55 protein-coding genes and 1 riboswitch (1 of these 56 running past the window's edge) are annotated in these 57,671 nt (G+C 41.9%); of the genes, 43 read left to right on the top strand and 12 right to left on the bottom strand.

Going from position 1 to position 57,671, the window contains the following annotated elements; genetic code table 11:
* The 4 genes from xylB to BLS16_RS19110 form a co-directional block, all read left to right on the top strand.
* Nucleotides 1–1,284: the 3' portion of a xylulokinase gene (xylB, locus tag BLS16_RS19125; protein ID WP_092335255.1), read on the top strand. 246 nt of this gene lie to the left of the window's left edge; only the last 1,284 of its 1,530 coding nucleotides appear in the window; its start codon lies off the left edge, out of view; it ends in the stop codon at nucleotides 1,282–1,284.
* Between the two features lie 592 nt (nucleotides 1,285–1,876).
* Nucleotides 1,877–4,048, top strand: a complete 2,172-nt coding sequence (locus BLS16_RS19120) for an MASE3 domain-containing protein (protein ID WP_242876373.1) — start codon at nucleotides 1,877–1,879, stop codon at nucleotides 4,046–4,048.
* Nucleotides 4,049–4,132: 84 nt separating this feature from the next.
* Nucleotides 4,133–4,327, top strand: coding sequence for a hypothetical protein (locus BLS16_RS19115; protein ID WP_014903108.1), 195 nt, complete (start codon nucleotides 4,133–4,135; stop codon nucleotides 4,325–4,327).
* A gap of 300 nt (nucleotides 4,328–4,627) precedes the next feature.
* A complete protein-coding gene (locus BLS16_RS19110) occupies nucleotides 4,628–5,782 on the top strand; it encodes a DUF4317 domain-containing protein (protein WP_092335253.1) in 1,155 nt (384 codons plus the stop codon).
* A gap of 132 nt (nucleotides 5,783–5,914) precedes the next feature.
* Here the strand turns inward: BLS16_RS19110 and BLS16_RS19105 are convergent, their stop codons facing one another.
* A complete protein-coding gene (locus BLS16_RS19105) occupies nucleotides 5,915–6,910 on the bottom strand; it encodes a tyrosine-type recombinase/integrase (protein WP_092335252.1) in 996 nt (331 codons plus the stop codon).
* Between the two features lie 116 nt (nucleotides 6,911–7,026).
* On the opposite strand from BLS16_RS19105, the gene BLS16_RS19100 reads away from it, so the two are divergent.
* The 10 genes from BLS16_RS19100 (at nucleotide 7,027) to BLS16_RS19055 (ending at nucleotide 18,611) form a co-directional block, all read left to right on the top strand.
* Nucleotides 7,027–7,281 carry an adenylate cyclase gene (locus BLS16_RS19100; protein ID WP_092335251.1) on the top strand — a complete coding sequence of 85 codons (255 nt, stop codon included), beginning with the start codon at nucleotides 7,027–7,029 and terminating at the stop codon, nucleotides 7,279–7,281.
* A 183-nt stretch (nucleotides 7,282–7,464) separates the two neighbouring features.
* Entirely contained in the window at nucleotides 7,465–7,848 is a 384-nt protein-coding gene (locus BLS16_RS19095; RefSeq protein ID WP_092335250.1) for a BlaI/MecI/CopY family transcriptional regulator, read from the top strand.
* Nucleotides 7,841–9,838 (top strand): M56 family metallopeptidase, encoded by a 1,998-nt coding sequence (locus tag BLS16_RS19090; RefSeq protein WP_092335249.1) that lies wholly within the window; start codon nucleotides 7,841–7,843, stop codon nucleotides 9,836–9,838. The genes BLS16_RS19095 and BLS16_RS19090 overlap by 8 nt, the downstream gene beginning before the upstream one ends.
* A gap of 291 nt (nucleotides 9,839–10,129) precedes the next feature.
* Nucleotides 10,130–11,260 (top strand): aldo/keto reductase, encoded by a 1,131-nt coding sequence (locus BLS16_RS19085; protein ID WP_092335248.1) that lies wholly within the window; start codon nucleotides 10,130–10,132, stop codon nucleotides 11,258–11,260.
* Nucleotides 11,261–11,480: 220 nt separating this feature from the next.
* A complete protein-coding gene (locus tag BLS16_RS19080) occupies nucleotides 11,481–12,986 on the top strand; it encodes an amidohydrolase family protein (protein WP_345788544.1) in 1,506 nt (501 codons plus the stop codon).
* Nucleotides 12,987–13,034: 48 nt separating this feature from the next.
* Nucleotides 13,035–14,039: a BMP family protein gene (locus BLS16_RS19075; RefSeq protein WP_092335247.1), complete on the top strand. Its 1,005-nt coding sequence runs from the start codon at nucleotides 13,035–13,037 to the stop codon at nucleotides 14,037–14,039.
* Nucleotides 14,040–14,123: 84 nt separating this feature from the next.
* Nucleotides 14,124–15,653: an ABC transporter ATP-binding protein gene (locus tag BLS16_RS19070; RefSeq protein ID WP_092335246.1), complete on the top strand. Its 1,530-nt coding sequence runs from the start codon at nucleotides 14,124–14,126 to the stop codon at nucleotides 15,651–15,653.
* Nucleotides 15,650–16,672, top strand: a complete 1,023-nt coding sequence (locus BLS16_RS19065) for an ABC transporter permease (RefSeq protein ID WP_092335245.1) — start codon at nucleotides 15,650–15,652, stop codon at nucleotides 16,670–16,672. Before BLS16_RS19070 ends, BLS16_RS19065 begins: the two co-directional genes overlap by 4 nt.
* A gap of 12 nt (nucleotides 16,673–16,684) precedes the next feature.
* Entirely contained in the window at nucleotides 16,685–17,623 is a 939-nt protein-coding gene (locus tag BLS16_RS19060) for an ABC transporter permease (protein WP_092335244.1), read from the top strand.
* A 184-nt stretch (nucleotides 17,624–17,807) separates the two neighbouring features.
* Entirely contained in the window at nucleotides 17,808–18,611 is an 804-nt protein-coding gene (locus tag BLS16_RS19055; protein ID WP_092335243.1) for a MerR family transcriptional regulator, read from the top strand.
* A 42-nt stretch (nucleotides 18,612–18,653) separates the two neighbouring features.
* Here BLS16_RS19055 and sfsA read toward each other — a convergent pair whose 3' ends face one another.
* Nucleotides 18,654–19,364: a DNA/RNA nuclease SfsA gene (gene sfsA / locus BLS16_RS19050; RefSeq protein WP_427846387.1), complete on the bottom strand. Its 711-nt coding sequence runs from the start codon at nucleotides 19,362–19,364 to the stop codon at nucleotides 18,654–18,656.
* A gap of 79 nt (nucleotides 19,365–19,443) precedes the next feature.
* Complete coding sequence (locus tag BLS16_RS19045; protein ID WP_092335241.1) at nucleotides 19,444–20,241, bottom strand: SDR family NAD(P)-dependent oxidoreductase; 798 nt, start codon at nucleotides 20,239–20,241, stop codon at nucleotides 19,444–19,446.
* 150 nt (nucleotides 20,242–20,391) lie between these two features.
* On the opposite strand from BLS16_RS19045, the gene BLS16_RS19040 reads away from it, so the two are divergent.
* Complete coding sequence (locus tag BLS16_RS19040) at nucleotides 20,392–20,814, top strand: hypothetical protein (protein ID WP_092335240.1); 423 nt, start codon at nucleotides 20,392–20,394, stop codon at nucleotides 20,812–20,814.
* 222 nt (nucleotides 20,815–21,036) lie between these two features.
* Here BLS16_RS19040 and BLS16_RS19035 read toward each other — a convergent pair whose 3' ends face one another.
* The gene (locus BLS16_RS19035) at nucleotides 21,037–22,041 is read right to left on the bottom strand and encodes a sulfurtransferase (RefSeq protein WP_092335239.1); all 1,005 of its coding nucleotides are present in this window, start codon (nucleotides 22,039–22,041) and stop codon (nucleotides 21,037–21,039) included.
* 344 nt (nucleotides 22,042–22,385) lie between these two features.
* Nucleotides 22,386–22,562, top strand: a riboswitch (Lysine riboswitch).
* Nucleotides 22,563–22,804: 242 nt separating this feature from the next.
* Here BLS16_RS19035 and dapA point away from each other — a divergent pair.
* The 3 genes from dapA to leuD all read left to right on the top strand — a co-directional run bounded on the left by dapA (nucleotide 22,805) and on the right by leuD (nucleotide 25,684).
* On the top strand, nucleotides 22,805–23,680 hold the full coding sequence (dapA, locus tag BLS16_RS19030) for a 4-hydroxy-tetrahydrodipicolinate synthase (RefSeq protein WP_092335238.1): 876 nt from the start codon (nucleotides 22,805–22,807) through the stop codon (nucleotides 23,678–23,680).
* Nucleotides 23,681–23,856: 176 nt separating this feature from the next.
* Nucleotides 23,857–25,143 (top strand): 3-isopropylmalate dehydratase large subunit, encoded by a 1,287-nt coding sequence (locus tag BLS16_RS19025; RefSeq protein ID WP_092335237.1) that lies wholly within the window; start codon nucleotides 23,857–23,859, stop codon nucleotides 25,141–25,143.
* A 16-nt stretch (nucleotides 25,144–25,159) separates the two neighbouring features.
* Nucleotides 25,160–25,684, top strand: a complete 525-nt coding sequence (leuD, locus tag BLS16_RS19020) for a 3-isopropylmalate dehydratase small subunit (protein WP_092335236.1) — start codon at nucleotides 25,160–25,162, stop codon at nucleotides 25,682–25,684.
* A gap of 127 nt (nucleotides 25,685–25,811) precedes the next feature.
* On the opposite strand, the gene corA is transcribed toward leuD, so the two are convergent.
* Complete coding sequence (gene corA, locus BLS16_RS19015) at nucleotides 25,812–26,765, bottom strand: magnesium/cobalt transporter CorA (RefSeq protein WP_092335235.1); 954 nt, start codon at nucleotides 26,763–26,765, stop codon at nucleotides 25,812–25,814.
* A 216-nt stretch (nucleotides 26,766–26,981) separates the two neighbouring features.
* Between corA and BLS16_RS19010 the strand changes: the two genes are divergently transcribed.
* The 8 genes from BLS16_RS19010 to BLS16_RS18975 all read left to right on the top strand — a co-directional run bounded on the left by BLS16_RS19010 (nucleotide 26,982) and on the right by BLS16_RS18975 (nucleotide 33,042).
* On the top strand, nucleotides 26,982–27,542 hold the full coding sequence (locus tag BLS16_RS19010; protein WP_092335234.1) for a DNA-3-methyladenine glycosylase I: 561 nt from the start codon (nucleotides 26,982–26,984) through the stop codon (nucleotides 27,540–27,542).
* 138 nt (nucleotides 27,543–27,680) lie between these two features.
* Complete coding sequence (gene sigZ / locus BLS16_RS19005; protein WP_092335233.1) at nucleotides 27,681–28,238, top strand: RNA polymerase sigma factor SigZ; 558 nt, start codon at nucleotides 27,681–27,683, stop codon at nucleotides 28,236–28,238.
* A gap of 87 nt (nucleotides 28,239–28,325) precedes the next feature.
* Nucleotides 28,326–29,117 (top strand): arsenite methyltransferase, encoded by a 792-nt coding sequence (locus BLS16_RS19000; protein ID WP_092335232.1) that lies wholly within the window; start codon nucleotides 28,326–28,328, stop codon nucleotides 29,115–29,117.
* A 319-nt stretch (nucleotides 29,118–29,436) separates the two neighbouring features.
* The gene (locus tag BLS16_RS18995; protein WP_092335231.1) at nucleotides 29,437–29,775 is read left to right on the top strand and encodes an ArsR/SmtB family transcription factor; all 339 of its coding nucleotides are present in this window, start codon (nucleotides 29,437–29,439) and stop codon (nucleotides 29,773–29,775) included.
* Between the two features lie 10 nt (nucleotides 29,776–29,785).
* The gene (gene arsB, locus BLS16_RS18990) at nucleotides 29,786–30,871 is read left to right on the top strand and encodes an ACR3 family arsenite efflux transporter (RefSeq protein WP_092335230.1); all 1,086 of its coding nucleotides are present in this window, start codon (nucleotides 29,786–29,788) and stop codon (nucleotides 30,869–30,871) included.
* A gap of 220 nt (nucleotides 30,872–31,091) precedes the next feature.
* Nucleotides 31,092–32,096: a permease gene (locus BLS16_RS18985; protein ID WP_092335229.1), complete on the top strand. Its 1,005-nt coding sequence runs from the start codon at nucleotides 31,092–31,094 to the stop codon at nucleotides 32,094–32,096.
* A gap of 160 nt (nucleotides 32,097–32,256) precedes the next feature.
* Nucleotides 32,257–32,496: a thioredoxin family protein gene (locus BLS16_RS18980; protein ID WP_092335228.1), complete on the top strand. Its 240-nt coding sequence runs from the start codon at nucleotides 32,257–32,259 to the stop codon at nucleotides 32,494–32,496.
* A gap of 213 nt (nucleotides 32,497–32,709) precedes the next feature.
* On the top strand, nucleotides 32,710–33,042 hold the full coding sequence (locus tag BLS16_RS18975) for an ArsR/SmtB family transcription factor (RefSeq protein ID WP_092335227.1): 333 nt from the start codon (nucleotides 32,710–32,712) through the stop codon (nucleotides 33,040–33,042).
* Nucleotides 33,043–33,348: 306 nt separating this feature from the next.
* Here BLS16_RS18975 and BLS16_RS18970 read toward each other — a convergent pair whose 3' ends face one another.
* The 6 genes from BLS16_RS18970 to BLS16_RS18945 form a co-directional block, all read right to left on the bottom strand.
* Nucleotides 33,349–34,170 carry an extracellular solute-binding protein gene (locus BLS16_RS18970; RefSeq protein WP_092335226.1) on the bottom strand — a complete coding sequence of 274 codons (822 nt, stop codon included), beginning with the start codon at nucleotides 34,168–34,170 and terminating at the stop codon, nucleotides 33,349–33,351.
* Nucleotides 34,167–34,571, bottom strand: coding sequence for a PadR family transcriptional regulator (locus BLS16_RS18965; RefSeq protein ID WP_242876372.1), 405 nt, complete (start codon nucleotides 34,569–34,571; stop codon nucleotides 34,167–34,169). Before BLS16_RS18965 ends, BLS16_RS18970 begins: the two co-directional genes overlap by 4 nt.
* On the bottom strand, nucleotides 34,572–34,793 hold the full coding sequence (locus BLS16_RS18960) for a hypothetical protein (RefSeq protein ID WP_092335225.1): 222 nt from the start codon (nucleotides 34,791–34,793) through the stop codon (nucleotides 34,572–34,574).
* Nucleotides 34,794–34,888: 95 nt separating this feature from the next.
* A complete protein-coding gene (locus BLS16_RS18955; protein WP_092335224.1) occupies nucleotides 34,889–35,857 on the bottom strand; it encodes a sulfite exporter TauE/SafE family protein in 969 nt (322 codons plus the stop codon).
* Between the two features lie 372 nt (nucleotides 35,858–36,229).
* On the bottom strand, nucleotides 36,230–36,469 hold the full coding sequence (locus tag BLS16_RS18950) for a DUF2922 domain-containing protein (protein ID WP_092335223.1): 240 nt from the start codon (nucleotides 36,467–36,469) through the stop codon (nucleotides 36,230–36,232).
* 36 nt (nucleotides 36,470–36,505) lie between these two features.
* The gene (locus BLS16_RS18945) at nucleotides 36,506–36,730 is read right to left on the bottom strand and encodes a DUF1659 domain-containing protein (RefSeq protein WP_092335222.1); all 225 of its coding nucleotides are present in this window, start codon (nucleotides 36,728–36,730) and stop codon (nucleotides 36,506–36,508) included.
* Between the two features lie 229 nt (nucleotides 36,731–36,959).
* Between BLS16_RS18945 and BLS16_RS18940 the strand changes: the two genes are divergently transcribed.
* The 10 genes from BLS16_RS18940 (at nucleotide 36,960) to BLS16_RS18895 (ending at nucleotide 48,287) form a co-directional block, all read left to right on the top strand.
* Nucleotides 36,960–37,835 carry a DUF3102 domain-containing protein gene (locus tag BLS16_RS18940; protein ID WP_092335221.1) on the top strand — a complete coding sequence of 292 codons (876 nt, stop codon included), beginning with the start codon at nucleotides 36,960–36,962 and terminating at the stop codon, nucleotides 37,833–37,835.
* A 347-nt stretch (nucleotides 37,836–38,182) separates the two neighbouring features.
* Nucleotides 38,183–40,174 carry a methyl-accepting chemotaxis protein gene (locus tag BLS16_RS18935; protein ID WP_092335220.1) on the top strand — a complete coding sequence of 664 codons (1,992 nt, stop codon included), beginning with the start codon at nucleotides 38,183–38,185 and terminating at the stop codon, nucleotides 40,172–40,174.
* A 437-nt stretch (nucleotides 40,175–40,611) separates the two neighbouring features.
* A complete protein-coding gene (locus BLS16_RS18930) occupies nucleotides 40,612–40,941 on the top strand; it encodes a PadR family transcriptional regulator (protein ID WP_092335219.1) in 330 nt (109 codons plus the stop codon).
* A gap of 201 nt (nucleotides 40,942–41,142) precedes the next feature.
* A complete protein-coding gene (locus BLS16_RS18925) occupies nucleotides 41,143–42,039 on the top strand; it encodes a helix-turn-helix transcriptional regulator (RefSeq protein WP_092335218.1) in 897 nt (298 codons plus the stop codon).
* A gap of 66 nt (nucleotides 42,040–42,105) precedes the next feature.
* Nucleotides 42,106–42,546, top strand: coding sequence for a GyrI-like domain-containing protein (locus BLS16_RS18920; protein ID WP_092335217.1), 441 nt, complete (start codon nucleotides 42,106–42,108; stop codon nucleotides 42,544–42,546).
* A gap of 48 nt (nucleotides 42,547–42,594) precedes the next feature.
* Entirely contained in the window at nucleotides 42,595–43,314 is a 720-nt protein-coding gene (locus tag BLS16_RS18915; RefSeq protein ID WP_242876371.1) for a TetR/AcrR family transcriptional regulator, read from the top strand.
* Nucleotides 43,314–43,640 (top strand): DMT family transporter, encoded by a 327-nt coding sequence (locus BLS16_RS18910; protein WP_092335216.1) that lies wholly within the window; start codon nucleotides 43,314–43,316, stop codon nucleotides 43,638–43,640. The genes BLS16_RS18915 and BLS16_RS18910 overlap by 1 nt, the downstream gene beginning before the upstream one ends.
* A 252-nt stretch (nucleotides 43,641–43,892) precedes the next feature.
* A complete protein-coding gene (locus BLS16_RS18905; protein WP_092335215.1) occupies nucleotides 43,893–45,746 on the top strand; it encodes an acyltransferase family protein in 1,854 nt (617 codons plus the stop codon).
* A gap of 207 nt (nucleotides 45,747–45,953) precedes the next feature.
* Nucleotides 45,954–47,102 (top strand): aldo/keto reductase, encoded by a 1,149-nt coding sequence (locus tag BLS16_RS18900; protein WP_092335214.1) that lies wholly within the window; start codon nucleotides 45,954–45,956, stop codon nucleotides 47,100–47,102.
* Between the two features lie 126 nt (nucleotides 47,103–47,228).
* Nucleotides 47,229–48,287, top strand: coding sequence for a metallophosphoesterase family protein (locus tag BLS16_RS18895; protein ID WP_242876370.1), 1,059 nt, complete (start codon nucleotides 47,229–47,231; stop codon nucleotides 48,285–48,287).
* A gap of 118 nt (nucleotides 48,288–48,405) precedes the next feature.
* On the opposite strand, the gene BLS16_RS18890 is transcribed toward BLS16_RS18895, so the two are convergent.
* Nucleotides 48,406–49,407, bottom strand: a complete 1,002-nt coding sequence (locus BLS16_RS18890; RefSeq protein ID WP_092335213.1) for a DUF3231 family protein — start codon at nucleotides 49,405–49,407, stop codon at nucleotides 48,406–48,408.
* Nucleotides 49,408–49,832: 425 nt separating this feature from the next.
* Here BLS16_RS18890 and BLS16_RS18885 point away from each other — a divergent pair, with 425 nt between their 5' ends.
* The 7 genes from BLS16_RS18885 to BLS16_RS24785 all read left to right on the top strand — a co-directional run.
* Nucleotides 49,833–50,933, top strand: coding sequence for a glycosyltransferase family 4 protein (locus BLS16_RS18885; RefSeq protein ID WP_092335212.1), 1,101 nt, complete (start codon nucleotides 49,833–49,835; stop codon nucleotides 50,931–50,933).
* A gap of 48 nt (nucleotides 50,934–50,981) precedes the next feature.
* Nucleotides 50,982–51,695, top strand: a complete 714-nt coding sequence (locus BLS16_RS18880; RefSeq protein WP_092335211.1) for a glycosyltransferase family 2 protein — start codon at nucleotides 50,982–50,984, stop codon at nucleotides 51,693–51,695.
* 44 nt (nucleotides 51,696–51,739) lie between these two features.
* Nucleotides 51,740–52,198, top strand: a complete 459-nt coding sequence (locus tag BLS16_RS18875; RefSeq protein WP_092335210.1) for a hypothetical protein — start codon at nucleotides 51,740–51,742, stop codon at nucleotides 52,196–52,198.
* Nucleotides 52,199–52,329: 131 nt separating this feature from the next.
* A complete protein-coding gene (locus BLS16_RS18870; protein ID WP_092335209.1) occupies nucleotides 52,330–53,442 on the top strand; it encodes a glycosyltransferase family 4 protein in 1,113 nt (370 codons plus the stop codon).
* A gap of 40 nt (nucleotides 53,443–53,482) precedes the next feature.
* A complete protein-coding gene (locus tag BLS16_RS18865; RefSeq protein ID WP_092335208.1) occupies nucleotides 53,483–53,902 on the top strand; it encodes a hypothetical protein in 420 nt (139 codons plus the stop codon).
* 268 nt (nucleotides 53,903–54,170) lie between these two features.
* Nucleotides 54,171–54,926 (top strand): peroxide stress protein YaaA, encoded by a 756-nt coding sequence (yaaA, locus tag BLS16_RS18860; protein ID WP_092335207.1) that lies wholly within the window; start codon nucleotides 54,171–54,173, stop codon nucleotides 54,924–54,926.
* A gap of 198 nt (nucleotides 54,927–55,124) precedes the next feature.
* The coding region (locus BLS16_RS24785; RefSeq protein ID WP_176786233.1) for a beta strand repeat-containing protein at nucleotides 55,125–57,671 on the top strand (2,547 nt) is incomplete at its 3' end.

Here is a 57,671-nt window from a genome sequence, read left to right as displayed (position 1 = left end):
GGGCTTGTCATGCTTGATAAAAACGGAATTGTCTTAAGAAAATCAATCATTTGGTGTGATCAAAGAACCGATAATGAATGCCAACAGATGAATAAACTAGTCGGGGAACGAAGACTCATTGAAATCACGGCCAATCCTGCTCTAACAGGTTTTACGGCTTCGAAAATTCTCTGGGTTCAGAATAATGAACCTGAAATATATGAGAAATGCGCTCATATTTTGCTTCCTAAAGATTATATCCGTTATATGTTTACGGGTGAATTTGCGACAGAAATGTCAGATGCGTCAGGTATGCAGCTTATGGATATCCCTAGACGCTGTTGGTCTGATGAAATATTATCGAAATTTAACATTGACAAGTCTCTGCTGGGTAAGATCTACGAGTCGCCGGAGGTTACCGGTAAAGTACACGGAAAGGCCGCTGAGCTGACAGGACTTCGTGAGGGAACAATCGTTGTGGGCGGTGCCGCTGACAATTCGGCAGCCGCAGTTGGTACAGGAGTTGTTAGGGCGGGGAATGCCTTTACAACTATTGGAACTTCCGGTGTGGTTTACGCAATTTCAGATGACGTTTCTATTGATATTAAGGGCAGAGTGCATACCTTTTGCAGTGCGGTTCCAGGGAAATGGACAGTCATGAGCTGCACATTGGGTGCCGGCTTATCACTGAAATGGTTAAGAGATACCTGTTGCGCTCCGGAAATGATCGAGGCAGAAAAACTGGGAGTTGACCCATACGTCATCATGAATACCCTGGCTGAACAAGTTAAGCCGGGAGCAGGTGGACTGATTTACCTGCCCTACTTAATGGGAGAGCGATCTCCTCATCCGGATCCCTATTCCAGAGGAGTGTTTTTCGGATTGTCTGCCTCCCATAGTCGTGCCAACATGATTCGTGCTGTTATGGAAGGAGTTGCCTATTCCCAGCTTGAATGTGTTGATGTCTTTAAGGAAATGCGGGTTAATGTAGCAGATATGATAGCCTGTGGCGGTGGAGGACGAAGTCCGCTTTGGAGACAAATGCTTGCAGACATGTACGGTTGTCCTGTCAGCACAATTAAAGCCGATGAAGGACCAGCCTTTGGTGTAGCCATCCTAGCGGGAGTTGGAGCAGGAATTTATGATTCTGTTGAAGATGCCTGTGACAACCTGGTTATTAAGAATAGTGTCCAGCAACCGAATGTTGCTGCAGGTCAGGTATATGGGGAGTATTATCAGCTTTACAAAAAATTGTACCTTGATTTGCAGGACTCGTTTAAGCAATTGGCCAGACTTCCAAAATAGGGCTTACTATAATTGAGCTCTTGCTTTAAAAATATAATTAAGTTATTTCTATTAAAAATCGGTCTCTTTCCACTGTTGAGGTGGAAGAGACCGATTTTGCATTGATGTTCATAGAGTGAATTGTGGAAATAACTTAGGTGTTCATCAACGTTAGAAGTAATTGCTGGATTATCTTCCAAATATCTAAATTTCGGTATAAAACCGTTTTTATTTCATTGAGCCCTTAATGTCCTATTGTGCTCGATTTTCTTAGCAAATTGCTAAATGACTCATTTTTCTTCCCATTTATCACAATTCTTTTCAAAAAAGAAAAATTTGCGATAAAAAATGTTCATACAATGCGATAAAACCTTTATTTACAGGCCTTTCCAGAACTTCAACCATTTTCTTATCTCATAATTACTCGTGATTTCGACATAGCTAGTAACGTATAATAACGATACTGGAAAATTTAGTCACAATTAAAATATAGAATATCTTGTAAGATTGAAGTGAATTGAAACTGGATTATTAATCAAAGGTATGATTGTGATAATTTCAGACCGCTGCATTAATAGGGAGAGTGTTATCATTGGGATGGACAAATCTTATTATGAACAAAAGTAACGGAGCAAAGGCTCCGGTAGTGTTATTATCTGTAGCACTGGTCTCTGTGTTATTAAGCTATCTGAGTTCACATCTACTTCAAGATATCTGGCATAATGATCCGATTTTTCTTCACTCTGTACTAGAGGGAGCTTGTATTTGCGTTGCAATATTTACGTTTCTTACCATGTGGCAGAATTATGAGCGTAGTTCGACTATCAATCGACTGGTTGGCTTTGGCTTTTTGCTGGTTGGGGGGTTCGATTTTCTTCATACATACTATTATCCTTTGCTTAATCATCACCCTTTGGGCTTCGATGACATATCTTCCCGGTATTGGGTTCTTGGCCGTCTAACGGAAGGAGTTATTCTTCTCCTCGGAACTTTTGATAGATTAAAAGGGCCCCAGAAAAGATCATTAGGTCTTGTAATAACGATTATACTTGGTGCATCGATATCCTATCTGGTTTATGCCTATCAAGGGTGGTTCCCGGTACTTCTTACAGCTAACGGTGGGGTAACAACTGCTAAGATTATCTGCGAGTATATTATAATTGCTCTATTCCTCCTGAATTTACTGCTCCTATATCCAAAGGTAAAGCAGGACGAATACATCATAGAAAAGTACTTATTCGTCGCTCTAATTATTGCAATCCCTGCTGAGCAATGCTTTGCATCCTATTTAAGTTTATCATCCTTTGATTATACATACGGGCATATCCTTAAGTTTGTATACTATTTCTTTCTATATAAGGGTCTTTTTGCGTCGACAGTTACTCACCCCTATTTGTATTATGAGACCATACTTAATGAACTTCCGATAGGCATAATCAATTACGATAAATATGAAAAAATAAGATTTGTAAATACAGAAGCTGCCAGATTAATCGGAGTCACCTCAACGGAGTTAATTGGCCTAAGTGCTTTAGTCTTTGAAAAAAGGTTCTATAAAAACGGGGATAAATCGACGATCAGAGACGTAAGAGAGGGTGCCAAACGGTTCAATAATGTATTTCGGACAATTGATAAAGGAACGGAAAAGGTAGAGCTAGAAATCAGCGGTTTTAGATTTTCACAGGGAGGCTGGCTGCTTTATTTTAATGATGCTAAGCTGGCTCACCTGTTTGAGAATTTGCAGCTACAGACAAAGACGATTTTAAATTCAATGGATAGCATGGTTTTAGTCTCTGATGCAAACGGTCGAGTCACCATGTGCAATAACAGCTTTATTCACCTAACGGGTCTTACTGAAGAAGAAGTTATCAATAAAAGACTCAGTAAAGTTGAGAGTTTATTAAGGTTAAACTTAAGCAACAGCAACATAAAAAAGTCCCATGAAGGAATAGAAGGGTGTTTTCTAAGCAAAGATGGGGTAAATCGAGATATTGTTTTAAATCTAAATTCGGTTCAAGGAATAGATAATAGTTTGATTGGTAATGTGGTCGTTGCAACCGATATTTCCTCAGCCAGAAAGGAGGCTGAAAGGCTTCGTCAGCGCGAAAAACTTGCGGTATTGGGTCAAATGGCTGCAGGAATAGGCCATGAAATAAGGAATCCGATGACAACCGTCCGAGGCTTTCTGCAATTATTGGGAGAGAAAAACCAATACGCAGCCCAAAAACCAATTTTTGAATTAATGATCTCGGAACTGGATCGAGCGAATTCAATTATTACGGAATTTCTGATGCTGGCAAGGAATAAGCACACTAAGATGAAGTTTCAAAACCTTAACGACATCCTCAATCATCTATACCCACTTATTGAAGCAGACGCCTTTAACCAAAACAAACAGATTAGGTATATTCCCGGTACAATTCCGAGTCTCAAGCTAAATAAAAATGAGATCTCTCAACTTGTCATGAATCTAGTCCGCAACGGGCTTGAGGCAATGAAGGCGGGAGGAAACCTGACCATCAGAACCAATTTAATTGAAGATAAAGTGCTATTAGTGGTTGAGGACGAGGGATGTGGTATCCCTGCGGAAAACCTTGCTAAAGTTGGAACTCCATTTTTTACGACAAAGGATGATGGTACGGGATTAGGCCTTGCGACAAGCTTTACCATTGCGGAAACACATAATGCTCAAGTAGATATCAAATCTAGTTCGAAAGGTACTAAATTTTATATATCATTCCAGCTTCCGGATGTGCTTCAGGATCAAGGCAAGATGATAGTTTAGATTATAAATATTTCCATTAAAGAAATTATATAGGAGGATAATTCTTCCTTCTGTCGAAGTATCAGGTGAAAGGGAGTGATATAGATGCATTGCGACTTACTAAATAAGGATGTTCAAATTGAATTATGGAAAGAACTCCGCAACCCAAAGGATGAAATTGAAAAAACAGTCTATAAATGTAGTGAATGTTATGTAGAAATCAAAGGATCCGGCGGTAGAAAAATGTTTGTATATTGTGATAAAATGAGCGATTCTAAGTGCTTATTGAAGCATATGTAGCCATATCCTTCAGTAATTTTAGTGTGCGAATTATTTATAGGGCACTCTGATTTAGAGTGCTTTTTTGTTTTGTATCTATCTTAATCTATATAATCAAGGTGATTCACAATCTTCGCTTATGAGATATAATCTTAAATTAAGAGGAAAATACTCAAAGAATGACGAATTATAAGTGCGATAATACCTAGAACTTATAGTACTTATACGAAACTCGAATTTTTAAGTCTGAACCGGCAGGTTTATAATTAGACTTATGAATAGAGACTTCTACCAACGAGGATAAAAAGGGAGATAGAATTTGTGAATAAAGAAGATCTGGCAAGTATTCGTAGAGAATTAAAAAGCAACAACTCTAAGTTAAATCTACAGGAAATTTGTAGTTATTATATAAAACAAGAAAGTAAGGACATTCTTTGTTCTGAAGTATTATATTTTGCTATGATGGATGAAGAAAAAAAAGAGCTTTTTCTTAAAAACTTTAAAAAAGTATTATCAGGAAAGATTGATTCTAAAACTTTCGAGTTAGAATTTAAAGATAACAAGCTGGGCCAGAACTCGACTCAAAGGAATATGCTTGATACTTTGAAAACAGAAGATTTTAGAGAAGCGACGTTTAAAATTGTAAATAAAATTCTGGAGGAAACCTGTGAGGTCTATGATAAGGATTTTATGATCAGCTTTGTACGGGGAGAGGTTTATAAAGCAATTAAAAAGGATAATGACGAGATAGATGATGAAAAAGCCTATTCTTTGGGTTTTTTTATTGGCAGCATTTGTCCAATTGTTCTTCCTAAAAAGGCACTTAATTTTGATTTTGAAGAAAGAGAATTTAAAACCAGTGTTCCTATGAGTGTTACAATTAATACGGATGCTCCATATGAGGGTTTTATGTTTCCCTCATTTAGCGAAGATGCTGCTGAGACTGATAAAGTTGTTTACTATACCCAAAAAGAAAACCAACCTAATCAATTGTTTGTAGAAAATGTTCTTGATTGCGAATTGAAATTAACAGCCGAGGCTGACAAAGCGCGGTTTTTAGAAGTTGTACGTGATGTTGTTGGAACAGAAATTGAGCCGGAAGTTGTTTCTAACATTTATTCGGAAATTGGTCGTCGGCTGGAGGTTGAAGCTGAAAGTGGAGAGGTATCTTTAATTGGCTTAAAAGATATGGAAAGAATTTTGGAGAGTAGTGGGATTCCCACCGAAGATAAGTTGCAGTCTTCATTTTTGGAGATTATGGGTGCGGAAAACTATGAATTTAAGGCATCAAGTCTAGCCCCTAATTTTAAAACAAAGTCGATTAAAATTGATAGTGGCACAGCTTCAATTACGATTGGCCCGGAAGATCTTAAAAACGTCAAGCAAGTGACCAAGGATGGTATACGATATTTAATGATTCGTATTGATGATGCGGCTACACTGGAAGGCTTTGACTTGGTAACAGAGGAATTGTAATGTCCTGCACAGCTTTGTCGAGGGTTTCTCTAAAGACCATTAAGCATGGCTTCCCAGAAACGACAGCGCTGTATGTTTCTGGGAAGCCTATATTTAATTCTATCATGATAAATTGACAGAAGGCAGAACAGTCTATTTAAATTTAATCAAGTCGGCAGCTCGCTTTAATTGCTCATCAAGGACTTTGGCATAAATTCGCGTGGTTCTGGGATCAGAATGGCCCAGAGCGTCCTGGACAATGGCCAGATTGTCCGTTTCCCGAAGGAGCAAAGTGGCAAATGTAGAGCGCATCTTATGAACACTGAAGCCCTCTGTGTTATGTCCAAGAGTTTTGAGAATGGTCATATATTTAGTGATAAGATTCTGTACGGCTCTCTTGCTTATTCGGTTTCCTTGAATTGAGAGAAAAAGAGGGTCAAGGTTTTTGCGGACATAACGGGGGCGCTCATTCTGCAAATAATCATTCAGGGCTTTGGCTACATCGTCATTAAAATAAATGACAGTCTCTTTATTCCCTTTACGGAGGATCTCAAAAAAGCCTTTATTAAGGTTTGTCTTGCTGATATCAAGGTTACAAAGTTCAGATAGCCGCAGTCCTGTACCAATCAAGGTAAGGACAATGGCATAATCTCGTTTCTCGGTATAGACGTGATATTTGAGTTGGCCTGCTGATAATCCTACACCAGTTTCTAAAGCGTCTGTTAAGTCGGCAATCTCATTAGGTTCTAAGGCTTTAGGAAGCTTTTGATTAACATTGAAAGGGTCTAGTTTGATTGTCACGTCTTTAGAAATCATATCCTCGCGTAGTAGATAGCGGTAAAGAGACTTTATGACTGCTTGCTTTCGGGCAAGAGCTCGTACTCCATTATTGCGCTTAATGCTCGCCCAACTTAAATAAGCTTCGATATCCCGATGTCCGATCTTATCCATGTGATATAATAAGTTAATGCCTTCGGGAGAGGAGGGGAAAGTCGGCAGAGAATCGCAGAGGAATTGAAAGAACAGTCTAAGTTCATTGGAATATGCATATTGAGTATTTTTTGATTTATTAATAACAGCTAAGTGATTAATATAATCTTGTGCGAAATGGGGAAGGGTAGAAAAGTCAGCTCTATAATTATCTTTCATACAACACCCTCTAGCAGATAAATTAGAATTAATCTTGAGTAAGAAGTATCATGATATCGTTATTATATATATTAATGAAAGATTTTCAAAATATGTTTGATCGGAGATTTTGATTAATGTCTTTTTTAATTAGGACTAAAGGTGATGTATTAAAATTTGCCCTGCCTCTATATGATTATCTCAGTCAGCATGGGCATGCAGCAGAAGCTAATGCCATGGCCAACTTGGTGGACTCCTGTTATCCTCAGGACACCCAAGCTTTTGACGCCTATCAAAGGGCATTTCAACAAATCCGAGAAACAGTTCACGACTTGCCACCTCAATATCTTCTAGCTCTGGATGATGCTCTAAGAATTCTACAAAACAACTAAGTTTTTGGTGAGTAACGAGAAATTTACGGATGAAAATCTTCTCGTCTTTTGTAACATACACTAGTGATCAGCGGTAAGGCCCAGTTTGCTGGGCTTTATTTTTATTATATTCCTTGACATCAACGAGTTACAAATGTAGACTGTGGTTAAAAGCTACGTTTGTAACCTGAAAGGGGGATGTCTATGAATAAATTAGTTTCCAAGATAACGGATTCGGAAGTTGAAGTCATGCGTGTTTTATGGGATGCAGGCCGCGAACTTCCTATCTCGGATATCAGAAAAACCCTTGAGCAAACAAGCAATTGGGAATCCTCAACAATTAAGACCTTGCTGCGCCGACTTTGCGATAAAGGTGTAGTTTTCGTTTCTAAAAAAGAAGTACTTTACTATACACCTTTAGTCAGTGAGGCAGAATATAACGAATATTCGACTCAAAGCTTGATTGACCGCTTATACTCCGGTAGTGCAAAGAACCTTGTTGCCTCGCTTTTGGGAAGCAAAAAGCTTGATGACTCAGACATAAAAGAATTACGCAATCTCTTTAAGGTGGGGAGTAGCGATGAATGAAACTATCAAGCTAATCTTATCACTATCCCTATCTGCAAGCATTCTGGCAGTAGTATTATATGCCTTTAAGCCGTTAATCAGGAACAAGTTATCAAAGTCCTTTCAATACTGTCTTTGGATTGTAATACTCTTTAGATTGGTTTTGCCATTTTCATTTGAAGCAAGTGTTATGAACGAATTGTTTTATGGGAATCAATCGACAATCCTGAGTACATCATCAACCATCAAGCAACCAATGAGTAGTACAAAGGATAGTTCTGAGCCATTAAACTTACCAGATATTAATGAAAGCACGACTGATGTTGTTTATAACTATAATACAGGTCTGGGCAGACATTTTCTTGAGCTATTTAACCGGTATTCGTTATATCTTTGGTTGATAGGTGCATTAATCATGCTCACCGTTAACTTAGTTGGATATGTCCGTTTTATAAAACACCTCAAGTTAATTAATAAGGCGGCTACTGATCAGGAACTCAGAATGTTGTCTGCCTTGTTGCAGGGGCGCAATAATGTAAGACTTATGCGTAATCACTTTGTGACCACCCCCATGTTGATTGGAATCCTAAGACCAATAATCATTATTCCCGATACTGACTTTAATGAAAAGCAATTGAAGAATATCCTGCTTCATGAGTTAACTCATCTAAAGCATTCTGATATAGGGGTAAAATGGTTAACACTGATCGCTATATCAATCCACTGGTTTAATCCTTTGATGTACTTTATTAGAAAAGAAGTCCATCGTGCATGTGAGTTGGCCTGTGATGAAGCGGTTATCAAGAACCTCAGCCCCGCAGAAAAGCAGGCTTATGGTGATACATTGATTTCTGTGGTAGCAGATCATAAATATCCGTCTGGAGTGCTGCAGGCGACTATGTGTGAAGAAAAGAAGAGCTTAATGGAAAGATTATTAGCAATCATGAGGCCACATAAAACCTCAAAGCCAAGCTTAATCTTATCAATATTTCTAATGGGGTTAGTAATATTCGGAGCTTTATATCTAGGAGCTGGAGTGGGCAGTGGAAAATCCACACCGCCCAACCTATCTGGCAGTAGAGAAGGAAATAAAACTGAATCAGCACTTATCACGACCTATGATCTAGCTAAGATTTCAAGACACAAGACACCTTATGTTGGTGATAATAGCAAGGTGGGAGCCATTGCGGCCAGCTTGCCAATCCCGGACAACTATTTTATCCAGAGATATATCTCAATGGAAACGAGTGAAAAGCCTTATGGCCTGACAATATATTATGAGGCTGGGGCGGATGAAAAGTATAAAGATGAGTGGCCAATTATCAAACCGGACTCTGTCATAGAATCAAACTCACGAATGAATGCTTTGGTAGTTTTCTGCATGATCGATAACCTTGATCAAGTGACTTTTGCCTTCAGGAATTCCCAATCTTCCGGACAGCTAGATACCTCAAGATATAATACTTCATTTACCTTTCAGAGAGCTTCTTTTGAAGAAAAATACGGAAAGCTCTCCGAGTTGGCAGAGAACTTAGATAAACTGCAAAACATACTGGTTCAGGATGAACATATGACAGACGGAAACACAGCTATTGAATCGCCGTTGCCTGAACTTACTGATGCCGAGGTGTCCACAGCCCGTAAAGTAGTGGAGGAATACTTTCGGGCGATTGCTGTAAAGGATGATGAGGCTATCCTTGCCACAATGTACCCGCGAGATGGCCTGACCTTAGGCAACGTGAAAAGTGGCAATGTTCAGCTCTATGGTAAGGAAACACGAACTTTATTAGCCATGAATTATGATTCTCAGGATCAGATGCGCCGGCGTTATCGGCCGAGTAACCACTATATAGCAGATAAAAATATTATTGTCTTTAAGGTGAGTTTTAATATTGACTCCCCACCAAATGAGCTCGGTCCATGGAACAAAGGTATTTACGATAACTGGAGTATGATCCTGATTCGTGAAGATGCAAATAGTCCGTGGCTTATTTACGATCAGGGTTATTGATTTGGAGTATTATTCATGGCGGCTAAGTTGCGATAAGCCTATTATGTGTTGATACAAAGAGAAAGTGTTGGCTGAGCATTGTAAGTTGGAATGTACACATAATGTATAACAAAATACAAATTCTGCTGTTAGTTTATTGACTTAGAGTGCACTCTAGTATGTACAATATAAATATCTCTAATAAACTCTGGCAAAGTGGAGGTATACTAATATATCTTTTAGTACCAGGCAGGACATTAAGCTTATGAAAATAACTAGATGTACTTATAGTTAGAAAGAAGTGTACAAATAATGGAATATGCACAATATGGAAAAACCGGGATGAAAGTGTCTAGATTCGGACTTGGTTGCATGCGATTTCCTTCAGATGAAAAAGAAGCTATTGAAATGGTGCGTTATGCAATTGATCACGGGGTGAATTATCTTGATACCGCCTTCATTTACAAAGACAGCGAGATTATTACAGGTAAGGCTTTAAAGGATGGCTATCGAAACAAAACTTATTTAGCTACCAAAAGCCCAATTTGGAATATCGACAAACACGATGACTTTGAAAAATATCTGGATGAAGAATTGATACGACTTGGAACAGACCATATTGATGTATATCTTCTTCATAATATGAATCACGGCCACTGGGAAAAGGTCAAAAAGTATGATGGACTTACCTTCTTAGACAAAATGGTGGAAAAAGGGAAAATTGCTCATAAGGCATTCTCTATTCATAATACCTTAAATGCATTTAAAGAGATCGTAGACGCCTACGATTGGGAGATGGCTCAAATTCAGCTGAATATTTTAGATGAGAAGCAACAAGTGGGTGTGGAAGGTTTAAAATATGCAGCAGATAAAGGCCTTGCGGTAGTAATTATGGAACCGCTTAGAGGGGGCTATATATTAAATACTGTACCCCAGGAAGCACAGGATTTAATCAATCAATATCCCGAAAAGCGTTCGTTGGTAGAGTGGTGCTTTAGATGGCTTTACAATATGCCGGAAGTATCTCTAATCTTAAGCGGTACAAGTACTTTACAACAGTTAAAGGATAATCTGAAGATATTTGAAAATACGGCTTCTAATGTTATGTCAGAAGAAGATCTAAACTTGATCAAAATGATTCGTGAGGCATACGAAGCGAAAAAGAGCATTGGCTGCACTGGTTGTAGCTACTGTATGCCGTGCCCACAAGGTGTCATAATCCCTGAAATATTTAAGCTTTATAACAGCCAGCAGCTGATGAAATCACATCCCATTGACAAAGTGGTCTATCAAAGTAATCTGGTGCCTAATGGTACTGGTGCAGATCAATGTGTGTCTTGTGGAATCTGTATAGGAAATTGCCCACAGTCTTTAGAAATTCCAGAGTTACTAGAAAAGGTTCACGCTGAATTTATGAGCAGCACCAACACACCACAGAGATAGGATTGAAAGTCACGGTGCCGCCTTCCTCAATCATTAGTAATCTGGAACCTATTGGCGATCACTCTGTGAATATCAAGTATACTATTTTACACAGTAAAAACTAAAACTATCTGCCTACGAAAGGGTTGGATTTCAGAGCATTTTCTGAAATCCAACCCTTCTTTAGGATTATCCTAATTAAGGCTAGCTAATTTATTGAAAAGGAGACCATGTATCCACTTTGAGGTTAAGAATTGTACTTGACCCTATAGTAACTATAGGGTATAGAATACCAAATATAACGAATGGCAAACGGGATGCCGATAATTTTATCGACAAACAGAAAGGCAATGAGGACAACATGGAAAAGAAAATCTTAATTAAAAATGCCCGGGCCATTGTGACATGTGACGCTTCGGATCAAGTGTTTCAGGATATGGATATGCTTATCGAGGGATCACAGATTGTGCAGATTGGCAAGAGCATAGCAACCCAGGACGCTGAAGTCATCGATGGGCGTGATAAATTCGTTTATCCCGGCCTGATCAACACCCATCACCATTTTTTTCAAACCTTTGTCAGAAACCTGATGACCATCGATTATCCCAATCTGCTGGTAGTCGAATGGCTGGACAAAATCTACCGCATCTTTCAAAAAGTTGATTCCGAGGTCATCTATTATTCCTCATTAACTGCTATGGGAGACTTACTTAAGCACGGCTGCACCTGTGCTTTCGATCACCAGTATTGCTATACACGGGCCTCGGGCAAGTTGCTGGTCGACCGTCAGATGGAGGCTGCTGCCCAACTGGGCATCAGGTATCACGCAGGCAGAGGCACTAACACACTCCCACGCAGTAAAGGGAGTACAATTCCCGAGAACATGTTGGAGACGACGGATGAATTTATTGCCGATTGTGAACGGCTGATTGATTTGTATCATGATTCGGATCCCTTTTCCATGAAGCAGATCGTCGTGGCTCCTTGCCAGCCTATTAACAGCTACATAGAAACCTTTAAAGAATCAGTCGCACTGGCTAGAGCAAAAGGTGTCCGCTTACATACTCACCTGGGCGAGGGAGAAAATGTGATTATGCAGGAACGCTGGAATAAGCGTACGCTGGAGTGGTGCCAGGATATCGGCTTTATCGGCCCGGATGTTTGGATTGCCCACGGCTGGGAGCTGCATCCCGAGGAATTCAAGTTCATGGGACAAACAGGCACAGGGGTTTCCCATTGTCCCTCACCGGCGGTCTTGGGCGGGTTCCCGATCCTGGATATGAAAGCTCTCCAGAAGGATAAGGTGATCATCAGCCTCGGGTGCGATGGTTCCGCAACCAATGACAGTTCAAGTCTCTTGGATTCCTTGAGGATGGCTTATCTTATGCAGGCTTACCACAGTAAGGAGCGAGGAGGGTGCCTTTCCCCTTATGAATTGCTGAAAATAGCAACAGTGAACGGGGCAAAAACCTTGGGCCGAGATAAATTAGGATCCTTGGAGGTTGGAAAAGCCGCTGACTTGTTCATGATCAACACCGGAGTCCTGGAACTTACGGGTACCTTGCATGATCCTAAAAACATTCTGGCCCGGGTAGGCGTGACCGGTCCGGTTTGGCTGACGATGGTCAACGGTAAGGTTGTCTTCAGGGACGGTCAGTTGTTAGGTGTTGACGAAGGGGCAGTGGCCGAAGAAGGGGAAAAGGTTTGTACGCGGGTGCTGCGCAATGAATGTGAGGCCTTCCGCTAAAAATAGATTTGGAAAAATTCAATAGAAAAAGAAAAGAGGAGAATTTGGATGAAAATTTTTAAAGGGCTTGCACTTCTAATGTGTATGTTAGTTCTGTTAACCGGGTGCGGCAGCGGCGCTGCTCAAGAGACGACGTCAAAAGATCAGAAAATGAAAGTGGCCCTGCTCCTCTCCGGTCCCGCCAATGATCAGGGCTGGAATGCGACAGCTTTAGAGGGACTAAAGGCTGCTGAATCGAAATTCGGATTAGAAACTACCTATTCAGAAAATGTCGGCGTGGCTGATACGGAATCTGCTTACAATGATTATGCTGCTCGGGGATATGATTTAATCATCGGCCACGGGTTTCAGTTTGGAGATCCGGCAGTCCGAGTAGCTCAAAAATTCCCTAAACTCCATTTTATGGCGACAGAGTCCAATTCACAGGCTGAGAATATGGCTTCCTATGTAATGAGCTGCGAACAAGGTGGATATTTGATGGGTATCCTATCCGCTTCTATGTCCAAAACCGGCAAAATCGGAGTAATCGGTGGTATCGAGCAACCATCAATTATCAAGGAACTTGAAGCTTTTAAACTGGGTGCCAAAAAAGTAAACCCTAACATTGTGGTTTATGAAATTTACGTTAATTCATTTACGGATGTTTCTGCCGGGAAAGATGCGGGCCTATCTATGATTGACAAAGGTGCAGATGTGCTTTACCACGTTGCCAACCAAGCGGGCACCGGTGCTATCAAGGCTGCAGAGGAAAAAGGTGTTCTGGCCTGTGGAAATTCATACGATCAGAATTCAATCGCCCCTAATACTATTATTTCTTCGACGGTGTATAATATGCCAACAGTCATCCTGACCGCTGTGGATGCTGTTAAAAATGGTACCTTTAAAGGCGGCATTACTCACTTAGGTATGAAAGAAAAAGTCGTCGATATTTCCCCGTATCATTCCTTTGAGAGCAAGATTCCCGAAGCTACCAAGAAACTCATCGAAGATACCAAGAAACAGATTATTGATGGAACACTAACCGTTCCAGTTATCGAGAAATCCACCAAGTAGGCATAAACATTTAGAAGATGTCTCGATGGATCAAGTTGCGACTGTCCAGGGACATCTTCTTCTTTTTTAGGGGAGGAGTAATCTATGGCTTTGCTTTCCATGAAGAACATTAGCAAATCCTTTTTTGGAAAAATGGCCAATAGCCAGGTCTGTTTTGATCTGGAACCGGGAGAAATCCATGCCCTCTTGGGGGAAAATGGAGCAGGGAAAACCACCTTGATGAATATTTTGTACGGTATCTATTCTAGAGATTCCGGTGATATTTTCTGGAAAGGGCAAAAGGTTTCCTTTACATCACCCAGAGATGCCATTGCTTTTCAGATTGGTATGGTTCACCAGCACTTCATGTTGGTTCCTACATTAACTGTGTCTCAGAACATAACCCTGGGGCTCAAAGAGAAAGGATATCCCTTTACTGACCGCAAAGCACTTAATGCAACGATTACGGAAGTTGCCCAAAAATATGGACTTCAGATTGATGTTAATGCTTACATCTCTAACCTATCTGTGGGCGAACAGCAAAGAGTTGAGATTATTAAACTTCTCTATAGAGATGCGGAACTGCTTATCTTAGACGAACCCACTGCAATGCTGACTCCGCAGGAGACAGAATACTTTTTTGAAGTGCTGCGTAAACTGCGGGCGGACGGCCATTCGGTGATCATCATTACTCACCGTATCCCTGAGATTATGAGCATTAGCGACCGGGTCACGGTTCTACGAGATGGGTATAATGTGGTGACAGCGAAAACCAGTGACATTAGCGAGCAAGAGTTATCCCGGTATATGATTGGGCGTCAACTTCAGATTATTCAGCGTGAGGCGGTCGTGTCCGATACCGGCAGTGAGGGAATTTCCCTTGAAGAGGTTTCACTGAAAGAAAAGGGTAGAGAGCGGCTAAATTCCCTTTCCTTGCAGATTGCGCCGGGGGAAATCGTCGGCGTGGCAGGGGTTGATGGCAACGGGCAAAAGGAGCTGGTTGAGGTAATTCTGGGCATCCGTAAACAAAGCAGTGGGAAGATCAGGATGGATGGCGTAGATATGAGCTCCATGAGCGTACTTGAACGTAAGAAGCTTGGAATTGGCTATATTTCAGATGACCGTCATCAAGACGGTTTAGTGATGGACATGAGCCTAACGGACAATATCCTCTTAAAAACCCATACCGACCGTCGCTTTATTAAGCATGGACTGATCAATACCCGCTTAGTGCGGGCTGAGACCCAAAAAGCAGTTGAAGACTATGCCATTAAAACCCCGGGGTTGAATACCCCTCTGCGCTACCTTTCCGGCGGAAACCAGCAAAAGCTGATCCTTGCCCGGGAAATGGCAGGTAACCCCAAAGCTATCATAGCGCATCAGCCCACCCGGGGGCTGGATATTGGGGCAACGGAGTTTGTCCAACAGCAGCTCCTCCAACACCGATCGAATGGGTGTAGTATTCTCCTCATCTCTGCCGACTTAGAAGAAGTCCTCTTACTAAGCGATAGGATCGCCGTGCTTTATAAAGGGTGTTTCATGGGGATTTTCCCTAATACCCCAGAACTGAATTTGTCCCAGATCGGTCTTTTGATGGCTGGCAAAACGTCTGAAGCAAGGAAGGAATCACTATGAAACAGTTTGGCAAACTTCTGTCTTATCTCGGTATTGCTTTCCTGACGTTATCAATCTCGATTTTGCTCATTCTCTTGGTTGGCAGCAGCGTTACCCAAGCATTCTCCAGCTTTTTATCCGGAATTTTCGGTTCCTTCTATTCAGTTTCCGAGGTTATGGTCAAAGCAACTCCGTTGATCCTGACAGGATTGGGGGTGGCAGTAGGTTCTCGAAGTGGGTTTATAAACATCGGTGCTGAAGGGCAGCTTTATATGGGGGCTATTGCCGTTACCTTTATTGCTTTCTGGCTGAATGATCTGCCGGCAATGGTTATGATTCCTCTGGTGATTCTGGGCGGCTTTGTTTTTGGGGGCATTTGGTCTGTAATTCCGGGATTCTTAAAGGCTCGTTTTGGGATCTCAGAGGTAATTACTACCCTCATGTTTAATTATATCGCTCTAAGTATCGTAGGAATTTTAGTGCGTACTTTGCTCAAGGATCCTGCCAGTTCCTTGCCTATGTCGGCTTTTCTGCCCGACGGCGCCACACTGCCAACCCTTATAAGCACTACACGGCTGCACGCAGGAATCTTGGTAGCCCTGATCTCTGTTGTCCTCGTCTGGCTTCTGGTTTGGAAAACTCCTACCGGCTATGAAATGCGGGCGGTGGGTCTAAATCCCAGGGCCAGTAAATGCGCCGGTATCTCCGTGTATAAAAACATCATCCTTTCCTCCCTAATAAGCGGCGGGCTTGCCGGAATTGCAGGTGTGTGCGAGGTATCCGGACTGCATCACAAGCTGCTTGAAGGTATCTCCCCAGGCTATGGGTATATCGCCATAATCGTTGCGTTGTTGGGGAAAAATCATCCCGTAGGCGTGGTCATCTCCGCCTTGGGAATCGCGGCGCTTCAAGTTGGATCGTTAGGAATGCAGCGTATGGCTGGGGTGCCGACCTCTATTTCATCCATTATCATGGGGGTTGTCGTTTTATTAATTCTGGCCCGTAAAAGTTTATTCCGCCGACTTTTAACCGACGAATAGGAGGATCAAACAATGGATTCTGGATTTATTGCGCTGATTACCATGTATTTAGTAGCCTCTGTAAGGATGGCAACCCCGCTCATCCTAGCGGGATTGGGAGAGGCTGTTTCTGAGAAAGCCGGGATCCTGAATATCGGCGTTGAGGCAATTATGCTTTCCGGAGCGTTTTTCAGCTTCATCGTTGCTTTTTTCACAGGTAATCTTTACTTAGGTTTATTAACAGGTATCCTGGGCGGCATCTTAGTCAGCATGATCCACGCTGTATTGAGTATCCATTGTAAAGCAAACCAGACCATTGCGGGTCTGGCACTTAACTTTATGGTGATGGGGCTGACAAGCTTCTTGTTCTTAATTGTCTTTGGTCAAACAACGACCATTCCAGCTTGCAATATGTTTGGTGACCTAAAAATCCCTTTGCTGTCGAGTATCCCGATCATAGGCCCGGCTCTCTTTAATCAAAACATATTTGTCTATCTAGCCCTAATTGGCATTATCCTAACGGCGATTTTCTTTTATAAGACGGAGTGGGGCATCAATCTGCAGGCTGTTGGGGAATATCCCCAGGCGGCCAACTCAGCAGGTCTGAATGTCTTTGCAATTCGTTACTTTGCTTGTTTTATAAACGGTGTGTTAGGCGGGTTAGGGGGAGCAAGTATAACCCTGGGACAGTTGGGTTTCTTCATGGAGAATGTTACCTCAGGAAGAGGGTATATTGCTTTGGTGGCCGTGATCCTGGGACGGCGTAATCCCATCGGGATTTTTGCGGCAGCTATGGTGATCGGATTTTCCCAGGCACTGCAGTACAACCTCCAAACCTTGGGTTTCCCGATTCCGACTCAGGTATTCACCATGTTCCCATATCTGGTTGCCGTTATCGTACTCTTCTTATCGATTGGTAAAAGTATTGACCCTTCTGCATTGGGCATCCCCTTCGAGCGCAATAAACGGTAGCGACTATTTTGTAGAAATCTGCACTAGTCATAGTTTATAGGATTTATTCAATTTTTCTTTCAGATCGCAAAGAGTAGGTAGTATAAATTTTATTTCTGCTCCTGACCCGGTCGGCAAACAACGGGATTGTCTGCTAGGCAATTGATAGATATAATGACCTTATCACAGGAAAGGAAAAGACTATATGAAAGAGACTCTTAGCATTGGCGAGATAAGTGCATTATTTCATTTGAATGTGCAAACCCTCATCTATTATGATTCAATTGGCCTGCTTGTCCCCATTGAGCGGAATCCGACCAACGGCTATCGCAAATATCGGTTCGACCAGATCTATAAGCTGGCCACCATACGTTATCTCCGGCGCCTGGGTTATTCCCTCAAGGAAATTCAGGCTTCTTATTTAGAATCCCGTGATATCGATTCTAACTTGGAGCAGCTAAAAAAGCAGTCTAGTATCATCAGAAAAAAAGCAGAAAACCTCCTTAATACCGACAGGGCGATTCAGCAGAAGATTCATTTCATCGAGCAGGAATTGCCCAATGTTGACATTGAGTGTGTTTCAATTAAGGAATTCCCGGAGAGGTTTTATTTTCCAATTGGCGGAGAAGAGCTGCTCTATGGGGATGATTGGTTCTATCTCAATCCAACGGTGGTGTTTTACAAAAACGATTCCAAATATTTTGGTGCCTATCTCTTTGACGATGGAGAAAACACAATCCTACAGAAAGAAACGACTGATTCTCTGCGCTTTCCAGTAATACCTGCCGGGCGTTACCTCTGCGGGTATCATCAGGGTGCTTATGAACACATCTACTCAAGTGCCCAGCGCATTCGTGATGCGGGTGGAGATTTAGATCTTGCTGATATAACCATAAACTTTAATATCATTGATCAATTTGTGGAACGGGACAACAGAAACTATATTACGGAAGTGCAAATCCCGATTATCGAAAGTGAGGAACATCGGGAACAGTTATTGTGGCTTTGAAAATCAGGTCATCTTAGATTTTGTTTCTTATGGAAGCCCTGTCTAGCAAAGACGAACTTCTACCGGAGTTCCTATGGTTATCCCGTCTTCAGAAACTATCGAATCATAAGCCAGGATAGTCACTCCTTTTTCACTGGCAAGCCTTAAGGCTTTTGTGAATTCCGGATCCCTTATCTCAAAGGGGGTAAAATAGTTTACGCCCGTCATTTGAATGAGAAAGAAGATGAATCCCCCATACCCTTCTTGAACAGCTTTGATCATTTCATAAATATGCTTACAACCTCTCTGAGTAGGAGCATCCGGGAACATGGCAATCCCCTCAGTTTCAAGGGTTACACCTTTTACTTCTATAAATCCACTTTGATCTTTGGTTTCAAAGTATAGATCAAATCTAGAATTACCGTAAACAACCTCTTTGGATAGTTTTGTTACATTATGTAATTCCTTAATTTTCCCCTCCTTGATACCATCAAACACCACCAGATTGGGGACTTGTGAATCGATATTGATCAGAACATCTCCCTTATAGCTGGCTATAAGGGAGTACTTCGTCTTGCGCTCTGTATTTTTTGCTTCTTCCAGAATTACCATAGTTCCTTCTTGGAGTATCTCTCTGCATCGCCCGGTATTTTTAACATGAACAATTTCTTCATTATTGTCTACGATAACGTGAGCAATAAATCTATTAGGCCGTCTTATAAATCTTGCCACTTTAACAGATGAATACTTCAATGTTTGCACTCCTTTTATCATAAGCCCTAGCCTTGGATAATAAATTTCATGACAAGATTGCCGCCCATTATATAGTTTAATATTAAGGAGGGATAGTTAATCAATTATCATACTTAGAAAGCCACTTAGAAAATTCAAGGGCATTTATTCTTTCAGCTGTTAGGCCATCAGACTTGCTGGAAGCCAGGAAAACAATGGGTTCTACCATAACTCTTGGGCGTAGGAGTGGGGATTTTATTTGCCCCCTAAGATCTTCGGGAATCATCCCCGTATCCGTTGCTCCGCCAGGAAGCAGCATATTAATGGTTATTCCATATGGGCGAAGATCCTCGGCCATAATGTATGACAGTGACTCTGCACCGGAACCGGCAGGGCCGTAGGGGATAAAGCCTGTACGCCTCATGGTTTCCTGATTCATCGTAATGTTGATAATTTTCCCATGTCCCTGGCGGATCATCAGAGGGGTAAACCCTCGGGCCACAAGAAAATAACCCGTAAGATTTGTGTCAATTAAATTTCGGAACCCCTCAGGGGTAACTTGAAAAAAGGGCAGGGGTTCGATCAAGAAGCGCTTATTTACTGTACCCATCCCAATTCCGGCATTATTGACTAAAACATCAAGCTTTCCCCAGGTTCTTTGTACCCATTCCACTGAATCCGCTATAGATGTTTCCGAGCGAACATCTATAGGTAATCCGTATACATCCAAACCGGATGATTTAAGTCGTTTGACTTGATTATCCAGTTTTACGCCCGGTCTTGAAGCTAAGGCAACCCTAGCCCCTGCACGAAGAAGCCCTTCTGCCATTGCAAGTCCAATACCGCTTGAGGCACCGGTGACAACGATATTGATTCCCGATAAGTCAGTATTGGAATTTGAACTATTGGTGTTAGTCATCTTATTCCTCCTAAATGTGCTATGAGTATAATACCGAAATTTTTAAATAAATACTATCAAGAAAACTAGGCTGGTGCCTAGCAGCAGGAAAAGGCTGCCGCCTTTGTTCATCAAAATTGGTCATGATAACGTTAAGGAGGTATAGTCATTTTGAAAAAAATCCTATTTAGATTAGCAACAATCCTTCAAATTCTATTCATTATAATAGCCTATCTAATTCAAACATACTCAGTAAAAAAGATGGGAGTGATGCGATTCGTTGTTTATATAAACAACACCTGGAAGGATTTGTACCCCATTGATGAAATTCTACATATTGCGGTCAGCATCTTAGTTATATCTACGATTATTATTCTTATTGTGTTTAAAATGATAAAAAAAGGTTCTGGGTTAGGCAAAGAGGCTGTCTCTATGGTCGTTTTCCAAATTATTATTACACTGGTATCCACCATTTTTACTATCGGCTTCTCAACAGAAGACTATCGCTCCTATTACTTTATCAGCTTCATATTGGCAATCGTCACCTTGATTCAAAACATTAAGATTATAGTATATTTAAGAAATTTAGCTTAATAATTTTCTTAGTCCTTTTTAGATCAAGAAATCTAGAGTGTACTCGTCTGCTAAAGCAGAACATCTAGACTTCGGTGGGGGACGCTACCCCCACGGAAGTAAAACAGTGAACACCAATTTAAGAAGTAGGAGTCTCGTAACTGATCAAGGCCCGGAGGTTAATTGAACTAATAAGCAAAGAGAGTCGACAGCTTTTGCTATCAGACTCTCTTTGCTTATTAATTATTTTTTATAATTAGCTGCCGCTTCTTCGGGAGTGATAGTCTGTACCGGATTCTTTTCGTCCATCTGCCACACGAACCAGCCATCATCATACAATTTAATGTTTTTCCAACCATTTTCATAGGCCATTAGCCAGGGAATAGTTGCTCTCCAACCGGTTCCACAGTAAAAGGCAATTTCATTATCTTTTGTTATACCTTGTTCAGCCCACATGGCTACCGCCTTATCAAAGTTAATGAATGTTCCGTCTTCATTGAGGTAGTCAGTTTCATCATGTCCCCAAACTGCTCCTTTAGGTTCGCCAGCTCTTTTAATGTAACTATAGCCGCTTTTCTTACCCGTAAATTCATCTAAACTCCGAATACTTACTAATCTAAAGTTCTTGTCTTTTGCCAGCTTATCTTTAACTTCGTCAGTCGCTAAAACATAGTCCGGATGGGCAGGTATAGTAACCCCGAATTCTTTTGCAGTTGCTTGTGCAGTTTCTATACCGTCCTTAGTTGGATACCCAGCTTTTTTCCAAGTGTTCAATCCACCATCGAGGACTTTTACATTTTCAACACCAGCCCAGATACATACGAATGCGACTCTCGCTGCACCTGAGTCTGCACCATAAACGATTACATTAGTATCTTTCGTTATACCATAATTTTTCATTACCTGGGTAATTTCCGCGCCTGTTCTGATATCCCATTTCTTTTCTTCTTCGATTTCATCTGTATTTAGATGGATCGCTCCCGGAATATGTGCTTCTGTGTAGGCTTTATCCTCGCTAACCTGGCCCCAAGCGGCCTCAATAATTACATAGTCTTTGGACTCCGGTTGTTCACCGTCAATGACACTTTTTACCCAATCTGCGGATACAAATACCTTTGTCTTTTCGACTGCCTTAACCGTCGGAGTTTCTGCCGCAGGCTTTTCCGGTGTAGCGGTGGAACTACAGCCAGTTGCAAATGTTGCTACCATCGCAATACAAATAAGGACGATAAGTAATTTCTTTTTCATTAATGTTTTCTCCTCACAAATTTTTAGCTTGAGCCTTTATATGGTACAAATTAGCGGCTCTCTCGATAAAATAATAACTGCAGATTATCGGAGAGAATATCAATTTTCACCCCCATATTCTTAGAACTATACATCTATAGTTCAAGAAATGAATATAACCAAGCTAAATGTTATCATCGATATCTGGTTATGTAAATATAATATCACCATATATTTATGTGATAGATTTGCAAATGCTTATGAGTCCGACAACATGGCGTTAATCTATGGGATATATTGGGAAAATTAACAAATAAGCCATTGCACTCAGGGGTGATTTTCGCTATAATCTAACTAGTTGAATACCTGAAGATAGAGGCGGGTCAAACAAGAGTAGCTAAGATGAGGTTGGAGAGATACCTATGATCCTTAGCGAAAGGGGATGGCTCCGAAGGGTGGATTTTCTCTTTAATTCCATGCCTGGTTCCCGGATTAAGAGTCCTTGAACTGTCACCGTATTGCGGTGAAGTGCTATCGTTTTGTGTGCATTATTTAATTTTTATTAATTTTGTTTATAACAAGGCGTCAGCTCAATCTGCGCCTTGTTTTTCATGTTCTGAAGGAAAAATTGTCTGGGGTTATCATGGCAAGCGTAGGTTAGTTGGTGGGTTGGTTGTGCATATTATAGAGCTTATCCCTGCTGAAACTGATAAAAACTAAACTGATGTTAGATCAAATAATTCGTTAAACAAAATAAGAGTAATAAGAGGTAAGGAGTGGGAATATGTCATTTGGAAGAATTCTAACAGCAATGGTTACACCTATGAACGAGGGACTAGAAATTGATTATAAAGAAGCGGGGCGTTTAGCTTTACATTTAGTTGAGCATGGTAATGATGGGATTGTCGTCGCGGGGACAACCGGGGAATCCCCGACAATTTCCTCTGAAGAAAAGCTTGAATTATTTAAAGTCGTTAAAGAAGCCGTAGGCTCGCGGGCTGTCGTTATTGCCGGAATCGGCTCAAACACCACAGAAGGAAGTATTGCATTAGCCAAAAAGGCAGCCGCAATTGGAGTAGACGGGCTGATGGCGGTGGTACCCTATTACAACAAACCTTCTCAAGAGGGCTTATATCAGCATTTCCGAAACATAGCCGCTGCGACTCCGCTTCCCTTAATGCTTTATAATATCCCGGGCAGATGTTCGGTGAATATGCTCCCTGAAACCGTGCTCAGACTCAGCGAAATTCCCAATATAACAGCGCTTAAGGAATCCAGCGGAATGATGGATCAGCTCAGCGAACTAAAGCGCATTCTGCCTGAGAATTTTGCTATCTATAGCGGGGATGACTCCCTAACTTTGCCTATGCTGGCTTTGGGCTCTACTGGTATCGTCAGTGTGGCCGGACACGTGGTTGGTGACGAAATGAGAAACATGATCGACTCCTGGTTTGCCGGGGATACTCAAACAGCTTTACAATGGCATTTGAAGCTAACTCCCCTGTTTAAAGGGATTTTCGTAACCGCCAGCCCAGTACCGATTAAATACCTGTTGAAGTATCAGGGGATTAATGCCGGTGGAGTAAGACTTCCTTTGGTCGACGCTGTCGAAACTGAAAAAGCATTTCTGGATGATTTATACCACCGAATTAAAGGTTAAAATGACAAGTTTTACTTGTCGGACAAAACTGTAATATTATACTTTAATCTAATAAGATTTTATTATAAAATAGGGTAGACCCCCATGCTGCTACTAAGGCGGCATCATCAGAGGATGAAAATAGGTCTTGGGGCTTTTTCTGGGTTAAATTTTAATAAAAATATAAGGAGAATAAAATGGGGAAAACAATCGCTGAGAAAATATTTGATGCACACAGGGTAAACATGCCGTTTCCGGATACCCATGTCTTAAAACTGGATAGAGTTTTCTGTCATGAAATTACCACACCCATTGCCATCACAGATCTTATGGCCAGGGGAATGGACAGAGTCTTTGATCCTACAAAAATTAAGGCGGTCATCGACCATGTCACACCTGCCAAAGATTCTAAAACTGCTGAGCAGGGAAAGATTCTCCGGGATTGGGCGAAAAGACATGGTATCAAAGACTTTTTTGACATCGGGAGAAATGGTGTTTGTCATGCAATATTCCCGGAAAAAGGATTCGTAAGACCGGGCTATACAATTATCATGGGGGATTCACACACCTGTACCCATGGAGCTTTTGGAGCTTTTGCTGCCGGTGTCGGGACTACTGACCTTGAAGTAGGGATACTTAAGGGTATCTGTGCCTTCCATTTCCCAAAAACCATTAAATTTGTGCTTAATGGCAGCTTAAAGCCGGGGGTTTATGCCAAAGACCTGATCCTTTTTATTATCAAAGAACTGACGGTAAACGGGGCAACAAACATGGTCATAGAATTTACCGGACCGGTGATCGAGGGAATGTCCATGGAATCACGTATGACATTATGCAATATGGCTATTGAAGCCGGAGGCACTTGTGGCATATGCTACCCGGATATGACAACTGTTGAATACCTGTGGGAATTCATTAAAGACGAATTTAACACAAAAGATGACGCTTTGCTGGAATACTCAAAATGGACTTCCGATGCGGATGCGTCTTATGAAAAAGTCTATGAATATGATGTCTCGACCTTAGAACCAATGGTTACTTTCGGATACAAACCAGACCAAGTAAAATCAGTCAAGGAAATGTCTGATACAAAAATTGATCAGGTGTATATAGGAAGTTGTACCAATGGTCGTATAGAAGATCTTAGAATTGCTGCTAGTATCATTAAGGATAAGAAGATAAGCGATGACGTACGGGCCATTGTAAGCCCTGCAACCCCGGCTATTTATTCCTTGGCTTTAAAAGAAGGTCTAATTGAGATTTTTCAAGACGCAGGTTTTTGCGTTACAAACCCAACCTGCGGAGCTTGTCTGGGCATGAGTAATGGGGTGCTTGCTAATGGTGAAGCCTGTGCTTCTACAACAAACCGAAATTTTAATGGCAGAATGGGGAAGGGCGGTACAGTTCATTTGATGAGTCCTGCTACTGCTGCAGCTTCAGCGATTGAAGGAAAAATAACCAACTCACAATTGTATAAAGCTTGAAATATCGGAGGGAAAGATGAAAGAATTTAGCGGAAAAGTCTTATTCTTGGATAGAAGTGATATCAATACCGATGAAATCATTCCGGCCAAATATCTTACCGAAATTACCAAGGAGGCCTTGCAACCTTATTTATTAGAGGATTTGACACTTCCTGGATTTAACAATAAAGAAGATATTCAGAACAAAACTGTGCTTGTAACAAGAGCCAATTTTGGTTGTGGGTCTTCCAGAGAGCATGCTCCCTGGGCCTTGGAAGTAAATGGAATCAATGTGGTGATAGCTGAGAGCTTTGCCCGGATCTTCAGACAGAATATGTATAATTGCGGTATGTTAGCAATTGAATTGCCGGCCGATAAGCTGGACTATCTTTTTGAGAACTGCGCGGGGAAAGACACTTCAATAACAATTGACATTGATCGTAATAAGATTATTGTCACCTCATCAGACCAATCAGAGGAAATTGATTTCCAAGTCGGCGAGTTTGACAAGACACTTGTCAAAGAAGGCGGCTGGGTTGGTTACGCTGATTCAAACTATTGATTCATAAGTCAATTAGTCATTGCACAATGTCGAGCCTTTAACCCTGTATAACTATTTTGTTATGCAGGGCTTTTATTTTACGTGAGAATTGCAGAATACGGGAAAAGTAAAGATAACCCTTAGTCTATCAACTATCAAACCATCCTTTGCTCTTGAACCACAAGAACATTAAAACGCCGATACAAGTCATTATTCCTAAAACTAGGAAATAACCATATTTCCAGGTTAACTCCGGCATATAATCAAAGTTCATGCCATAAATTCCGGCTATAAAAGTTAATGGAATAAAAATTGTAGTGATCACCGTCAATACCATCATATTTGTATTCATTCGATTTGAATTTATGGATAAATAACTGTCACGGAGATCAGAAGTTATTTCCCGGCTGGACTCAATCATATCCGAGAGTTTTAATAAATGGTCATGTATGTCAGAAAAATATATTTTATGCTCTTTGAAGCCTGGGAGTCGTTCGGAATTTAAGATTCTATATAACAAATCTCTCATTGAAGATACGGTTCTTCTTAATTTCAATAAATCCCCTCTTATTTGAAATACCTCATCTAACAGTTTATGAATAAGCTTGCGATCTAGATTGGCATCCAAAGCATCTAATTTATCTTCAATCTTATAAACAGCCGGAAAGAAATGATCAACTATTTTATCAAAAATTTGGTGTGCTACAAAAATAGACCCTTTTTCCCAGTGAGATCGATCTCCGGTAACTCGTTCCCAAGCTGCATCAATCTCAGGCAAGCTATCCGTATGGAAGGATATCAGAGAATTTTGCTCAACAAATAAGGATACCTCCGAGGGGTCGAGAGTATCGTCTTTCAAAGCATTAAGAATGAAAAAGGTGTACCCTTCATAGTAGTCTAGTTTGGGTTTGTTCAAGGAAAAAAGGGTATCCTCGATAGCCAAGGGATGAAACTTAAAGTGCTTTTGTAACAATTCTATTTCAGACTCGTTAGGGTTATCAAAATCAATCCAATACCATTGCAGGTCATGATCATTTAAGCTATCTAGACTGAAGTTGAAATAAGGCTCCGAGTCCTTCTTAAATCCAAAGGTTCGAATCAAATTAACTCATTCCCCTGTCTTGGTTATAATATTTATTAACATGATAATTCTAACAGATAACTCATTAATTCGCATTAATTGCCTTATCGCTTCTAAAGATGTTTAGGTTTGTCCTGTAGCTTGAAATTGAATTTTGATATAATATGTACGAGACAGTTGGGTCAGCACTATTTTATGCAAAACTTTCAACTTACGAATTAACTGGGGGGAACTTTCATGAGTGCATGTTTATGGCCTGGGAAAAATCCAATGATGCAGCTGTATCACGACCAAGAGTGGTGCAGACCAAGTCATGATGATTCATATTTATTTGAAATGCTTACCTTAGAAGGTGCTCAATCAGGATTATCCTGGAATATCGTACTTTCTAAAAGAGAGGAATACAGAAGAGCTTTCCGCAATTTTGATATTGTCTATTGCTCCAAGCTAAGCGACGAAGAACTAGAGGAGATCAGAACTCAATATAATGTTATTAAACATCAATTAAAGCTAAAATCCGTTAGAAACAATGCCTTAGCTGTTCTCCAAATCCAATTAGAATTTGGAAGTTTCTCGAATTTCTTATGGCGCTATAGTGATTTTAAACCGATAATCAATAATTGGGAATTTGATGGACAGATTCCTGCGCAAACTACACTTTCAGAACAAATCAGTAAAGATTTAAAACGAAGAAGTTTTAAATTCGTGGGTTCAGTAACTGTCTACTCATTTATGCAAGCAATCGGCATGGTCGATGATCATATAAGATCATGCCCACACCATACAAATAATAGATGAGCTTCTGATCAAGCTCTTATATTAGCTAAACGAAATGGTAAAAATCCTACTATTTTAATTGGCCAGCATGCTAGATAAAGTAATCTATAAATAATCTCCTATGGGAACGCCTGCTATGAAAAAATGAGGTGGTTTACAGTGAGTACTTGTATAAACTGTGTTTGGGAGGAATTCAGTCTACCCCTCAAAAGGTTTATCAAGAAACGGGTTGCCAATAAACAGGATGCCGAGGACATATTTCAGGAGATTTTTTTAAAAATCCATAAAAATATCGGCAGCGTGATGAATGAGGATAGACTTCATGCTTGGATATTCAGAATAGCCCATAACACTGTTAAGGACTACTATAGGAGAAATAACCTTAAGTTGGAAAGCACGGATCTTGGCGAAGATCTGGAAAGCAGTACCGCTGAAGAAACTTCTGCGAATACTGAAATAGCATCCTGCTTAAAAATTATGGTAGACAGTTTACCGGAGACCTATAAGCAGGCTATTCTGCTGACAGAATTTCAAAGCATGACTCAGAATGAGTTGAGTGAGAAGTTGGGTATTTCTCTATCAGGGGCAAAATCCAGAGTTCAGCGGGGAAGGAAAATGCTTAAAGAAATGCTCTTAGGCTGCTGTCAGTTGGAAATTGACAGCAGAGGGAATATCATCGACTATAAGCATAAAAGTAGTGAATGCAAATATTGTTAAGGAAATGGACGTAAAGCTGCGTCCTTTTTTCTTTGCCTGCGTCTTTATTAGTAAAGACTATTTAATGAAAACTGATGGAGGGTATTTATGACAGACACTAATGAAGAGATTAGAGACTTTATTAGAAAAAACTATGCAGAGGTTGCCCGAAAAGGAGCTGAAGGAGGCTGTTGCGGGGGCGGATGCAGCTGTAGTGGTTCTCCGGTAGATATCAGTGAAATATCCGCTAGAATTGGGTATAGCGCGGGGGATCTTTCAAGTGTGCCGCCTGAAGCTAATATGGGTCTGGGATGCGGAAATCCAATCGCTATCGCAGCTTTAAAAGAGGGGGAAGTAGTTCTTGATCTGGGAAGCGGAGGGGGGGGTGATTGCTTCCTTGCCAGAAGGCAGGTAGGGGAAACCGGATATGTGATAGGGGTTGATATGACCCCGGATATGGTTAAACTGGCAAGGAAAAATGCTGAGAAGAGTGGGTATACCAATGTTGAGTTCAGATTGGGGGAAATTGAACATTTGCCTGTAGCCGATAGTTCAGTGGATGTTATCCTCTCGAATTGTGTTATCAACCTTGCTCTGGATAAGGAACAGGTGTTTAAAGAGGCTTTAAGAGTTCTTAAGCCCGGTGGAAGATTATCAACGTCCGATGTTGTTACTACAGCTCAATTACCTCAAACTATTAAACAAGACTTAGGGATGATTGCCAGTTGTATTGGCGGTGCCGAATATGTGGAAGACATCAAAGCAATGTTGCAGAATGTCGGCTTTAAGGATATTCGCTTGACTCCCAAGGATAACAGCAGAGAGATTGTAATGGCCTGGGCTCCCGATAAGAATATTGAAGATTTTGTTGCTTCTTATATTATCGAGGCAAGAAAATAAGCGAGTGAGATTATTAAACCCTCCTATGTACGTTCTTCAACGGGTAAATACTGTTAAAGGTAAGGATTAATATGATAAAAGAAGCCTGAAAGGGCTTCTTTTATCATATTAATCCAGTGTCTTCGTGCGCCAGCCAATTTTTCTAGTAAGCGAAGCTTGTTCTTTATGCCTTGTTGTCTCCGCCGAAACGACCCGCACCATATTTAAGCAAATTTCCGAAATACTAGTTTTCTTTTCAGAGATCATAATGTATAATACTCATATAATCGCTTAAACGAATATAAGATTATTAAAAAAGGTTAAGCAAGAGGTGATTTCAATGGAAAAACTGTTAGATGCCTTAAAGGCCCTTTCTGACGAAACCCGATTAAGGATTTTAAACCTGTTATTTGAAAAGGAACTCTGTGTTTGCGATATCATGGAAACCTTACAGATCTCACAAGCTAAAGCATCGAGGCATTTGATCTATCTAAAGAATGCCGATTTGGTGAAAGACCGCAAGCATGCCCAGTGGGTTTACTATTCCTTGGCTATCGATGAACGGATCAAGTTTATAGACAGCTTGGTCTATGACAACTTGAGGAATCTGGAACTATATCAGAATGACCTGCAAAACTTAAAGGATTGGTTAAAGCGCAAGACTGTGAACTGTGATTAGATTTGGGAGGATGATTGAAGTGGAAAAGGTCAAACAAGCCAGGTTATCGTTTTTAGACAGATTTTTGACCCTTTGGATATTTATTGCCATGGCAGTCGGGGTTTTGGGGGGGTATTTCTTTCCTGACTTAGCAACGTCACTGAGTGAATTCAGCACCGGAACAATATCCTGGCCGATAGCCATCGGTCTGATTATCATGATGTATCCACCCCTGGCCAAGGTGAAGTATGAAGAGATCGGAAAAGTTACAGAAAATAAAAAGATATTTTCCTTCTCACTGATCCAAAACTGGATTATCGGACCTATTTTGATGTTTGTCCTGGCTGTATTGCTCCTGGGAGATAAACCCGGATTTGCCATTGGTCTTATTATCATAGGACTTGCCCGGTGTATTGCTATGGTTATCGTTTGGAATTCCCTGGCCAAAGGGGATAATGAATATTGTGCGGCTTTGGTTGCGTTGAATTCTATTTTCCAAATTCTTTTATACACGGTCTATATTTATATCTTTGTCACTCTGATACCTAAGTGGCTGGGACTTTCCTGGGGAGGTCAGGTTGTTGATGTTTCTATGTGGGAAGTAGCCAAGAGCGTTCTGATTTATTTGGGGATTCCTTTTGCAGCAGGCTTTTTGACCCGCTTCAGCCTGATAAGAATTAAAACAAAAGAGTGGTACGAGAAGGTATTCATTCCCAAGATTTCTCCCCTAGCTTTGCTAGCACTCCTTTATACCATTGTCATTATGTTTATAACCAAAGGAGAACAGATTATTAATAATCCCGGAGATGTGGTTAGAATTGCCATACCCATGTTAATTTACTTCGCCATTATGTTCTTTGTCAGCTTTTATATGTCCTTAAAAGGCGGTTTCAGATATGACCAAACGGTAACCCTGGCTTTTACAGCCGCAAGCAATAATTTTGAACTTGCCATAGCCGTTGCCGTAGCTGTCTTCGGGATCGCTTCAGATGTAGCTTTCACGGCAGTCATCGGTCCTTTAGTAGAAGTGCCGGTCATGATTGCTTTAGTGAATTCAGCTCTCTTCTTCAAACGCAAGTATTTTGATGAAAATGGCCTGCCAAAATACAGCCAATAGAAAGGAGTAACTATGACTCAGAAAATAAAGGTTGCCTATATTTGCGTTCATAACTCCTGTCGGTCACAAATGGCAGAGGGGATATAAAGTTGAGATGCTATGGCACCTCATGTAATTTGGGGAGAGAGAAAGAATTGGAGGGGTAATCATGAATATTGGAATTTTCCCTTGTAAGGCCGTTGTATTGTAAGCTGAGATTATTATCTAGGGAGTTGATCGTTTGTTTATTTTTGAATGGTTAAATAACCAATTGCTTAAAATGGAGTGGCTTAGTAACTTAGTTAAGCTCCTGGTAGAAAACGTCTTTGGGTTAAGCATCCAGGAACGCTTAGGTGGAAGCATCCATTTCTATATTTATGATGTCATAAAAATCTTCATTTTACTTTCAGTCTTAATCTTTACAATTTCCTATATCCAAAGTTTTTTCCCACCGGAGAGAACCAGGAAGATATTAGGCAGATACAAGGGGATTTCAGCCAATATTTTAGGCGCTTTACTTGGAACGGTCACCCCCTTTTGTTCCTGCTCATCCATTCCCTTGTTCATAGGCTTTACCAGTGCAGGTCTGCCGATTGGGGTGACTTTTTCATTTTTAATATCTTCTCCTCTTGTCGATTTAGCCTCGGTTATTTTACTGGCCAGTATTTTTAACTGGAAAATTGCCATAGCCTATGTGGTTGTTGGGATTGTCCTGGCAGTGATTGGGGGTACAATCATTAGTAAGGCGAAGCTTGAGAAGTATGTAGAATCCTTTGTCTTTGGCAATAAGATACTTGAGGTGGATCAAGAAGAGCTGACGACTCGCGAAAGAATGGAATATGCCAGGGATCAGGTCTTAGACATTATTAAAAAAGTATGGCTCTATATTCTCATCGGGGTGGGAATAGGGGCTGCCATCCACAACTGGATTCCTGAAAACATAATTTCAGCAGTCCTGGGCCAGGATAAATGGTATTCGGTCTTGTTAGCCACCCTTGTGGGTATACCAATGTACGCGGATATCTTCGGAACCTTGCCCATCGCTGAAGCATTAGTATTAAAAGGGGTAGGCATTGGAACTGCCTTATCCTTCATGATGGCTGTAACAGCACTTTCACTGCCCTCCATGATCTTGTTAAAGAAAGTTGTCAAGTTGAGACTTTTAGCGATCTTTGCGGGTATTGTTACTCTGGGAATTCTTATCATTGGCTACTCTTTCAATGCCTTTGGTTATTTATTAATGTAGTCTAAGTTTAACATTTCCGAAAAATTATTGACGGCTGTCATGGATGGGGTGTAGTTAAAGTTCTTAGAGTTTATAATGGCGTATTTATTGGGGTTTGGGGTTAATTAGCTTTTCAATCTTATGTTGATATTCTAATAACAAAGTTAGGGAGTGGATTAGCGTGATTATAAAGATTTTGGGTTCTGGATGTAAAAACTGTGAGACTCTAAAAGAAAATACGGAGAAAACATTAAAAGAGACCGGCATAACGGCGGAAATTATTAAAGTCAACGACCTTAAGGAGGTTATGGCCTATGGGGTAATGTCGACCCCGGCCTTAGTGATTGATGAAAAGGTTGTTTCTGTTGGTAAGGTTTTAAAGCCGAAGGAAATAGCTAAAATTCTCGAAAATCATAAGTGAAATTGGTTTAGCCTCAGGCTTTTTTTCTGACTTACGGTGATGTCATATTTATACAGAAATAGAGTGGCTCGACAATGTGCGTGCCACTCTATTTCTATTGCCCGTTTTTGGATTTCCTTGACGATTGTATTTAAGTCATAAAATACATTATAATATTATCAAACAATTGCTTCATGGGCAGAGCAAAACAAAAAATGGATTTGAGGGATTATTGTGGAAGAGCAGATTGTATCCATGAAGAGTGATTTTTTTAAGGCTTTAGCGCACCCTACCCGAGTACGTATCCTCGAACGACTTGCGAAAAACGACGAAGAAGTGTGTGTTTGCGAACTAATTGAGGATTTGGGAGTTGAACAGTCTAATTTATCCCAACACTTAAGTATTTTGCGCAAACAACAAATTATAACATCGACTAAGGTGGGCTTAAAAGTTATGTACCGCATCAAATATCCTGAAGCACTAGCTATTCTGGAGAAGGTCCATAAGATTCTCGCCCAACAATTTCAAGAAGGGGAAGCTTTGATGAGGCACCTTACCGACCGCTAGAAGCGTAGAAATATGCATGAAGCGTAAAATTAAGTTATTAGTGTTTTAGAAAGCAAATTATAGGCCCTGTTATAAGAGTTCAGGCTACACTACACCTGGGCTCTTTTTTTATGCCTTGGTTCTGCTTGGTTTACCAAAATGCAGGTTCTCTTCTTCTATACATAATCCATAGTTTATTTATAACCAAATGAATTGGAAGGGCGCTGCCATGTCATTAGCCGCTTTTTGTTACATGGGTGCAGCTGCGGGGTCTGCCCATGGAAAAATAATCTATTAATAAGAGCGGGGTTGTCCTGGTTCAAAGATTTAGTAAGGGATCAGTCCACACTCCTCTAAAATTTGCTGACCTTGCTTGCTTAAAATCAAGTCCAGGAAATCTTTTGCCGGTTCCGGATTTTCCGCATTTTTCGGGATAGCAATGGCAAATTCAATGGGTGCACCGGGAATAGTGATCATCTCGCCGGAATTCTTTCCCTGCAAACTCACGGTAGACTGGCTGTAATAGTTCACATAGGCCGGGTTCGAGAGGTTTATCTTTTCCGGAAGAGTCAGATATCTCAGGCCAAACTGATTCACCACACAGAGGTATTCAAAGCCATAGTCTAGTTTACCTACCAACACATCAGAGGCCAAATCATAGGATTTGGGATAAATCAAGTCCCCCCTGCACATCTGGTCCAGCTGATTAAAGAGACCCGGCCGGCCGTAATATTGCTCCGACAGCTGCCAGACCATCAGTGTTCGATAACCGCAGGGGTCTAAATGTTGGTTAGACCGTCCATAGGTGACTTCTTCCCTAAGCAGGATATCAAACCAGTTCAGGGCATTGATTTCCCCACTGCCCCTGGAAAACTCGTTGAAAGCCAAGACAATTTGGTCGTTGGCAAAGATATAGTATTTGTCTATATACTCAGGCCCAAGCAGCTCAGCAAAGAGCAGGGGGTCTGCCAAAGCCAAGATATCCACCACCTTGCCCTCACGCACTTGTCTGGCACAGGCACGGGAACCATAGGACTCCAGCTCAACCTTTAGCTCCGGACGAGCATCTTGCAGCAACTTGGCACATTCCGCCACCGGTTTGCGCAATGCCCCGGCGTGTAATATTTTTAAGTTTTGCTGATGACTCATTTTTCCTTCACCTCCTGCTGGTACTGCTCTAAAAAAGCTTGCATTTTGATCACTTTTTCAGTAATTAACTGTACACAATAGTCCAACGCCTGGTGACCTTCGGGGCTTAACTGGTAGGATCGTCGGGCGGGGCCGGTGTGGGCAGTTTCCCACTGAGAAAGGACTAGACCATCATCTTCCATCCTGCGAAGGTTGCGGTAAATGGTGGCTGGATCCGCCTCGATTTCGGAGAAGCCTGATTCATTAATCTTTTGAATTAACTCGTAACCATGAGCCGGCTTATGAGCCAAAAAATTAAGCAGAGCCGGTACCAGCATCTTATCTATGCGCCCGGCAATATAAGCAAAGGCGGGGTTTTGCGCTTCTTCTTTCACAGACTCACCTCGAAATTCCTTCTGCATCTAACATTCTTCTTCCGTTACATAAAACCTGCTAATGTGGTAATTAGCCTGCAGGGCAGTTTCCAAAATCTGATCATAGGATATCCTTTGGGAGTCATAGAAAACAATAACATCCCTGTGCTTTAACTGATACTGGAGAATTCCTTCTAACTGTTCCAGGATTTGCTGCAGACTTGTTTTGTTCTCTTCATCAATATCCAGAGTTATTTCCCCGGTGACCATACTCTACCACACCCTGTTAATTATTTATACCTAAAATAAGAGAATACTCTCCTTAGATTACCCAGCGGTTGGGATGGCGTATAAATCAAATAAATTTAGAAGAAATATTGTCCAATGTAGCTGAAAGCCAGGAACAGAATTAAACCGGTTAAGATAATCTTAATAATTCTATCGGGCAAAAACTTCTGAATACGAGCACCCACATAAGTCCCCAGCAGACCACCGATACCAAAGAGTATGCCCAGCATCCAGTCTGGAGTCACTGCCGCACCGGCCGCAACGCTACTCGCAGCCAGAATGTGATAGTAGGCAACCCCGGCAATGGAGGTGATAAAGGTACCTGCCAAAGCTGCACCCGCTACAGTATAAACCGGCAGACCCAGCACAGCCACACAGAAGGGAGAAATAATGGCACCGCCGCCAATGCCATAAATACCGCCGATTAAACCCACTACCAAAGAGAGGCTCAAAATGGATATTCCACTAAAGGAATAGGTTTCTCCCCAGAATTCATACTCAATCTTCTTCCAGGAAACAGTCTTAGTCTTAACCACTGCCCCAGCAGGCAGACCAGAAGCCATTCGGCCGGAATTTTCTTCCTTCAGCTTAGCCACTTGTTCGGCAAACTTGTTCTGCATGATTTTATTTTGCTCTTTAACCTTCTTATTCCAGCCCATCACTTCCGATAAAAGTCGGTAGCCCAGGTACAACAACACTAGGCCCACAAAAAGTTTAAAGACTTTGGGGTCAGGCAAGTAGAGGATACGCACCCAGGCTCCAACGAAAACGCCCGGCAGAGTGCCAATGACCACAGCCCAAGTTAGGGGCCAGGCCATGCGCCCCTCTTTGATGTAGCGATAGAGACCGCCGGGTATAGCTACAATATTGTAAATCAGGTTGGTAGGACTTACTGCCGGACTGGTAAAATTCAGAACACTCACCTGGAAGGGGAGCAAAAGAAAAGCACCGGACACCCCGGCAGAAGCTGTTAATGACGATACCAGAAAGGCTACCAAGGGTGGAATAAAGGGTAATACATCGACTCCGGATACTGCAAAATGCATAGTATTTCCTCCTTTCAATTATCATGGAAAACTAATTCATTAGAGGATGATTAAGCAATTGGATTAACCTATTTCTTTTGATCTATATGCACCACAACTATTGTCACTGTGCATATAGTCTCAATGAATATCTATTCTACAGCACTCAATAATATCCTTCTTTTCGAGAATGAATTTTTTCAAGTTAGTTCCAGGCACGTCTCATAAAGCGGACACTAGGACTTTGGGCCATAAGTTTTCAAATCACAAACTATTGACACAGAAAATGTTGAGAGTATCATATTAGCATATTATATATTACGTAAAAAATATTCTTCTTGGAGTCCGTTATAAGATGGCGGCCACCCGACCGCCGTTGAGAGGTGACTCCGCCTAAACCTGGGGCGGATCGTAAAGGTCGTTCGTCGAGGTATCAATCACTCGAATATCCCGTTTTTCAGCCAATTCGCCTCCTGTCGTAATGAAGATGTTTTTGGTTATAATCGTATCCATTACGGCTTCGGCTTCAGCCTTCGACAGGCCTGCCCGCGGATTAGGGAGCGTGATAGAAAAGTTCTTGCCGCCGACAGTGGTAAACGTCAACCTAATCACTTTATTGCTTGTTACTGCCATACTATCACCTCTTTTCTTTCAAATATTGGAGAATAGTTACTCTTTATTCAGTTCAAAGTTTTTCCTGATGAGCACCTGCAGCACCGGATAATCCACCAAACTGAACAATGCTTCGGCCACATCATAGAGATCCTCTTCTGTAGCATCGTGTTTCACGCCATTCAGACCTTTCTGTCTGACCACCGGGGCACCGGCGGGTGTCAATTCGTACTGGTATTTCACAACCAGCGCCGAATCTAACGGCAAAGCTTCCACGGCCATACTTTCCCCTCCTTTCTACACACTCACAGGCTAAGGCAACTTGTCCTGTCCGTATAGCTTATGAGATTGCTTGACCGATGTTACAAGAGAAAGGGAATATGAGAAACTATAGGGCATGTCCAACAATTCGACAGCGCTGTCGAATTGTTGGACATGCCTGTTGTGAGCTTGGCACACTCTTAAGTTCTGATACATATTCTATAAATAAAGTAAGAGTACGGAGGAAGTTATGATGTCCAATTTAATCACTGCCCGCACGCCCTTCCTCATCGCAGCTGAAATAAATACGATCAAACAGTATGTGGGGATAATCTTTCTGCAGAGTACCATCGAGATTGGGAGCCGCCTGAAGGAGGCCAGGGAGTTGCTTCAATATGGGGAATGGAGCAAGTGGTTAGAGGATTCGGTCAGCTATTCTCAGAAAACGGCGGAAAGAATGATACGCATTTTCGAGGAGTACGGGCCAAAACAGCTCGAATCCTCCGACGCTCAATCTCGTGCCACCGATACCCAGGCACAAGATTTGCCGAATTTGAATTTTACCCAGGCTCTTATTCTCCTTGGAGTCCCTGAAGAGGTCCGAGGTGAGTTCATTGCCGAGTTGGATATTGATAACATAACCACTCGCGAGCTGCAGAAGAAGGTCAATGATTGGAAACTGGCCCGGGAAGAACGGGATCAAGCCCGGCAGGAAAACATAGGCCTCCGGAAAGTTGTGAATGAACAGGCAAACCAAATAACCCACCTGACTGAGGCTTACGACAACCTGATGACCAAGTCGGAAGAGTTAAGTGAGTCCAACCGAGCTCTGGAGCAGGAAACCGGAAAGAGGCAGGCAGAGTTGGAAAAAGTTAAAGATAGGGCCTCTTACAAGACCGTCGAAAAGATGAGCAAACGGCTTACTGATGTATATAACAAGGCAGTGGCTAATAAAGTGGCTTTTTTATACGGAAACCTGGAAAAAACATTCCAGGAGCTAATGTGGGAAATGAAAGAGCTCGCCGCCAAAGAACCGGAGGCCCATCGCATGTTCAAAAAGAATGTGACAGATTTCTTAATTAAGTCGTTGAAGGAGAATGTGGATACGGAGAATAAGCAGGCCTAAGATTTCTGCTAGGGCGACACTGAAATTGCCTAACGAGGGGGGAAAATTTTTTGTGAACGCAGGTCAAAAAGATAAGAATATTGATCCGCAATGTTTACTCCATAACGAGTAGACATTTTTTTATTTTACAAGAACTTTGGAAAATACATATTGACAGGAATAAAAAGCAAGTGGTAATATTTACTTGCTAATGATACTGATAATCATAATCAAATACTTCAAATAATTGTTTTCTCTAAGGCCACTAGCCGTTTGCGAAAGAATCGACATGGACAGTATTCAACACAGACAGCATTTCTATAGTTGACAATTTTTGATGTATTGGAATGCAGATAAGGAGTCGTGACATGAATTTAAGTAAAAAAATCTTTATCCCCGTTGTTCTCGTAATGGCCGCCGCAGTTTTTCTTTTGGGATACAGCATTCATGGGAGTATCAAGGAAAACCTTTCCGAGTTTTATCAGGAGAATTTAAACAAAAAAGCAGATGTACTACAGTCGGAAACAGACAATATGAAAGCAAAGGCCTTGAATGCAGCAGGTTGGTTGGAAAGTTCCGCCCAGCTGTCCCAAGCCTATCAGGCGGACGACCGCCAGACGGCTATTGAACTCGGAAAATTGGCAATGGAGTCTTTTGAACTGGACTATTTTCTGATTACGAATTTAGAAGGCAAGGTTTTTGTCAGGACTCATGAACCGGAGAAATTAGGGGACAGTATTGCCGGGCAAATGAATATTCTGAAGGCCCTTCGGGGTGAAAAAAGTGTTGGCATCGAAGAAGGAAAAGAAGTTGGGCTTTCTATCCGGGCGGGTTGTCCTCTGAGAAATGCCAACGGTGATATTATCGGAGCTATTTCCACAGGCTATGTACTGGGCAGCGAAGCCTTTGTCGACAGGTTCAAGAAAGTGTTTGATTCGGAAATCACGGTTTTCAGTGGCGATGAGAGGATAATGACTACATTTCTGGATGAAAAAGGGGAGCGGATTATCGGAACTAAACTGGAAAACCAGCAAATAAGCGAGGAGGTGTTAACGAAAGGACAAATATATTATGGCCAATCCGAGATTAGGGGCAGCGAATACAGCTCTGTTTACTCACCCATTATTGATGTAGACAATAAAATTGTCGGGATGATGTTCATCGGAGATGATAACGGACTGATCAAGAGCTTGATTGGGGAAACAACCAAACGAATAGGGCTGACTTCTGTAGTCTTAGCTGTTTTCCTTGTTCTTGCCATGGCTTTGATTGTCCGAAGGTTGGTCATCAAGCCCCTGAGTGGGTTACTGGCTATTCTGAAAGGGGCAGCCGAAGGAAAAGGAGATCTTACCATAAGAGTTGAGGAGCAATCCCAAGATGAACTTAGTGAATTGGGGAAATACTTTAACCTGTTTGTAGAACAAATACAGGTCTTGGTTAAGAGTATTGGCGGCTCGACAGGGCAAGTAAGCGTTTTTTCAGAGCACATGGCAGCCAATGCTGAACAAACCAGTAAGGCTGCTGAAGAGATTGCCCTAACCATCTCTCGTTTGGCCGAAGGTGCCAATAGCCAGGCTTTGTCCGTAAAACAAGGAACAGCTATGATTGAAGCAATCAATAAGGCAATCATAGCGATCAAAAATAGTACGGGCCAACTGGTTAAGGTTAGCGGGGAAACCCATAAAACAATGGAAACAGGATTCCAGGCCATTGCTACCCAATTTGACGCCATGGAAAAAAACAAAAAAGCCTCCACGGTGGTAGTCAATAAAATTAATGCTTTAGCCAATAAATCGGATGAGATCGGACAGATCGTCAATGTTATCAATGCCATTGCCGCTCAAACCAATCTATTGGCCTTGAATGCGGCTATTGAAGCTGCCAGGGCAGGGGAGCACGGAAAAGGGTTCTCAGTCGTTGCCGAAGAAGTACGTAAACTGGCGGAAAAGTCTACGGCTGCTACCCGGGAAATTGCCGGTCTGATCCAGGAAATCTTGAAAGAGATCTTTGAAACCGAGGAGGAGGTACTGCTGGCAAGCGAAGCCGTGAGCGCTCAGGAATCAGCAGTCAATGAAACACAAGATTCCCTGCGCGCTATCCAAGGTGCCGTCGAGAAAGTTATGACGGAAACCGGCAGCATCTCCTTCGCTGCGCTGGGGCTTGGCCGGGAAGTCAAAAACATGGTACAGACCATGAACAGCATTGCTGAAGTAGCGGAAGAGAGCGCTGCTTCCACTCAAGAGGCTTCTGCTGCTACCCAAGAGCAAACCTCCTCGATGGAAGAAATGGCCCTTAGTGCCCGACAGATGAATGAGGCGGCGAAAGATCTTCAAAATATGGTGAAGAAATTTGTCGTTTAGCTATGAGAATGTAAATCAAATGAGTAACTCCTATGCCACTGTTAAAACAAGGGATTACAAAGCTGTAATAATCTTGGCAAAAAAATAGTGTAAGTATTAAATAAACAAAAGGCCGGTTTCCTCAAAGGAAAACCGGCCTTTTATTTCTAGAAGATGTCGTAACTAATTATGGTTCTGGTAACTGAAGCGCCAGCAGTGACTATTAGGGGGATGACCGTCACTGTTTCCAACGGGTTCTGGTTTTTATATTCCCTTTTGACAGGTTCGCCTGTCATTTTTATTTGCTCCAAGTGGCAAGCATAAAATCATATAAGGAAGGGCCGGTTGGTCATGATGATTTCAAGAGTCAATCTTGACACCACTTCTACCATGCACTACAATATAGTCTATCTACTATGTAACGCAATGTAGACCGAACTTAGAAAGCAGGAGGAGTTATGTTTGATAAATCGCAGCTGATGCGCGGAACCTTAGAAGGCTGTATCTTAAAGATTATTAGTTTAGAGGTAACCTACGGTTATGAAATCATGTTAAAACTAACAGGCTATGGTTTTACTGACATACGTGAAGGTACAATTTATCCATTGCTTGTAAGGCTGGAAAAAAAAGATCTTATCTACGGGGAGTTTAAGCCATCTCCCTTAGGACCAAGCAGAAAATATTATTTCATAACCAAAAGCGGCAAAGAAGCATTGAATTCTTTCGAAGCCTACTGGCAGAGTATTTCTGTAGCGGTAACTAAGATTTTAAGTTTGGAGGTAAAGTAATGGCTAATCAATTAGAGAAACTGCGCTGTGTTGATAAAAAAGTTGGGAGACCGACATGCCAACAATTTGTAAAAATTTAATCGCTAACTCTGGTGCTAAATTATTACTTCATTCATCGTATCGACTTCACTTTTATATAAAGGCGGCTTATATGATTTGATAGTGTCATATTACATTAGTATATTGAAATAGGGTGATTAAATGCAAATCAACCGATTGTTTGAAATTCTCTATATCCTGCTTGATAAAAAAGCCGCTACGGCTAAGGCGCTGGCAGAGAGATTTGAAGTTTCAACAAGAACTATTTATCGGGATATTGAAACGCTGTCTTCTGCAGGAATTCCTGTTTATATGAGCAAAGGTAAGGGCGGTGGTATTTCACTGCTGCCTGATTTTGTGCTGAATAAAGCTGTTATAACTGATGAAGAAAGAGAAGATATTTTATCTTCGTTAAAAGCTGTAAATGCTGTTAATCTCAGCAAAACAGATACCGCACTTAAAAAGCTCAGCAGCTTGTTTGGTGATTCAAACCCAGATTGGATTGAAGTGGATTTTTCATCTTGGGCTAATCCACAGAACGAAACTGTAACATTCAATACAATTAAATCTGCAATACTAGGCAAGAGAATCGTTTCTTTTGCCTATGCCAGTGCCAAAGGACAGCAGACAGCACGTGAAGTAGAGCCATTGAAACTTTGCTTTAAAAGTGGGGCATGGTATTTATATGGATATTGTAAGTCCCGATGTGATTTCCGTTTTTTTAAGTTAAGGCGAATCAGGGAGCTTTGTCTATCAGAGCAAAATTTTCAGAGGAAATCCCCCAGTCAAATTCTTTCTAACGAGAATGTGTTTAAAGAAGCGTATATTAAACTAAAACTAAAGTTATCTGCGGAGGTTGCTTATAGGGTATATGATGAATTCGAAAGTTATGATCAACAAGAGGACGGAAGCTTTATTGCAGAAATTAACTATCCAAAAGGTAAATGGATAGTTTACTACATCACAACTTTTGGTAGGCATTGTGAAGTTCTGGAACCGCAGGACGTAAGAAATGATGTCCAAGCAGAACTGCAGAACACCTTGAAACATTATCTTTGATATGACATACAGCTGTCGTATTTGACAAAGTATAATAGCCTTATCAAAGAGAGAGAGGTTATTATCATGAATTATGAAATCGTTAATTTAGAGCAAAAGACAATTGTTGGTGTTAGCGCAATTACCGGCAATACTGATCCTAAAATGGGTGCAGTTATCGGTGGACTTTGGGAAAAGTTATATCAAGGTGGTGTAAATGCTGCAATCAAAAATAAGCTTAACGAGTATGCCATCGGGCTTTATTCGGATTATTCAGATGACCAATACTGCGTTACTGCCGGTAATGAGGTTTCCAAAGCAGAGAATGATGAACTGACTGTGAAAATAATTCCTGCAGGAAGGTATGCGAAGTTCTCGGTACACGGGCATATGGAAAAAGCAGTTGCCGAGGCTTGGGGTCAAATCTGGAAAATGGACTTAAACAGAAGCTTTACCGGAGATTTTGAGGAATATCTTAACAGTGATTGGGAGAATGCAGACATTGATATTTACATTGCTTTAAAATAATTAAACAGACGATCTTGAGAAATTAATAGAAAATTTAAGGTTAAGTTTATGGGGATTTTGTTTGAAAGACAAGCAGGCGTGTATTGGGCAGAAATTAGGGAACAGGAGGAAAACAGCTCTGAAGGAAAATTCAGAGCTGTTTTTTTACATCCACTTGACTATACCGGCTGGCCGGTGTATCATCATGGAACATACAAACTGGAGGCGTCTATGGAGAATATAACTAAAACAACTAAAAATGACACTAGGCAGAAAATACTAAGGGCTGCCGCTCAGATTATTAATACCAAAGGTGTACTTGCTTTAACATTAGAAGCAGTTGCCAAAGAGGCGAAGATAAGTAAAGGTGGATTATTCTATCACTTCGCCACTAAGGACGACTTAATGAAAGGCATGAATGACTTTATAATGCACAATTTTTTTGATGACTTGGAGCGTATTACTAAGGACGATCCTCGTCATAACGGGAAGTGGACCAGGGCTTACACAAATCTTACATTTAACTTATTAGATAGTGAATTTGAAATGAATCTCGCTTTCTTATCGGCGATTGCAACAAGCCCAGATCTTGTTAAGTCCATGGCCAGGGATTTAAAAGTACTTCAAAATCATATTGAAAATGACCAGATTAACCCTATCGTTTCAACAGTCATCAGACTTGCCGTTGACGGGATGTACTTCAATCAGTTATACGGATTAAACCTAAATGAAGATGTACGTGATCAAGTTTTAAACTACTTACTTTCGTTAACTGAGGAGGAAAAATAATGAACGGTTACGTTCTTTTAGTCATAGCGATTGTCTTTGAATTAGTGTCAACATCAATGATGAAAGCGTCAGAAGGTTTCTCAAAACTCATACCAAGTCTTCTATTTATAGGTGGCTATGGTATATCATTTTATTCAATGGGACTAGCTCTACTGACCATTCCTTTGAGCATAGCTTACGCAATCTGGGCAGGAGTAGGAACGGCGCTAACGGCGGTGATAGGGATTTTATATTGGAAAGAACAACTTAATCTATATAACGGCCTGGGTATAGTATTAATCATTATCGGCGTTGCATTACTTAATTTAAAGGGTACGGCACATTAATTGTGACGGGGACAGCTGCTACAACTGGAGGCCTAAACAATCAGATAATTAGGTTAAATAAGAGCGTTTAAAGCGCTCTTATTTCTTTATGCTACAAAATCTGCATTTTTTCGATATTTGTAACTTTTTCGTAATATAATTTAAGCTTTTTGTAAAGCACTTGAACTTTAAACTTGGTATTGTGAAAAGGAGAAATGGCTATGATGGGAAAAATCTAAAGCCTGGCATAATTTGGAGAGTGAAGATAAGAACATGAATTGCAGCAAGAAGACAAATCAAGTGAATTTACATCCAAGGGGGTTACAGAAGAAGTCCATCGGCTACATGCCGGGTTTAGACGGACTAAGGGCTTTGGCGGTGTTTGCCGTCATTGCTTACCATCTCAATTTGACTTGGATACCGGGAGGGCTCTTAGGGGTAAATCTGTTCTTTGTGTTATCCGGATATTTGATCACTGGTATTCTTTTGAAGCAATGGGAGCTATCCGGAGGGATTGACTTGAAAGATTTCTGGCTGCGCCGGGCCCGTAGGCTGCTGCCGGCTCTTTTTGTGATGCTGGCAGGCGTGATGTCCTGGGTTCTGCTTTGGGCTCCCGAGCGCCTGGCAGCCTTGAAGCAGGAAGCGTTGGCAGCGCTGTTTTATACCAGCAACTGGTATCTGATCTTCCATCAGGTATCCTATTTTGAAAGCTTTGGTCCGCCGTCTCCCTTGGGACACCTCTGGTCTTTGGCGGTAGAAGAACAGTTTTATCTTTTCTGGCCCCTTCTTTTAGCAATAGGGTTACGTTGTTGCCTGCAGCGAAAATGGATTATCGGGGGAACAATGGCTGTCGCCTTGACTTCCGCTGCGGCGATGGCGCTGATTTACATACCGGGCCATGACCCCAGCAGAGTATACTATGGAACAGATACCCGTGCTTTTGCTTTGCTTATCGGGGCAGCACTTGCCATGGTATGGCCCAGCTGGAAAATGAACGCAGGTCTGACCGGCAAAAAGAGACTGGCCCTGGATTTGGCGGGAAGCTTGGGGTTATTGGTCGTACTATTGATGATCGGAACAACAGACCAATACCAGCCCTCTCTCTATCAGGGTGGACTCTTGCTTTACTCCGTCGCAACGGCAGGTTTGGTGGCAACTCTGGCTCACCCGGCCAGCTATTTGGGCAGAATATTCGGCTGGGGACCTTTGCGCTGGTTAGGAGAATGTTCTTATGGAATTTACTTATGGCATTACCCGGTCATCATTCTGACGAATCCGGGTGTGAATACAGAAGGCTTGAATCTTTCCCGCACACTCTGGCAAATTGGGGTGAGCATTATCCTGGCTGCTCTGTCTCGCTACTTAATCGAGGAACCGATCCGGTACGGACGAAGGAAATACCAGCGGAGTCGGAGGTCGAACCTTAAATGGTGGCAAAGGCCATTGGCCCCCATTACCAAAATTTCATTGAGTATATTGCTGATGTTTTTATTACTGTTTGTAACCCTCAATGGAGGCATGCATATTTCAGAAAAAGCTTTGGCGAAGAGCCAGGTGTCGCAAAATCCAGCTCAAACAGCTGACCAGGAAGAGATTGCTGCCACCCAGGGGTCTAAGGCAACGGATAAAAAAACAGATATCCAGGGGGATGAAATTACGATCATTGGAGATTCCTTAATGATCAATGTAGAGCCTGTTTTGCAAAAACGTTTACCCGGTATTGTAATCGACGCCCAACTGGGCAGGCAGATGTATCAGGCTCCGGATCTCATTTCCAGGCTTGAAGAAGAGGATAAGCTCGGAAAAATTGTAATGCTTGAACTAGGAACAAACGGTTCCTTTACGGATAAACAGTTAAGGAAAACCTTGGACTCCCTGGAAAGAGCCGAGGAAATCTTGCTGGTGAATACCCGGGTTCCGAAGCCCTGGGAAAGAGAAGTAAATGAGACCCTGACAAAGGTAGCGGAGTCCTACCCAAATATCAAACTGATTGATTGGCATTTGCTCAGTAGTGGCCATGAAGAATATTTTTATCCGGATGGTGTTCACCTGACCCAGTCGGGTGTGCAAGCCTACGGGGAGATAGTACTCGAAGCATTAATTTCTGATCAAATGGATGGAGAATAGTTAAGACTATTTCGCTACATTTTCTTCTCGTAGAAGAAATTGTTTTCAAACCAGGAAATATCCTCAGACTAAATTTCGGGAATGCGATGGTGCAGATATATCAACTCTTGACATGGAGTTAGCTCTAAGTGTTATAGTATTAAATTAAAAGCCGAAAAATTTGGGCTTCTAAACCATAATGAATTAGTCAGCATGAAGGAGAATACCATGGACAAAAAATTAGGTTTTGGATGTATGAGGTTACCGCTTCTGGATAAAGATGACCAGACATCCTTTGATAAGGAAACGTTAAATAAACTGGTAGATACCTTTATAGAGAGAGGATTTACTTATTTTGATACTGCTTATGTCTATCATGGCTATCTGAGTGAAAAAGTAATGAGAGAAGCTCTCGTAAAAAGACATCACAGGGATAGTTTTGCACTTGCGACAAAGCTTCCTATGAGAGATGTCAAAACTGTGGCAGATCAAGAAACAGTCTTTAATGAACAGCTTGAAAATTGCGGAGTGGAGTATTTCGATTATTATCTGCTCCACAATATTGGTGTTATATCATACAAGAAGGCTTGTGAACTTGACAGTTTTAGTTTTGGAATTAATAAAAAGAAAGAAGGTAAAATCAAGAGCTTTGGTATGTCATTCCACGATTCACCGGAATTACTGGATGAGATTTTAACAGCTCATCCGGAATTGGATTTCGTTCAGTTACAGATAAATTATATTGACTGGGAAAATCCAAGCATTCAGTCCAGAAGGTGCTATGAGATAGCCAGAAAACATAACCAACCAATTATTGTCATGGAACCCTGTAAAGGAGGCTCTCTGGCATTAGTTCCGGAAAAAGCAGAAATAATAATGAAAGAATATGATCCGAAAGCATCCATTCCATCCTGGGCAATACGATTTGCCGCCAGTCAAGAAGGAGTAAGCATGGTTCTGAGTGGCATGAATACCTTAGAACAGGTGCTTGACAATACGTCCTCTATGGCAGACTTCAAACCTCTGAATGCAGAGGAGTACAAGATTATCAATCAGGTCAGCGAAATTATCAATGAGAATACGGCAATTCCCTGTACAATCTGCAGATATTGCGAAAAGGGCTGCCCGAAAAAGATACCTATACCAGACTACTTTGCCTTATATAACAGTACAAAACGTGCTATGACTGATGGCTTTTCCAGTCAGTTTGTCTATTATTTGAACCTGGCGGCAAATCATGGTAAGGCAAGTGACTGTATAGACTGTAAACAATGTGAACAAGCCTGCCCTCAGCATTTAAAGATAACAGAGCATTTAAAAGATGTTTCAGCAACCTTTGATGTGACTCCTCAGTTTCCTGCCAGAAAAGAAAAATAAAACAGGGGGGAAGAATACAGCAAGTGACACTAATGTGGGGAGATTTGTTCTGAGGCAATGATGGCAACACTATAGACATCACATCAGAAGCGAGGGATACTCATTAAAGCTAAAAAGTTATTGATTATGGGTTTGTTTTTGCTGGCTGTCTTATCACTAAGTCTAAAAATTGAATTTAACTCAGTTACTACTCCTGAGGAGAGGCTTCAGTCTGCTAATACATCTGCCGATCCAAAAGAAGCAATCCCCTTACTGGGACTTGCTTTATCATCAGCTTCCGAAACAACCGAGGCACTGAAATCCAGTCAAAATAATGTAAGCTTTGCGGTTATTAGTGATATTCATATTCTCTCCAGCGAAACCGCTCCAATGAAGTTCAGAACAGCCTTGGAAGATCTTTTTGTAAATCAACAACCGCCTCTGGATTTAGTAGTATTAAATGGTGATCTTGGCGACGGTACACCTGAAGACTATCTGACTCTTAGCCAAATACTTCGGTCTGTCCGGACGAATACAGGTAAGACAACTCCGATAGTGCCGACCATTGGAAATCACGAATTCTACAAAGCCTATCATGATCCAAACAGTAATGCATGGAATTCCGATACTTTCCCAAATCAAGATACAGATCCACTGGCAATACAGCGCTTTTTAGACTTTGCCGGGAGAAGTCAGGTATATACTGATCACTATATTAATGGTTTTCATTTCATATTTCTTGGCTCCGAAAAGTCGAGAATGTCTGATCTAACTATAGGTGATGCTGCCTATCTTTCGGAAACCCAATTAACATGGTTGAAATCAAAAATCTCAGAAAACCTTACACCGGGAAAACCTGTGTTTGTCTTTTTACACCAACCCATATTTTCCTCTAATAGTAAAGCCCAAAGAAAGTACAATTTAGTGGTTCAACAGAAAGAACTAGCGGAAATCCTTCAATCGGTTCCCAATGTCGTCCTCTTCGTCGGTCATTTACACATTAAGTTAGGTTCACCTGATTCTGTTGTTTATGACACCTTTACAATGTTCAATGATGCTTCTGCGAGTAGAGTACGCCAAGCCCCAGAGGCCAGTCAGGGCTTAGTTGTTGCTGTTAAAGATGGTGTGGTTAATGTAAAGGGACGTGACTTTCTCAAACATGAATGGCTACCAGAGGCTCAGTATCAACTGGACTTTTCTAAGTAACCACAGCGGCCATAAATATGTCTCTTTCTCTCATCAGGCAAAAAGGCAGAAGAACGAATAGAAGTAGGTATTCGTTCTTCTGCCTTTTTGTTAAATGTGTTCACTTGCTCTGTTTATTCTAATGCTGGAGAGCTGCCCTATCAAAGGACTCCGGCGGCTGTTCCATCCAGCCTCGTTCAATCATGAGCTTCATGCCTTCCTCACCATATCGGGATATTTCCACCATCAAAGCTGCATAATGAAAAGCTAAATCTTTTCTAATAGAGAGAGACATGGCATAAGCGCATAAATAGATTCCTGCCGTAACGGATGTTGAAACCAGAAACATAATCAACTTATCTGAAAAAGGTGAGACGGTTGAATCAGTTACTTCCATACTTACCGGCATATTACCCAGATGTTCTTCATCTTTGAGAATTTTATTAAAGATATCAATCTGTTTTTCAGCCAGATCTTTTCCTTTCAGAAGATAATCTTTAATTTCTCGGTCTTGCATTACTTGAATAAAACCCATTAACATAAGCATACCAATATAATTTCTCTCAATGATGTAAAATATTTCGCCTAATTCCATAGCATTGAGAGGTCTATGCTCGCCAAACCAGGTTTCGATAAGAGAATCTCTTTTTTTAATAAATTCTACTTGGTGAGGATAAGGCATTTTAGGGGGTCTATCATAAATTCCTTTAGACAACATAAGGTTTAATGCTTTTTTAAATAAGGCACCACTCAAATTTAAGCATTCATAAAAAAATTCAACAACATCTGCCCTGGCTACTTTGGTTATTGTCACAGCATAATCACTAAAAACTATTTGGTTAAATCTGTAGACATAGCTAAGTCCATATAAGTCTGAATAGAGGGCAGGGGCAGATAAATTTATATCTTCATCAGAAAAACCTAGTGGTATAGGGAAATTTTCGTCTGAGAATATCTCTTTAACTTTAGCCGTGAATTTTTGCAAAAGGTTTATTTGTTCAATAACTAAAGGCTTGATTTCGGAGTCCTGAATATAGGGCTCAAAATGCTTAAAAACACATAAATTAGAAGTATTTTGCATGTATGTTTTCCATAAACCTGCAATCTCAGGAGTTGTTAAGTTTATGTGATGTTCTTTCATAGGTTTCCTCCAAATAGACAGATTTTTAAATAATATGTGCCATTGCTTCTGGAGCTATTCAGAGATTTGAGGTTTCAACAAGACTATTTATCGTGATATTGAAATACTACTGACAAGTCCGGCTGTGAAACAGAAAGCTTTAACATTTTAAGCACACTCTGGCAAATTGGGGTACGCAAATTTCAGAGAAAGCTTTTGCGAAGAGCCATGCTCAAGCGATTGATAAGGAATAAACTGCCAAACCGAAACCTAATGAGACGGATATGAAAGGTGATATAGGAAAAGTATAAAAACCAGCACGATTCTTATCTCGAAAGTATATATTGATATGACCTTATATGCCTTCTATCAACCAATCAACCTTGAAGGGTATGAGTTGTTTTGTGTTGCCCATTATATTCTAGCGAAAGCGTGTGATAATCCCTATGGATAATAAACTAGCAATCTTCATTCCCAACCTTATTAACTGGGACGGAGAGAAGCAAATCATCGGCGGTTTGGAAAGATACATGATTGCCTTGGCAGAAATCATGACAGAAATGGGTTATGACCTCTCATTCCACCAGTTTGCCCATCATGATTTCAGCAATAACAGTTTGGATTGGCCGGTTTACGGATATCAAGCTGACTCCCGTGAACTTCATAAAACAATAGGACGAATGGAAAAGGCAACCAAGGGGAGAGTCTTATATTCTTCCATTGTTCAACAAACCTCTTATAGGCCTCAGTCTATATGTATTTCCCATGGAGTTTGGTGGGAATTGCCCGGCTCTTCCCCCGTGCAAGCCCAAAAATATTATGAAAATCATGTAGCCAAGGCCTTGGAACAAGCTGGTTTAATCATCTCCTGTGATTATAATTTTCTTAATGTAACTCGAGCCATATATCCCCACTTGGCTGATCAAAAAATACGGGTGATTCCCAACTTTGCCGATTCCAAGTATTACTATCCGCGAAAGCCAAAGAATACTGACCATGTCCGCATTCTTTACCCGCGAAGGTTGTCTCCTGAACGGGGCTTCGGGATTTTGAAAGAAGTTATTCCACCGTTATTATGTAGGTTCCCTCAAGTGGAATTTGAGTTTGCCATCGACACTAATAAGCCTGAATACCTCGAAATTTTTCATCAGTGGAGAGAAAATCTGACGAGCAAGGAACGTATCCTCTATTGCCATCCCGATTATCAGTCCATGCCGGAGGTTTATGCCGAGGCAGATATTGTTGTTATTCCCAGTATTTATTCGGAAGGAACAAGCTTTTCCTGTCTGGAAGCCATGGCCATGGGCAAAGCGGTAATCGCCACTGATGTTGGTGGTCTCACCAATCTCATTATCAACGGTTATAACGGACTCCTTATACATCCGTCAAAAGAAAGTCTGTATCAGTCCCTTCTTTACCTGATAGAGAATCCGTCAGTTTGCACTCGTTTCGGAGAATACGCCTATACCACTTCCCAGGCTTTTAGCCGCCGGGTGTGGGAAGCTCGCTGGCGACAATGTATTAAGAGGATTTATCCTTTATCCTAAGTGAACTTGTTCAACTACTAGATTGGATCAAAAGCAGGTGAAAGATATATGCCTAAACTTACAGCTATGATAATTGTCCGTAATGAAGCGGATCGCTATTTAGGGCGCTGTTTGGAATCTTTGCTGACTTTCGTCGACAATATCATCATCACGGATGACGCCTCCGAGGACGATACTCCCGAGTTATGTCTTAGTTACCCTCGGGTTAAGCTCTATCGTCAACCACGCTCCATGTTTTTAACCGATGAGGCTAAGCTGCGCCGGGAATTATGGCATTATACGCTGGAAAATAAACCCGAATGGATTTTGGCAATTGACGCTGACGAGTTTCTGGAAGAAAGCTCTTTGAAGGAAATTCCTTATTTATTAAGGCAAAGGAATTTTAAGGCCATTGGGTTTCGCCTTTTTGATTGTTGGGGGAGTGAGGACTTTTTCCGGGTCGACGGCCTATGGAATCCCTGGCTGCGCGGTTTTTCCACCTATTTAGTTAAGTATCAGCCTGAATTAGAATCTGCTTGGCCATCCTTAAAATTTCACTGCGGACGTCTCCCTCTAGCTTACAGACAATTGATTCATTATGAAAGCGCAATTCGAATCAAACACTTGGGTTGGGCAAATCCGGCAAATATAACAGCTAAGTACGAACGGGCTATCCGTCAGGACCCCGCCAATAAATATATGGGACATGAACACTACGAAAGCATTCTTTGGCCATCGGAAAAAATAGAAACTTCGAAATGGCGGGAACACTTGTCTATTTAGATTCATATCCTATTGTAGATCAATTAGAGAAAAGGAGTTTAAAAATGGCTTTTACAATAACCAGTACCAATAGCGGTAGCACTGCCGGAACAGCCGATGTAGCTTTAACTTTGAGTCCCGCAACTGCTTTGTTTTCCCCTGCAGCACTTGTTCCCGGGGAATCCTTGGGCTCGCCTCAGCTCTCAGTTACCAACTCCGGGGATGTAGATGCTTTCTATTTCATTTTTGCTGATTGGCAAGCTGATGGTACCACCAGTGCGGTTCAAGCCCAAATTTTAGCCGACCGTTTAAATATTGGCATTGCTCAAGGAGCTACTGAACTTTATAATGGACCAGTTTCCGGGCTCATTGAGCAACCGACTGGCGGCCGAATTTTAGCAACCACTGACGAGGAACTATTGACATTTGTTGTTAGTTTACCATCTACCAGTAGTAATATTGTCGAGGGTCTTGACCTCAGCGTAGACCTGGTATTTGTTTCTCAGGCTTCGCCAATAAGTTAATAATTTTTGGCAAATGGTATTATAGGTGGGAAAGTTAGGTTTTTTAGGTGTAAAACTGGCTGAGCTCAGCCGGTTTTAACACCCGGAAAACAGATTGCCGTTAAAATGTAATAGAGGTGAGTTCAAAAAAAATGGCGAAAAAAGTAGCTCTACTAACAACAAATTTCTTTCATCCCAAGAGTGAGCGAATTATTACAGGAGGAGCAGAACGCTACCAGGTGGACTTTTGCCGCCTACTACGGGATATGGGTTTCAATGTAGAAGTATGGCAAATGGGAGACAACTGGACAAAAGAATTTGATGGTATAAAAATACATGGGGTTCCTGCTAATAAGACTGAATATCATACATTTCCTGAACTGAATATGGCCTTTTATGAAAACGCTATGGCTTTTGATTACTCGGTATATTTTATTCTATCCTTGGCCTATCCATTAGTTCACGAAAAAAGTATTGGCATAAGTCATGGTGTGTATTGGGATTGGCCTGGATTTGACACAACCACCGGAAAACAGGAAATTAAGCAAGAATGGTTAAGGCGAATGGGAATTTCACTGGCCGGACCGCAAAAACTTGTGTCTGTAGACACCAACACCATCAATTATTTTAATGCTACCTTACCGAGTTTTTATAATAAGTGGGAGTATATTCCCAATTATGTGGATACCGATCTCTTCTGCCCTCATGAAGAGGATTTGACAAAGGATAAAATACGTATTCTCTTTCCCCGCCGGATGGTTCCTGTACGTGGAATCAATGAAACAATGCGGGCCGCCGAGATATTAACGGAGAAATATCCCGCAATCGAATTTCATTTTTGTGGAAGAGGTCATGATGACACCATAGAAATGCTGATGTCCCAATGGGCAAAGAAACAGGAACGCTGTTATTATTACTGGAAGCCTTTTGAGATGATGCCTGAAATTTATCAGATGGCAGATATTGTCCTTATTCCTTCCCGTTCTACCGAAGGAACAAGTCTCGCCGCCTTGGAATCCATGGCCTGCGGCAAGCCTGTAGTCGCCGGAATGGCCGGCGGATTGTCTGATCTTGTTCTTGATGGCTACAATGGTTATCTTATAAAACCCTCTGTCGAAAACCTGGTATCTAGTATTGAAGAGCTCATAAAAGATTCTAAGAAGAGAAGGCTCATGGGCGAAAGAGGAAGGGAGATCGCCATAAGTTTTAATAAAAAAAGATGGGACGAGAGATGGGCAAAGATTATCGCAGACGTGTTCAGGTGATATGTGAAAAAATACTAAATTCATAAAAGTAGGTTTTACTATGACTTTCACATCTCCATGTGCAATAAATTATAATAACAAATTTCATGTCGAGGTTGTAAAACCGTGGTTTGGCTTTACTACGGGTTTATTTGAAAATACACCGGTCGAGGGCGTTAGGCCAACAGCCAGTATAGCCATGAAAATTGACAACGATGATATTGTTGGAGCTACAGTCCAGGTTTTGGGGTATTATTTAAGCGGTACAACCAACGTGCTGTACGTTTTAGAGTTATTAGATTTGAGCCCCGGTGAAGTGATAACACGCAACTATTATGCTCAATTTGATGCTTTTAAGTTTCAGTTTGAACCTAGTTCGCAAGCTGTTGAAATCTCTGTTTGGGGTAAAGACTCGGCAGGAAATTTAGTTGCTGCACATCGTGTTTTACCTTCTGAACTTAAGTCACTAATTCCTCACTAATTATGACCTAGAAAGCACAAAGGAAGAAAGCCTATTCTTTGTGCTTCACGGGTATTTGATCAGTGGTGTACATAAGGATTGTTTTTGCATTCCTTTCACTTTAGCCTAGTTAGGAATGATGCTAAAATGGATTGTGATAAGCTGAAAGGTTGGAATTATATCTAAATATTCTGTAAATAAAGCAGCAGAGAGGACGCCGAGATGGATGTCTATAAATCTTAAAAAACAAACCAGATAACCCAAGGTCAATAATAAAGGATGAACTATATTGAAAATCATAATCTCTCCAGCGAAGAAAATGAATATGGACGGGGATTTCCTTCCGCCTCGCCAAGCCCCTGTCTATCTGGATAAAACTCAAAAGTTAAAAGAATATCTCCAAAGCCTTACCTATGACGAACTGAAAAAACTGCTTTGTTGCAACGATGAGATTGCCAGGCTGAACTATGAACGCTATCAAAGAATGGATTTGTGGGGGTACACAAACCCAGCCATTTTAGCCTACGATGGCATTCAGTATAAGTACATGGCACCGCAGGTATTTGAGGACGACTATTATGACTACATTGAAGATCGTCTGCGGATTATATCTGGATTTTATGGGATATTGAAACCTTTTGATGGAGTTGTACCCTACCGCTTGGAAATGCAGGCAAAGCTGAAAACGGCCATCTGTCATAATCTATATGACTTTTGGCAAGACGATATCTACCTGGACTTAACCCAGAATGATACAACGATTTTGAATCTTGCTTCGGCTGAATACAGTAAAACTGTTGCGAAATACCTAACTGCCGACGTCAATTATGTTACCTGTAAATTTGGCGAGCTGATCGGCAGTAAAGTTATCGAAAAAGGAGTTTATGTGAAAATGGCTCGCGGTGAAATGGTGCGTTTCATGGCAGAAAACACCGTTGATGATTTGTCTGAAATCAAAAAGTTTCATAGACTTGGTTTCGAGTATAAGGATGAGTTATCAGATAAGAATACATTTGTCTTTGTGAAGGTTACAAGTAAATTTTAATAATGCAACATGAGTCTTTGAAGATTTGAAATCAACCCTTATCGTTTTGACGGTGAGGGTTGATTTTTGTGCAGAATGACACCAAGCAAGTCTTAAAGGCGAAACTTTACGCAGCTTCAACTTAACAAAATTTGAACAAGTTTAATAGAATATATGAAACAAAACAATATGTGCGACTGAATATAAGGAGAATTTTCAATGGTCGAATTAAGTACCGGATTGATTGAAAATACCCCCGTTGGTGGTATACGACCAACTGTGACATTTACAGTAAAAGTTTCTAATGATGATAGTACATCAGCAGAAATTTTAATATTGGGGTATTACGTGACAGGGATAACAAAGACATTGTATGTACAGGAAGATTTCGTATTAGGAGCTGGGGAAGTAACCGATAGAAACTATTTTGCAAATTTAAATTCATTTGAGTTTCAATTTATAACAAGTTCAGACGCAGTAGAAATATCGGCATGGGGTAAAGATGTTGATGGAAACCTGGTGGCACCACATCGTGTGTTGCCATCAGAGTTAAATCAAATTGGCTCTGAAGATATATCAGGGGCGACGGGGGCGACTGGAGCAACGGGCGATGTTGGATCAACAGGTGCAACTGGGGCTACTGGTGAGGTTGGCGCAACCGGTTCAACTGGGGCCACCGGCGATGTTGGATCAACAGGAACAACTGGAGCTACTGGGGATGTCGGGTCGACAGGTGCAACTGGAGCTACTGGCGAGGTTGGCGCTACTGGAACAACGGGAGCCACAGGGGATGTTGGATCAACAGGTGCAACTGGAGCTACTGGGGATGTTGGATCAACGGGTGCAACGGGAGCCACTGGTGATGTTGGGGCAACAGGAACAACGGGAGCAACAGGCGATGTTGGATCAACAGGTGCAACCGGAGCCACAGGGGATGTTGGCGCAACGGGTGCAACTGGAGCTACTGGTGATGTTGGATCAACGGGTGCAACGGGAGCCACTGGTGATGTTGGGGCAACAGGAACAACGGGAGCAACAGGCGATGTTGGATCAACAGGTGCAACCGGAGCCACAGGGGATGTTGGCGCAACAGGAACAACGGGGGCTACTGGCGATGTTGGCGCAACAGGTGCAACCGGAGCCACAGGCGATGTTGGCGCAACCGGTGCTACTGGAGTTACAGGCGATGTTGGCGCAACCGGTGCTACTGGAGTTACAGGCGATGTTGGATCAACAGGTGCAACTGGAGCTACAGGCGATGTTGGATCAACAGGTGCAACTGGAGCTACTGGCGATGTGGGCGCAACCGGTGCAACGGGAGCTACTGGTGAGGTTGGCGCAACCGGTGCAACGGGAGTTACAGGCGATGTTGGGTCGACAGGTGCAACTGGGGCCACTGGCGATATTGGATCAACAGGTGCAACTGGAGCTACTGGTGATGTTGGGTCGACAGGTGCAACTGGAGCCACTGGCGATGTTGGATCAACCGGATCAACTGGAGCTACTGGCGATGTTGGATCAACCGGTGCAACTGGAGCTACTGGTGATGTTGGCGCAACTGGATCAACAGGGGCTACCGGCGATGTTGGGGCAACAGGAACAACGGGGGCTACTGGCGATGTGGGCGCAACAGGTGCAACCGGAGCCACAGGCGATGTTGGCGCAACCGGTGCTACTGGAGTTACAGGCGATGTTGGCGCAACCGGTGCTACTGGAGTTACAGGCGATGTTGGATCAACCGGATCAACTGGAGCTACTGGCGATGTGGGCGCAACCGGTGCAACTGGAGCTACTGGCGATGTGGGGGCGACTGGTACAACTGGAGCCACTGGTGATGTTGGCGCAACGGGTGCAACTGGAGCTACAGGTGATGTTGGATCAACAGGTGCAACTGGAGCCACTGGCGAGGTTGGATCAACAGGTACAACTGGAGCTACTGGCGATGTTGGATCAACCGGATCAACTGGAGCTACTGGCGATGTTGGATCAACCGGATCAACTGGAGCTACTGGCGATGTTGGATCAACCGGATCAACCGGAGCAACAGGTGATGTCGGGTCGACAGGTGCAACCGGAGTTACTGGTGAGGTTGGATCAACAGGTGCAACTGGGGCTACTGGTGAGGTTGGCGAAACCGGTGCAACCGGAGTTACTGGTGAGGTTGGCGCAACCGGTGCAACTGGAGCTACTGGTGAGGTTGGCGCAACCGGTGCAACTGGAGTCACAGGGGATGTTGGATCAACAGGTACAACTGGGGCCACTGGTGATGTTGGCGCAACGGGTGCTACCGGAGCCACGGGTGATGTCGGATCAACCGGATCAACTGGAGCAACAGGTGATGTCGGGTCGACAGGTGCAACTGGAGCTACTGGCGATGTTGGATCAACCGGATCAACTGGAGCTACTGGCGATGTTGGATCAACCGGATCAACTGGAGCTACTGGCGATGTTGGATCAACCGGTGCAACTGGAGCTACTGGTGATGTTGGCGCAACTGGATCAACAGGGGCTACCGGCGATGTTGGATCAACCGGATCAACTGGAGCTACTGGCGATGTTGGATCAACCGGTGCAACTGGAGCTACTGGTGATGTGGGGGCGACTGGTGCAACTGGGGCCACTGGCGAGGTTGGATCAACAGGTACAACTGGAGCTACTGGGGATGTTGGATCAACAGGTGCAACCGGAGCCACAGGCGATGTTGGCGCAACCGGTGCTACTGGAGTTACAGGCGATGTTGGCGCAACCGGTGCTACTGGAGTTACA

Origin of the sequence: Desulfosporosinus hippei DSM 8344 (assembly GCF_900100785.1) — a bacterium.
In the GTDB taxonomy this organism is placed as follows: domain Bacteria; phylum Bacillota; class Desulfitobacteriia; order Desulfitobacteriales; family Desulfitobacteriaceae; genus Desulfosporosinus; species Desulfosporosinus hippei.
This window is presented reverse-complemented; position numbering and strand designations above follow the sequence as displayed.

Excerpts from the sequence above, each read along its gene's own strand:
- arsB (WP_092335230.1), top strand. The coding sequence starts at position 29,786 with ATGATTGAAGTGGAAAAGGTCAAACAAGCCAGGTTATCGTTTTTAGAC.
- BLS16_RS19000 (WP_092335232.1), top strand. The coding sequence starts at position 28,326 with ATGACAGACACTAATGAAGAGATTAGAGACTTTATTAGAAAAAACTAT.
- BLS16_RS19120 (WP_242876373.1), top strand. The coding sequence starts at position 1,877 with ATGAACAAAAGTAACGGAGCAAAGGCTCCGGTAGTGTTATTATCTGTA.
- BLS16_RS19025 (WP_092335237.1), top strand. The coding sequence starts at position 23,857 with ATGGGGAAAACAATCGCTGAGAAAATATTTGATGCACACAGGGTAAAC.
- BLS16_RS18935 (WP_092335220.1), top strand. The coding sequence starts at position 38,183 with ATGAATTTAAGTAAAAAAATCTTTATCCCCGTTGTTCTCGTAATGGCC.
- BLS16_RS19115 (WP_014903108.1), top strand. The coding sequence starts at position 4,133 with ATGCATTGCGACTTACTAAATAAGGATGTTCAAATTGAATTATGGAAA.
- sfsA (WP_427846387.1), bottom strand. The coding sequence starts at position 19,364 with ATGATAAAAGGAGTGCAAACATTGAAGTATTCATCTGTTAAAGTGGCA.
- BLS16_RS19035 (WP_092335239.1), bottom strand. The coding sequence starts at position 22,041 with ATGAAAAAGAAATTACTTATCGTCCTTATTTGTATTGCGATGGTAGCA.
- BLS16_RS18880 (WP_092335211.1), top strand. The coding sequence starts at position 50,982 with ATGCCTAAACTTACAGCTATGATAATTGTCCGTAATGAAGCGGATCGC.
- BLS16_RS19085 (WP_092335248.1), top strand. The coding sequence starts at position 10,130 with ATGGAATATGCACAATATGGAAAAACCGGGATGAAAGTGTCTAGATTC.
- BLS16_RS18915 (WP_242876371.1), top strand. The coding sequence starts at position 42,595 with ATGGGGATTTTGTTTGAAAGACAAGCAGGCGTGTATTGGGCAGAAATT.
- BLS16_RS18955 (WP_092335224.1), bottom strand. The coding sequence starts at position 35,857 with ATGCATTTTGCAGTATCCGGAGTCGATGTATTACCCTTTATTCCACCC.
- BLS16_RS19075 (WP_092335247.1), top strand. The coding sequence starts at position 13,035 with ATGAAAATTTTTAAAGGGCTTGCACTTCTAATGTGTATGTTAGTTCTG.
- leuD (WP_092335236.1), top strand. The coding sequence starts at position 25,160 with ATGAAAGAATTTAGCGGAAAAGTCTTATTCTTGGATAGAAGTGATATC.
- BLS16_RS18965 (WP_242876372.1), bottom strand. The coding sequence starts at position 34,571 with ATGCAGAAGGAATTTCGAGGTGAGTCTGTGAAAGAAGAAGCGCAAAAC.
- BLS16_RS18905 (WP_092335215.1), top strand. The coding sequence starts at position 43,893 with ATGAATTGCAGCAAGAAGACAAATCAAGTGAATTTACATCCAAGGGGG.
- BLS16_RS19095 (WP_092335250.1), top strand. The coding sequence starts at position 7,465 with ATGAATAAATTAGTTTCCAAGATAACGGATTCGGAAGTTGAAGTCATG.
- BLS16_RS19105 (WP_092335252.1), bottom strand. The coding sequence starts at position 6,910 with ATGAAAGATAATTATAGAGCTGACTTTTCTACCCTTCCCCATTTCGCA.
- BLS16_RS19060 (WP_092335244.1), top strand. The coding sequence starts at position 16,685 with ATGGATTCTGGATTTATTGCGCTGATTACCATGTATTTAGTAGCCTCT.
- BLS16_RS18920 (WP_092335217.1), top strand. The coding sequence starts at position 42,106 with ATGAATTATGAAATCGTTAATTTAGAGCAAAAGACAATTGTTGGTGTT.
- BLS16_RS18945 (WP_092335222.1), bottom strand. The coding sequence starts at position 36,730 with ATGGCCGTGGAAGCTTTGCCGTTAGATTCGGCGCTGGTTGTGAAATAC.
- BLS16_RS18910 (WP_092335216.1), top strand. The coding sequence starts at position 43,314 with ATGAACGGTTACGTTCTTTTAGTCATAGCGATTGTCTTTGAATTAGTG.
- BLS16_RS19090 (WP_092335249.1), top strand. The coding sequence starts at position 7,841 with ATGAATGAAACTATCAAGCTAATCTTATCACTATCCCTATCTGCAAGC.
- BLS16_RS19065 (WP_092335245.1), top strand. The coding sequence starts at position 15,650 with ATGAAACAGTTTGGCAAACTTCTGTCTTATCTCGGTATTGCTTTCCTG.
- BLS16_RS18925 (WP_092335218.1), top strand. The coding sequence starts at position 41,143 with ATGCAAATCAACCGATTGTTTGAAATTCTCTATATCCTGCTTGATAAA.
- BLS16_RS18950 (WP_092335223.1), bottom strand. The coding sequence starts at position 36,469 with ATGGCAGTAACAAGCAATAAAGTGATTAGGTTGACGTTTACCACTGTC.
- BLS16_RS18885 (WP_092335212.1), top strand. The coding sequence starts at position 49,833 with ATGGATAATAAACTAGCAATCTTCATTCCCAACCTTATTAACTGGGAC.
- BLS16_RS18960 (WP_092335225.1), bottom strand. The coding sequence starts at position 34,793 with ATGGTCACCGGGGAAATAACTCTGGATATTGATGAAGAGAACAAAACA.
- BLS16_RS18930 (WP_092335219.1), top strand. The coding sequence starts at position 40,612 with ATGTTTGATAAATCGCAGCTGATGCGCGGAACCTTAGAAGGCTGTATC.
- BLS16_RS18895 (WP_242876370.1), top strand. The coding sequence starts at position 47,229 with ATGGGTTTGTTTTTGCTGGCTGTCTTATCACTAAGTCTAAAAATTGAA.
- BLS16_RS19070 (WP_092335246.1), top strand. The coding sequence starts at position 14,124 with ATGGCTTTGCTTTCCATGAAGAACATTAGCAAATCCTTTTTTGGAAAA.
- BLS16_RS18870 (WP_092335209.1), top strand. The coding sequence starts at position 52,330 with ATGGCGAAAAAAGTAGCTCTACTAACAACAAATTTCTTTCATCCCAAG.
- BLS16_RS18875 (WP_092335210.1), top strand. The coding sequence starts at position 51,740 with ATGGCTTTTACAATAACCAGTACCAATAGCGGTAGCACTGCCGGAACA.
- BLS16_RS18970 (WP_092335226.1), bottom strand. The coding sequence starts at position 34,170 with ATGAGTCATCAGCAAAACTTAAAAATATTACACGCCGGGGCATTGCGC.
- dapA (WP_092335238.1), top strand. The coding sequence starts at position 22,805 with ATGTCATTTGGAAGAATTCTAACAGCAATGGTTACACCTATGAACGAG.
- BLS16_RS19010 (WP_092335234.1), top strand. The coding sequence starts at position 26,982 with ATGAGTGCATGTTTATGGCCTGGGAAAAATCCAATGATGCAGCTGTAT.
- BLS16_RS18900 (WP_092335214.1), top strand. The coding sequence starts at position 45,954 with ATGGACAAAAAATTAGGTTTTGGATGTATGAGGTTACCGCTTCTGGAT.
- BLS16_RS18995 (WP_092335231.1), top strand. The coding sequence starts at position 29,437 with ATGGAAAAACTGTTAGATGCCTTAAAGGCCCTTTCTGACGAAACCCGA.
- BLS16_RS19055 (WP_092335243.1), top strand. The coding sequence starts at position 17,808 with ATGAAAGAGACTCTTAGCATTGGCGAGATAAGTGCATTATTTCATTTG.
- BLS16_RS19100 (WP_092335251.1), top strand. The coding sequence starts at position 7,027 with ATGTCTTTTTTAATTAGGACTAAAGGTGATGTATTAAAATTTGCCCTG.
- BLS16_RS18940 (WP_092335221.1), top strand. The coding sequence starts at position 36,960 with ATGATGTCCAATTTAATCACTGCCCGCACGCCCTTCCTCATCGCAGCT.
- BLS16_RS18890 (WP_092335213.1), bottom strand. The coding sequence starts at position 49,407 with ATGAAAGAACATCACATAAACTTAACAACTCCTGAGATTGCAGGTTTA.
- BLS16_RS19045 (WP_092335241.1), bottom strand. The coding sequence starts at position 20,241 with ATGACTAACACCAATAGTTCAAATTCCAATACTGACTTATCGGGAATC.
- BLS16_RS18865 (WP_092335208.1), top strand. The coding sequence starts at position 53,483 with ATGACTTTCACATCTCCATGTGCAATAAATTATAATAACAAATTTCAT.